Raw genomic sequence first — 57,671 nt, 5'->3', positions numbered from 1 at the left:
GCCACAGTGCGATGCGCGGGTACGGGAGCGAGGCGGCTCGGTCGGCCGCCGGTCGGTCTGTCCGCGCCCCTGCGGGTGCATGTTCGAGGTGATCGTCCCCGATGCGTCGAGGCGTCGGGGGCGCCGCGTGCCGTGTGACGGGACGGCGATTGCCGCGGGGCAGCCACTCGGCACTGAGAGCCGGCTGATTCCGGCTGCACGATCACGGCGGGCGGGCGCCGTGCCGGCTCGGCGCGCTCACCGTCCGACCCGGACTGCTTCCTGGTTCGCGTGCCACGCGTTGTGAGTTCCCGAGGGTGCGCTCGCCATAGCCGATCGTGGTGGTGCGCCTACCGAAGTGGACCGGGTTCCCGAGCTGAGTGCGTGATCCCAGGGCACCCTGGGCGGCACGGGGTGGTCGGGTGTGGACTTCGAGCGTCAACCGTGCGGGAGTGGTTACGGTTTTGCAGAGACGTTGTCAGCTCATGGTGAGGAGTCGGCGTGACGGAACTGGTTCAACAGGTGCAGTTTGACGCCGACGTCGGATATCACAGCTTCTGCCTGCAGGAGTCGGACGATGCGGATCTCCCCGTGCCGTATCCCGACGACACGGTGTTCGGACAGTTCCTCACCGCCTTTCCCGGGAGGATCGACATCTTCAGCGCCGGGCACACGCACACCGCCGCGGTGACCGCGGAGGTGTGGGACGGCCGCCCGCCGGAGGAGGACCCGGAACGGTGGGACGAGTACGGGGAGTGCGAGTACGTGTCGACCAGCGGTGTCGTGGCCGTCTGGTCAATGAGCCTCGGGCGCACCGAGCACAGCGTGACGCTGTCGGACAGCGGCGGCACCTGGCAGGTACAGGTGTACAGCGTCGGCCGGGCCGAGGCCGAGGGACTGTCCGCGGCAACCGGCACCGCCGAGGGGGTGGAGCGCTACCTGGTGCGGTTCTGGCGCGCCGCGTAGCGCGGACGACGCGTCGAGGGCGGGGACCCCGGCGGTCCCCGCCCTCGTCGATCACGAGGTGATCTTCACCAGGAACCCGTCCTGCAGTCCGTCGACGAGCCGGTTCTTCGCGTAGAACCCGAGCAGGAGACTGCCTCCGGCACCGTTCTCCGTCCTGTCGATCGGCCGGACGGAGAAGTTGAACTTCTTGGCCTCGGGATCGTGGTCGGCCTGCGCCGCGCCCTCGTACGTCGTGGCGAACGGGTACTCGTCGCATTCCCGTATGCCGCCCAAGGAGTAGCCGTCCCCCCAGTACCGCTTGCACTGCTTGACGGCGGCCTTACGGTTGTCCTCCTTCCTGGTCTTCTCCACCAGGCGGTGCAGCGGTGCTTTCGCCTCCTGGCCCGGCACGTTCTTGGCCGACATGTACGGCTTGGTGTCGAGCGGCTTGGTGAACGCGGTCCGGATGTGCTCGGCGACGGCCCTCTCCTCCGCCCCCGCCTTCGCGCTGTACGTCAGGGTGGGCAGGTAGCTGAAGGTGGCCGCGCCCTTCCGTGAGGGGTTCCCGCCGCCGGTCGAGTTCGCCAGGTAGGTGGCGGCATCCCAGCGCGGGGCGAGCATGAACAGCTTGCCGGTGAGCGCGCCGCCCAGTTTCCAACCGGGCGGCGGGGTGATGGTGATGACCGGTTCGTACACGGCGAACACCAGGTCCGTGCTGCCGCTGCTGCCTTGGCCCGGCTTGGCGTTCACCTTGTGCGTGTACGTCCGCTGCCGCTTGAGTTCGTCGAACGTTTTGGTGCCCGGCATGGCGCCACTGTGGGTGTAACGGACGCCGGAGGGCCAGCTCTTCGGAATCGTGCCCTTCGTCTCGATCCGCATGGCTGCCGTCGCAGTCGAGCCGGTCGACTGCATCTCGGTGTAGTAGTACGTGAACGTGATCTCGCGGCTGTTCTTTGCAATCGTGCCCACGACCCGGACGTTGAACATGCTCTCGCCGACGGGCCGGTTGTTCCGCAACCATGTTTGCAGGAACGTCGCACCTGAGCAGACGGTGAACCGGGACTTGATGAAGAACTTCTGCGTGCTGCCGAGGCCCTTGCGGCACTCGTCGTACGTCATGGTGCGGGCCGGCTCCGGATAGGTGGCGAGCGGCGCGAGGCGGGCGGTCGAGCGATTCTGCGGCTCAGGTGCAGGCGCGGTGGCGGACGGCTGCTTCGCCAGCGGTGCGTACGAAGCGGCCGGGCCCACCGTCTCGGCGGGCAGTCGGGCCTCGGACTGCATCTCGCGCGTCAGGCGACGCAGGACCTCCCTCGCACGCCCGCTGCGCACCTCCTCCAACGAGGGTTTCGAAGCCCCCGACGGCAGTACGTACGTCTCGACGCGCAGATCGTCGCCACCGGCGGGAGCCGCTGAGGACGGCGCTGCTGTGGGCAGCAGGGCCGCGATGGTCAGAAGTGCGAGCGTCCGTACACGGGCATGACGGAACCACGGTATTCGCATGGTGAACCCCCGAGTTGCTTGGCGCCGGCTGGGTGCCGGAGCACCTGGTCACTCCCAGATATATCGAACTGGTGAACGCTTCCTGGGCAGGCCGAACCAGCTTGGCGCGATCCCAAGGTTCTCTGGCCAATTGAGTGGCAGGCGGCGATCGACTCGCGTTCAACGCCTCACGCGACCGTGGCGGGTGTAAGGCGATCCGACGGTCGGATCCACCTGCTTGCCGAGGAGCCGGGCGATCTCCTGGACCGTGAACTCACTTACTCTGCATCGCCTTTGGCGGTCACGCTCAAGTTCCGCTCTTACGCTCCGCACTGCGGCCGCTCGCTCGATCACAGGTGCGGCCCCGCTCGCCACCCTGGACGGAGGCATGTGGATCGGTCTGCCGAGGGCAGCCCACCGGGTGGTCCCTCCTGCACGGGATCATGGGCAGTCGCCCGCGTAGTGTTGGCGCTACACACCGATGCGTGCTCCAGGAGGATCCCCGCATGGCCCGGACCACTCAGCTCCGCACCTACACCGTCCGCGACGGACTCCTCGACGAGTGGGCCGAAAGGTGGCGTGAGGAAATCGTCCCGCTGCGCCTGGAGCTGGGATTCGACATCGGCGGCGCGTGGGTCGACCGTGAGCAGAACCAGTTCCTCTGGCTGATCTCTTACGAGGGCCCCGAGTCCTTCGAGGAGCGCAACGCGCTCTACTGGGCGTCACCGGCACGCAAGGCGATGGGTCTCGACCCCGACGACTACCTGCTGCACACCGAGCAGCGCACCGTCGAAGAGAGCTACGCGCCGACCCGCTGACGCTACGGCGTCGTCGACGGCAGCATGTGCTGACGCCGTTCCTCCTCGTCGAGCGTCCGGAACACCCGCCCCCGGGCGTGTGCTTCGAGCCGGTCGAAGTCCGGCTCGGCCGCCCACACGCGTGCTGTCCCGTCGAACGAGGCCGTGAGCAGCCGCGTGCTGTCCCGGGACCATGCGACCGAAGTGACCTTGTCCTGGTGGACACCGACGACGCCGACCTCCTCAAAGGTCGCCGCGGTCCAGACGCGCACCGTGCGGTCGTCGGAGCCGGTGGCGATGTGATGCCCGTCCGGGGACCACGCCACCGCCCGTACGCGCCCTTCGTGACCTTTCAGCGTGTCGATACGGCGGCCGGTGGCCACATCCCACACCGCGGCCGTCCAGTCGCCGGACGCCGTGGCCACGCGCGACTCGTCCGGCGACCAGGCGACATCGTCTACGTAGTTGTCGTGGCCGCGCAGGACGGTGAGCTGACGCCCTTCGGCGACGTCCCACAGACGGCAGGTGCGGTCGTCGGAGGAGCTGGCCAGCATCCGGCCGCCGGGTGACCAGGCGATGCGGCCGACCCAGTCCTGGTGGCCGGTCAGTACGACGAGTTCGGTGCCGGTGTCCGCCGACAGGATGCGTACGGTGCCGTCGTGCCCGCCGGTGGCGATCCTCCGGCCCTCGGGCGACCATGCGCACGCTTCGACGACATCTCCCCGTTCCTCGTACAGCAGTGTGCCCGTTTCGTCCACGACGCGGAACAGACCGCTGTTCGCACTGAAAGCGAGGCACCCGTCCTGCGGCGACCAGGCTGTACTCCACACCCGGTCGTCGACACGCTGCCCGCGCCCAGCGGGTGCTCCGGTGACCGCGTCCCACACACCCACCGTGCCGTCGTCGGACGCTGTCGCGATCCGCGACTCGTCGCAGGACCACGCGGCCTGGTTCACGGGACCCGTGTGCCCGTCGATCCGCGTGTGCTCGGCGCCGCGCGGACGCAGGTCCCACACCATGGCGGTGCCGTCCGTCGAGCTCGTCGCGAGCCGGTCGCCCGCGGGCGACCATGCCACACCCCACACGGTGTCGGTGTGCCCGCGCAGCACGGCCAGGACCTTCGCGTCGTCGGTGCTGACGACGCGGACGGTCCGGTCGGAGGACGCGGAGGCGAGCATCCGGCCGTCGGGGGACCACGCCAGGTTCCACACGTAGTCCGTGTGGTGGCGCAGCAACAGCCGAAGATCCCCCGTCCGCGCGTCCCAGATCCGTGCCGTGTGGTCACCGGAACCGGTGGCGACCGACCGGCCGTCCGGCGACCAGCAGATGCCTTCGACGAAGTCTCCGTGCCCGGTCAGGACCGTGCTGGGCGCACCCGTGGCCAACTCCCAGACGATCGCTGTCTGATCGTGCGAGGCCGTGGCGAGCCGCATGCTGTCGGGGGACCAGGCGACGCCCCAGACGTCGGCCGTGTGCCCGCTCATCTCCCGGACGAGACGGCCGGATCCGGCCTCCCACACCCGTACGACCTGCTCTCTCGACGTGGCCGCGACATGCCGGCCATCCGGTGACCAGGCCACCTGCCTGCCCTTGTCGGTGGCTCCCGTCAGCAGCCGCACGGGATCGCCGGTGGCGGCATCCCAGATCCTGACGACATGCTCCCGCCCGGCCGTTGCGACATACGCAGAGTCGGGAGACCACGCCACCGATTCGACCATCGCGCCGTCGCAGGGCAGGACGAACAGCGAGCGCCCCGAGGCCGCGTCGAAGACGCGCGCCGAACCGTCGCGGGACGCCGTGGCCAGCCGGCGCCCGTCCGGCGACCAGGCGATGTGCCGGACGGTGTCCGTGTGCCCGTCGAGCCGGGTCCGCAGATGGCTCGCGCTCAGCGCCGTCATCAGACCGCGACGGGCGGAGGGTGTCGACACGCATTCGCCGAGCGCGGCCAGGGACAGGAGTATGGCCTGTTCCGGCCGGGTCTCGGCGCTGCTGAGCACATGCCGGCCGATGCTCTCCGACACCCGGGTGAGGTAGGCGAGGTCCCGGTGCTGGGAGGAGTGGACCAGTGCGCGCGCCGGGGCCGATGCCTGACCCGTCTCCTCCAGCGCGGCGAGCCACCTTTGGGCGCGGGTGAGCCGTTCCCCGGTGAGGAGGTAGTCGTCGCTGCGGCCCGAGCGCTCCCAGTCGTCGGCCCATCGTTCGAGTTCGGCTCGTTCACGCAGCTGCTCCACGCGGGCCTCGACCTCCTGCCGCAGTGGCGCCCACTGCCGGAACAGCGCCTCGTGCGCGACCTGCGCGTACGGCTCCGCCCCGGCCGGGTCGCCGTCCGCAGCGGTCATCAGCAGACGGGCGTCGACGAAGGCGTCCACGACGTGACGCTCCCGCGCGGTGAGCCCGGACAGTGGTACGCGGCGGCGGGCGACTTCCTGGCCCTGCACGGTCACGAACTTAAGGAGAACCCTGAGCACGAAGTCGATCCCGTTGTCCGGCCCCAGCTCCGCCACGGTGTGGTCCGTCTGACGGGCCAGTGCGCCCGCCACACCGCCGAGCCCCCGGTACATCTCCTCGGTGACCGTCCCGCCGGGTCCGGCAGCGAAGTAGAGCTCCTGCAAGAGGTACGCGAGCAGCGGCAGGGCGTCGTCCGCTCCCGTCTCGTCGACGATGGCGTCCACGACGCCCGGCGCGAACGACAGACCGACCAGAGCACCCGGGCGTTCGACCACCTCGGCGAGCTGGCCTCTGCCCAGTGTGCCGATGGCGACCGGGTGTTGGACCACCTCGGCCTGCCTGGTGGCGAGAAGCTGTCCCAGGAAATCCACCCGGAGAGTGGCCAGCACCCGGATGCCGCAGTCCTGCTCGACGCACGATCGGAGCGCGTCGAGGAACTGCGCGCGTTCGCGTCCCCCGGCGAGAGTGACCACCTCCTCGAACTGGTCCACCACGAGCAGTGTTCGCCGGAAGCGGCCACCCCGGAGACGGGACAGTTCAGCCTTGAGCGCCGAGGGCCGCTGGCGGAGTCTGCGCAGGACGGTGGCCACCGTCTCCTGCTCGCCGCCGGCGGCCGCGATGGCGGCGGCCAGCGCGCCGAGGGGATTCGGCCCGGGGGAGAAGGCCGGCAGCACCGTCCACCGCCGCTCCCGCAGCCGGGGCATCACACCCGCCCTGATCAGCGAGGACTTCCCGCTGCCCGATGCGCCCACCAGGACCAGGAACCGGTCTGCGGGACGCACGGTCGCTGCGTGGAGCCTGCGGGTGAGCTCGGCGGCCTGCACCTCCCTGCCGAAGAAGACCGCCGCCTCGTCCTCGTCGAAGGCGTCCAGCCCGGGGTACGGCACCCGGTCCCGTGGCCACTCGACCCGCGGCGGCGCCGGGTTCTCCATCCGGTAGACGACGACCTGTCCGACCACCATCGCCACGATCAACAGCCCGATTGCCGGCACGGACGCCTGCTGGATGGCCTGCAGCAGCCAGGGCGCATCGTCCACGCCCGTGGCGTAGTTGGTGACGATGCCGAGCAGGCTGGCGACGAGCACCAGCATGATCTGGAGCGCGAGTTGTAAGCGGTGCCTCATGAGGTTCCGGCTCCGGCCTTGTGACCAACCCGCTGCACAGCGGCCCCCTTGGATGTGTTGACTGCCCTGGCAACGGGTGCACGAGCACATCCGGGTGATGCGCCGTGGCCGAAGAACATCTTCGGTGGCACGAGGACCGATCTCAACTCCGCGCACGACTGCGGGCTGTGTCGGGCCGTCATTCAGTCAGACTAAGCCTGCTTCTCAGTGCGTTCCGCACTCGGGTGAAGAGGCCGGCGCGGCCGGAATCGGTGGAGCTGCTGATCAGTGCTCTCCACCTTCCTTCCTGCTGTTCAAGCGCGGTCGACGATTTCATCGTCCTCATCCATCAGCGGTTCAGAAGACGTCGAAGGTGTCGATGTGCCGTCGGATCTCCGTCAGGACGTCTTCGCTGCCGCCCGTGGCCGGGAGGACCCACGGCCTTTCCTCGCCGTTGGCCATGGCGAGGCTGCTGACGAACCTCACGAGGTCCGGTGCCGGCGCGAACGAGTCACGCAGCCATGTGCCGAAGACGGCCGCTTCGTCGGCCGTGACATCCGTGAGGGTGATGAAGGCGTAGTCGGGCTCTTCCATGGACGAGGTGCCGACGACCCACACATCCGGAGCCAGCGCGATCTCGAAGTCGAGCGCCTGCTGGCCGTGCAACGCCGAGATCCGGTGCTCGATGACAGCATCGGGGAAGTCCCGTCGGAGAGCCCGCTCCAGTGACAGAAGGCTGGAGCGCCAGGCGCCGCCGTCCTCCTGCGGGGGGTAGAAGCCGATGTTGGTACGGATGTTGCGTTCGGTGACCACTCTGTTCCTCTGATTCACAGCTGATTCACGGCACGTAGCGCGTCGACCCGGGAGTCCCCGTCATCGCCATCATGGACTGCCAGTAGGCAGCGTTGTCTCTGCCGTTCGTGACAATCTCCAAGCCGCGAATCTCGTGGTTCGCGGGGTTGGCCATGGCTTGCTTGTATCTCGTCAGTTCCTGCTCGTCACTGCTGTACATGGAGTCCACCAGCGGATCCCACGCGATCTTGCCCTGACTGTTGACCTTGACCGGCTTGGCCAGGGTCTCATCGACCCTGTCCAGAGACCTGAAGCTCTTCTTCTTGCAGTCCGGGTCCCGGACATGCTTCGCCTCGACGAGGTGGCCGTCGGCTGGGCGTATGCCGTCCACCATGAGCCCGCGCTTCTGACCCGCCAGCGGTACCTCGCGCTCGGGGTAGCCGGCGATACGCAATTGGTAGGCGTTGTCCGGATTATGGGGCCCGCCGCCCCCGGCCAGTCCTCCGGGGCGCAGAGTGTTGGCCCAGGTGCGGAACTGCTGTTGCTCCGCAGCGGTGAGGAGGCGAGTACTCGCCGGGGCGGGAGGTATGGGGTCGGCGAACGGGATGCCGGGGTCGACCGGATTGACGGTGGGAAGCAACATGGGAGCCGTGGACCCCGGGAAGGACGCCAGGCGCACGGGGACGGGCACAGGCACCCTGATGAACGGCGGCAGGAAGGGTACTCCGGGCAGACCGGGAGGCGTAGGCCCCTCTGGCTCCGGCAGCTTGACTCGCTCGGCGGCGGAGTCGAGCGCGTTTGCCACGTTGCCCAGGTCCTGTATCCACGGGTCGCTGAGCACCGCGTCGTGCAGGCCGCCGTCGTATCCGTTCGCCCCGAACATCGGCTGGTCCCAGGGCATGTCGACGGCGAAGAGATCGTTCTGGTGGTGCTGGATCTTCTCCTTGGCCGCCTCGACGTGGTCCGCGTACCGGTCGCATGCCTTGGCCAGTTGCGAGCATGCGGCGACCAGGTTGGTCACCAGGGGCTCGTCCACCTCTGCTTTCGCCGGAGGGTAGGTGAGGCCGACGAAGTGTTTGACGTACGCACGGAAGGCGTCCGCGGCCTCACCGGAGTGAGCCTTGCCGGCGGTACTGGAGTAGGTCTGCGCGTCTTCCAGGAACCGCTGCATCAGGGAGCCGGCCTGCCGCCAGGACCCGGCGACGTCCCGGATCTTCTCCTGCGAGCCGCGAAACCGGTCGCTCCTTCCTGATGGTGCGTACTGGTCGTACCAGGCGGTCTCACCGACCACTTCGGGCAGTTCGCGCCCCAGGCCGAGGTAGTTCTCGGTGCAGTCGGCCCCCGGGTCGCCCATGCCTACGGTCAGATCGACCTGCTTGCCGAGAAGCTGGGCGACCAGCTTGCTTTCCTGCGCCATGAATTCACGCGCTGTGCGCATGAGACCGCGGCTGGTCTCCCCGAGGACGTAGGAGCTGAAGCCCATCTGGTTCAAGGTGGCGGACGCGGCCGATACGTACACCTTGGCGAACGCCCGCCCCGCGTCGTCGTCTCCGGCCATCCCGTGCTGCCGCGCAAGCTCGTGGCCGAGGGCAATGGCGGTGTCGCGGGCACCGCGCATGGACTCGATCAGCCCCATGGAGCCGCGGATCATTCCTTCGGCGATGAACTTCAGCTCAGGTGCGAGTCCGCTCACTGTGCTGCCTCCCCGTTGCAGACGTGAGTGATCAACTTAGTAGGAGTCTGTCTGGCACGTCTGCACGGGTATCGGCCGACTGCGGGCAGTTTTAGGGGCACTTGCTGCTTCGAGTCGGATCGCCGTCCTTCTCAGTCGTCACCCTCAGACGCAGTCCCCGGAAGCCACCGGGACGACTGCTGCTGTCGGGAACTCACGCTCCGGGACCGGTTCGCTGCCTCATATCGCGGACCATGGCGAGAGGGCCGGATGTCGGCACGTTCTCTTGCTCGGGGGCTCTCCTTGGACGGTCGTCCGTGCCTATGCGATGGCCTGACTGACCGCCGGGAAGCCCGGACGGCTGCCCGAATGGACAAATCGAACTGCGCGGCGCCATAGGCCTCCTCTGAAGTCCCCGCGTTGGCTGGCTCCGTGGAAGGGGTTACCCGTTACCATGATTGAGACGGGTGTGCGATTTGATGCAACGGAGAGTGCTGTGGCTTACGAACTTGAGAAGCGCCTGGTCATAGGTATCGCCTCCAGTGCGCTGTTCGACCTGGCTGAGGCGGATGCCGTCTTTCGCGAGAAGGGGGAGGAGGTCTATCGCGCCTATCAGGCACAGCACCTGGACGACAAGCTGGGTAAGGGCGTCGCCTTTCCCTTCATTCGCAGACTGCTGTCCCTGAACGATCTTTCACCCGATGACCCTCTGGTTGAGGTCATCATCCTTTCCCGTAACGACCCCGACACCGGGTTGCGGGTCATGCGATCCATCCAGGCCCACGGCCTGCCGATCAGCCGCGCCATCTTCATGCAGGGCCGCTCTCCCTACCGCTTCATGACAGCCCTGAACATGTCCCTATTTCTGTCCGCGAACGAGACTGATGTCCGCGAAGCCGTCGCACTCGGGCTGCCCGCAGGCCGAGTCCTGGGCGCCGTCGCAGCCGACGAGGGCGATGACCAAGATCTGCGGATCGCCTTTGACTTCGACGGCGTGCTCGCCGACGACTCCTCGGAGCGGATCTATCAGAGCGATGGCATCGAGGGATTCCGCTCTCACGAGATGATGAACGCAGCCACTCCACACGACCCGGGGCCCTTGCGGGACTTCTTGGCCAACATCAACCGACTCCAGCGGCGTGAAGAAGAGCAGCGGGCAAGGGACCCCAAATACGAGATCCGCGTGCATGTCTCTCTTGTCACTGCTCGCAATGCACCCGCCCATGAACGCGCGGTGCGCAGCCTGAAAGGCTGGGGAGTGACCGTCAACGACGCCTTCTTTCTAGGCGGCATAGACAAGAGTACGATCATGCGGGACCTCAAGCCTCACATCTTCTTCGACGACCAGGTCAGCCATCTGACCAGCACCTTCCGCAACACTCCCAGCGTTCACATCCCCTTCGGGAAGATCAACGAACCGGACAGTCTGGCCCCCGCCGAAGCAGGTCCGTGAGTGATGCGGGCACGTTTACCGCACGTCAGGCAGTCGGCTCGCCGATCTATTTCGTTCTGACACAACTGTTTCCTCGGCAGGCCGGCCGGATGAGTCGGACTCTGACACAGCCTGCCGTGTGAACCGCTTCGGGATCGTGACGCTTGTGCGAGCCGCACGATGACGACTGCCCTCGCTCCGAGCGCCGGCACCTACCTCGTCTTGCCCGGCCATCGCTTAAGGTCCTCTATGAAATCCGCGTACGACTGATTCCGCTTGGCCTGGCATGAGTTCACCAAGTTGTGGTCCACGGCGGCTTTCATCACGAGCGGTGCGTCGCTCTCGCGGTACATGGGGTGTCCGAGGTGGGTCTTCAAGTGCTCCTTCGTGCCAAGAATGCGACCGAGGTCACGCTGCCGATCGCGGTCCTTCAGCTTCCAGCCCGGCTTCACCTTGGGGAAGGCGTCGGGGAAGAGCATCAGCCATGCCTCGATCTCGTCCGCGGCGAGGGCGAGAGCCGTTTCGCAGTCGAAGGTGCGTTCCAGGTCCGCCGCGAGGCGCTTGCGTCGCTCCGTGTAGTTGTCGTCGATGACGTGGTCGAGATCGACGTGTACGACTATGCCGAGGAGCGTTGCCTGCTCCTTGGCGGCGAGACCCTGTGCCAGTTGTTTCAGCACCTGCAGACGGGGAGCCAGTTGATTGTCCGCCTTGTTGAGGCGCATGTCCCTGGTGATCTGGGCCATCTTGGGGCGCCGCGCAGCAGGGATGGCATGTACGACCGGGATGAGATGCCGCAGGATTTCGCGGTCGTATCGGCCTTCGCCGGCAACGGCGATCAGCTGCTTGGCGGACGAGCCCTTCTTGCCGGCCTTCAATTGATGCCTCCCAGTGTCCCGGAGAACCAGAGTTCGCCCAGCGGGAGCCCTTCCGACGCATCCACGATGGCGTGGATCCTCTCGGTGCTGATCGCCGGAATGAGAGACGCGCCCTTCTCGTCGCGCTCGCAGACGATGAACTCCTCCGGTTCCAGCTGATCGACGAACACCGGCGCGTGTGTGCTCACCAAGAACTGCGTCCGGTCGCTCGCCTCACGCAGCCGGTCCGCGAGCAGCGCCAGCGCGTGAGGATGCAGACCGTGATCGATCTCCTCGATGCATGTCAGAACGGGGGGATGCGGGTCGTGCAGGAGCGCGAGCAGGCAGAGGATGCGTACGGTGCCGAAGGACGCGTCTGCCAACTGGGTACTGCCACGCAGGCCGCGTTCCTTGAGTTGCACGGTGACGCGGTCATGGCTGCCGGGGGCGGGGCGAATGTAGATGTCCTCGATCGACGGGACGAGCGTCGTCGCGTCCTCCAGCAGGGCCGTCCAGGCATCCGAATCCTTCTGGAGCTCCAGGAGGAAGTCGGCGAGGTTCGACGCATCGTTCGCCAGGAGTTGCCCAGGGAACCCGACGGCCGCGGGGCGTCGTGCGGCCCGTACGTCGGCGTCGAAGATCCGCACGGAAGCGAGGTGGCCGGCAAGAACCTTGACGGCGGCGGCGCTGCTGCTCGACTGTGCCAGCGGAAGGGCCCCCTCGAGGCCACTTGCCCAGCGTGAAAGTTTCGGCCGGGCCGGCAGGTGTTCGGCGGTGCGAGTGGGGCCTTCCGCCTCTGCGGTCTCCTGGAGCACTCGGATCACGGAAGGTGCGTCCGGTTCGGTGTGGAGAATGAACTGCTCGCGGCGTGAGAGAGAGAAGGTGCCGTGCGGTGAACTGGGGAGACGCCGGTTCATGAGCGTGAGGCTGTACGTGTCAGGGGCGACGTCGGAGGCATGGTCGGTCCAGATGCCCTCCAGCGTGATGCGCATGGCGGCCAGAGTGCGGTCACCGCCGCGGTAGGCGACCTCTTGATAGCCCCCGCGCGCCGTCAGCGCACTCTCGATGCCGACGTTGGCCACATCTGCCAGGAACTCGAAGGCGCGCAACAGGTTGGACTTTCCCGCCGCGTTCGGACCCACCAGGACCGTCAGGGGACCCAAAGGGAGCCGCACGCGGGTGAGCGTGCGGAAGTTCTCCACGCTGAGCTGCAGAAATCGGCTGTTCAAGCGCCAGGCACCCATCTGTGAGGAGCGTGTGAAGAGGATGTGGTCACACTAACTGCACAGCCTCTGTGGCATGGCCCAAATCACTTAGCTGATGGGCGGGTTGGCGGACCGGTGACCGGCTTCGCCATCGTGCGTGGACGGGCTTCGCGCCGTGTCCGCGCCGGGCCAGTGCGACGGATCGAGCGGGAGATACGTCGTCACTACCGTTACCGGGCCGAACTCGACGGGCAAGGGGTCGCCCGGTCGGGGGAACGGGGGCGTTCTCCAGGCGAACGGGGATGTGAGGTGCGTACCGTTGATCGGGCGGGGCTTGGTGGGGTGTGAGGCGGTACGGGGCGGGTGTGTACGCGGGGGCCGGGTGGCTGTACGCGGGGTGAGGCGTGTCGGGGAGACGGCTGACGGCGTTGCACGCGGGAGGTGGTGGTGCGGATGACCATTGAGGACGAGCAGGGGCTCGGTGTCGCGCACGGTGCGGGCGACGGTGACGGGTACGGACAGGGGAGTGGGGATGCGGGCGGGGGTGCGCGCGGGGACGGGGACGGCCTCGGGGCGGGCATCCTGGGTGTGTTCGGGCGGCAGTTGAAGCGGTTCCGCGAGTGGGCGGAGCACGACCGCGCGGCGTTCGGCGCGATGACGGGTTACTCGGCGTCGACGATCGCGAGCTACGAGCAGGGTCGGCGCGTGCCGCAGCCGGCGTTCATCGACCAGGCGGATGAACTGCTTGGGGCGCGGGGTGTGTTGAAGGAGATGAAGGAGGAGGTCGCGCGGGCGCAGTATCCCGCGTTCTTCCGGGATGCGGCCAAGTTGGAGCGCCAGGCTATCGAACTCCATTCGTACGACAGCCTTGTGCTCAAGGGCCTGTTACAGACGGAGGAGTATGCACGCGCGGTGTTCGAGCAGTGGCGGCCGTTGCTGGACGAGTCCGTCATCGAGGAACGGGTCGCGGCGCGACTCGCTCGACAGGAGATCTTCAGCCGTCGTCCTGTTCCGCTCCTAAGCTTCGTCATGGAGGAGTCGGTGCTCCAGAAGCGCATCGGAGGTGACGCGGTGTGGCGAGGGCAGTTGGAGCAGGTTCTGCTGGTCGGCCAGAAGCGGAACGTCGAGATCCAAGTGATGCCTTCTGCGCGTGGAGAACACGCCGGACTTGGAGGCCCGTTCACCTTGATGGAGATGCAGGATGGGCGGAGGATCGCTTATACAGAGGTGCAGGGCGACAGTCGCCTGCACACGGAGAGAAGCAGGGTCCGGGAGCTGGAAGCCACGTACGGGATCATCCGAGCGCAGGCGCTGACCCCAGCTGAGTCACTGGCCTTGGTCGAAAGGTTGTTGAGAGACAGATGATTGCGCAGCTGACTGGGCGGGGCACGCAGGAGCTGGCCTGGTTCAAGAGCAGTTACAGCGCTGGCAACGGCGGCGATTGCGTTGAGGTCGCGGCGCGTCCTGACAGCGTGCACGTTCGGGACTCGAAGGACACGACCGTTCCGATGCTCACCGTGCAGGCGCAGGCGTGGCACGCCTTCGTCGGGTTCGCGACGGGAAGCGTTGCCGTGTAGGCAGGCGGTCGGCTTGGCGTGGGGCGGTTCCCGAGTTGTTTGGGGCCGCCCCACGGCGTTTGCGTCAGACGTCCACCGGGGCGGGCTCCGGCGGAGACCAACGGCCGGCGGCGATCTCCGCGTCGAGCCGCGCCTGGAAGTGCGCGTGCGCTGCCCGCATCTCGGTCTCCCGGTCGGCCTTATAGAACGGCGCGGTGTAGCCCCGGGGCGGCGAGGTCGTCTCTGGGCTCTCTAGGTGGGCGAGTAGGTCCAGGTAATCCTGCTTCGTCTGGCCATGTCCGTAGGTATTGAAGTCACCTGCAATCTTCCGGCCGTTGGCGTCGAAGTAGGACACTGATTCGTAGTCGTAAAGCTGTGGATAGCGTGATTTAAAGATCGCAACAAGCTGTTCGGCGGTGATGCCGAGCCAGACGGCGACAAGGGCATCGAGCTCGACAAGCGCGGCCCGACGCTCGTGCTCAGTACGGAGCGGCGTGGCGTATTCCCAGGTCGGCTTGAGGCCAGCGGCGAGGGGCCTCAGGTGGGGCCAGTGAGGGTTGGCCCAGTCCTCGTAGCCCGCCCAACGGGGATCAAACAGCTCGGACCAAAGGGGGGCGTAGTGGGTGGTGAGCGCGTTTAGTCGGAGGGTGCGGAGGAGGAGGGCGGCAGCAAGGGGGTGTTTTGGGTTGGGGGCTGGCATCTTGACGGCCTCGGCGACCTGGAGATTTGAGCGGCCAGTGATGCGCAGTACATAGTCGAGGGGAAGTGATGCCCAGAAGCCCGCATTGAGGGTCGTGAGTCGATTGTCTGCCAGAGCCATTGAGTACACAGCATGGATGTGCGTAGGGCCGGGTGGTAGAAGAGCGGCGTGGAGGCAGCGGCTACTGTCAAATGGGATCATTCGCCGCCATGCCAACCGAACAAACGATGAGTAAGGCATTCCACGCCAAGAGTCTTGAGCTGCTAGGAACGCCGCTTCGTCAGTGGCCCGTACGTAGTTGGTCGTGGGGGCGTACGCTTCGGGCAACCTTGAAGGCGAGAGCAAGTCCCAATCTCTGTTGCTCCGGCAGGGGATCCTCGGTTCCTTCGAGAAGGGAAGGGCCGAGGCGAAGTGCGGCCCCTGAAGGATGACATCGGAGAGCCGGGAGGCAACCTGGTTCCCCCAGCGGATGAGCCCATCCTTCTTAGCGCCAGCTTCGTCGTATCCTCTCGTGATATACGGCTGATAGTCGGCCAGGCTATTTTCGTAGGCGGCCAGTGCTTCGATCGCCCCTTGCTCACTTACGAGGACCGGGTACAACAGCGGAGCTTGTGCCGCTTCGCCTGTTGAGCCTGCCATGGTTTGCCACATAGTCAGCAACGCTGTGTCGACATGCACTACGCGCTCTCGATGTGGCCGAATGTCCCACGAGCCATTGTGCTTAATGCCCGGCGCCGCGCCTTCTCCGTCGTGGGTTAGCGAATCGGTCAACACCTCTGCGTCGCGCAGCTCGCTGAGGTGTAGGAAGTCTGGTCGTTGCGGTGTGCCGTAAATATGCATCCCGAATTCCTGAGACCGGTTGAGGTCTTCGAACGCCCAGTTTGCGGAGTTCACGAAATGGGCGTGGATCCGCAAGTGCCGGTACGTGGCGGCTCGTATCACGCCTTCACGGCCGCCGCCGAAATGAGTGTCCGGATGAATCAGGCCCGCGCGGCCATGTGGTGCGATGTGTTGCCACACGCGCGTCATAAAGGCGCGATAGAGGTCGCCCTGGGTCCCAACCAGAAGCGGATACGTGGCCGGGCTGCCCAGCACGGCCACGGCTCCCCCATGGGTAGTCAGCTCGTTGAGGAGATGGCTCTTGCCCTCTGCGCGTGTACCGAGAAGGTCTTCCTTGCGGAGGCGCCACTCGCCCGCACTGGGCTTTTCAGCCAGCACGAACCAAGGTTCCAGCTCCGCCAGAACAAGATCTTCCGCCCATCGGGGCCTTACCCACGGCGGGTTCCCCACCTGCAAGTCGTACCCACCTCGCCCAAAGACTTGAGCGAACTCCAACTCCCAGTGGAAGAAGCCCTGCTGGACCGCCACATCACGCGCAGCGCCCGACCACGGGTACCGCGACTCCAGGTGATGAGCCCGGTCCATGCCCATGTAGTCCGGGAGGTCGTCCTCGTACGGGGACAGCTCGCTCAGGGACTCGAACTCCGAGATGAGCGAGTCTGCAGGGACCTCCTGCGTGCCGAGCAGCGACTCCGCGAACTCCAGCCAGTCGTCCAGCCCCGCCAGCGGCACCACCTCCCGGCGCTGCGCGCCGCCCGCCGACTTCCGAGCGCCCCGCGTACGACGCCGGTCCACGTCCTCCCGCGTCAGCGACAGCTGCTTGGCGTCGTCCCCGAACCCCGGAAGCGCGTCGACCTCCCACGCCATCAGTACGCCCTCGTCCTCGGCGGCGGCCTCCGGGGTCAGGGCAGGAGCGGCGACGGTGGCCCGCTCGTACGCGCCGTCCGACCCGTCCAGCAGCGCAGCCTTCTGTACCGGCCAGAACCAGAGTGCGCACCACGCGTCCATCAGCGTCTTCAGCCGCCAGTACGGCGTATCGACCGCCTCCAGGTCAGCCAGCACGTCCTCCCGCTGCACCGCCTCCACCGGCTGGCGCAGCCACGCACTCTCCGCGCCCCACACATCGATGCGCCGCGAGATGTCCCGCTCCGAGATCTCGAGTCGCCGGCACACCAGCCCCCACAGGTACTCCGCCCTGCGCGCCAGCCCCTGCAACCTCGCCGTCTGCTTCGCAGTCGGCGACTTGGTGATCGCCTTGCGCCACGCCGCCAGAAGCTTCGCGTCCTCCGGCGCGAGCGCCTTCGCCTCCTTCTCGGCCGCGACCGCGCCCCACTCCTTCGCCGGCAGCAGGAAGTGGTGCACGGACCCCTCCGGAAGCCCCTCAGCCGCCGCCGTCAGCGGGAAGCGCTCCGGCGTCGTCCCCAGCCAGCCGCCCTTCTTCAGCCGCTCCGGCCCGTAGATCTCACGCCGCCCGCCGATCAGCGAGTTGCCCCGCCGCAGGTGCAGGCCGAACCACGGGGCCTCCATGCCCGGGTGCATGGTGTTGAGCCAGAGCGAGACCTCCGCCAGCTCCACGGCGGTCTCGTTGAGGTCGACCCCGTACGAGTTGTGCAGCGCGATGTACGCCTTGACCTTCTGGAGTTCGACCGGGTACTTCTCCGTGTCGATCGCCTCGCCGGTCTCCTCCTGCCGCCGCCGCAGGTACTCCGCCGCGACCTGGTTGATCGCCTCGTTGAGGAACGCGCCCGACCCGAGGGCCGGTTCGCAGATCTTCCAGTCCAGCAGCTCCCGCGCCTCGGTCTTCGTCCCGTCCTGGTCCAGCCGGTGCTGGAGTGCCAGCTGCACCGTGACCTTCGTCAGCGACTCCGGCGTGTAGTACGACGCCGAGGTCTGCCGGTCGCGCCCGGACAGCCGGTACACGAACGCGCCCGGCCGGTAGCGGACCCGTCGGTCCTCGCCGGTCTCTTCGTCACGTCGCCGTACGAACACGGCGTCCGCGTACTCGTCGGCCTTCGAGGCCGGGACGAGCCAGGAGCCGTCCTTCGGGTCACCGCCCTTCGCGACCTCGTACAGCTCCTCGCCCGCGACGAAGCCCGAGTACGACATCAGGCCCTCGTACACCGCGCCGAGCTGGTTGATGCCGAGCTGGGCGTACGAGATGAAGCCGCCGCGTTCGCCCTTCCTGCCCTTGGTGAGCATCAACTTGCGCAGCACCTGGTACAGCGTGGCGTTGCGCAGACGCGTGTCCAGGTACCGGGGCTCGCCGGTCTCGTCCTCGTCGTGGCGCGGGTCCGGGACCGAACGGGCGCCGATGAGGCGGATCGACCCGCCCTCGAAGAGCTTGGAGTGCAGCGGCTCGAACCGCAGGCCGACGTCTTCGGAAACCGAAGTCTCGGAGACCGCCGTGCTCTCCGTGGCCGCCGCCCCGTGCGTACGACGCGGCCGGTAGCCGTCCTGGACCTTCCGGAACAGCAGGTCCAGCGACTCGTACAGGTAGAAGCCCTCGCGCGCCTTCTCGCCGACCAGGTCGCGTTCCGCGACGAGTTCGCCGAGCCGCCCGAGTCCGTATCCCTGGTGGTACTCGGGGTAGTCCGACGGCAGGATGCCCAGCTCGGGGCGAGCCTCGGCGTACAGCAGGAACAGGATCCGGTACAGGTAGCGCAGCGACTCGCGCGTCAGCTGCCGACCCAGCTCCGGCAGGTCCCGGACCTCCTCCGGCCGCACGCCCTGCGTTCGGATGCGTTCCAGCACCTCGTTGGCGATGAGTTCGACCGACTCGCGCAGCCCGTCGCGCAGCTCCGACGAGACACCCACAGCGTGCTTGGTCGACTTGTCGACGAGACCGGCGAGCGGGTTCTCGCCGCCCTCCTCCGGGGTGCGCAGCGAGTCGGCGCCGAACAGGGCCGCCAGGGTGTCGAGTTCCTGGCCGTCCTTGGTGTTGTTGCGGTCGAGCGCGGTGTCCAGTGAGGCGGCCAGGTAGCGGCCCTCGCCCCAGGCCGCCCGGTCGGCGAGGACGATCACGCCGCCCGCGAGGAGCAGCACGTAGCGGGGCGCGTCCTCGCTCGCGAAGAGGTAGGAGGCCAGCTTGGAACCGGTCGTGATGGTGTTCTGCCCGTCGAGCCGCAGCGGGTTGAGCAGCCGGCCCGCCCCGTCCGGGTCGAGCGCGGCGTCCGGTTCGGCCGCCCAGCCGCAGTCAAGGGCGACGAGCCCCGGTTCGGCGTGCGCGACCTGAACCTCGTACGGGGTGTCGGCGCGGCGCACGGTGAGGGTCTGCGGCTTGGCGTCGTAGCCGAAGGCACGCAGCACGGAGGCGTTCAGCTCGGCCGCGCGGGTGCGCCACTCGGGCCGCTCGTAGGTGAGGGCGTCGCCGTCCTCGGTGTCGTCGCCGGCCGCGTCGGCGAAGTACGCGCGGGACTTGAAGTACGGGCGGCGCAGGGCCCGCAGGCCCAGGCGCGGGGTGACGGGCAGCGCGTCGGCGGCAGACTCGGTCTCCTCGGCGGTCGCGTCCGCAGCGGCTGCCGTCTTCGCCTCCTCCTCGCGTTCCTTCCACTTCGCCAGCAGGCCCGACTTGAGGTCTTTGGGGAAGACCTCGGCCAGGTAGTGCGCGGAGAAGTAGTCGCCGCGGTTGACCAGGGAGTCGTACGTCATGGCGGTAGGAACCTCCTGGTTCGTTCAGGCGCGGGCGGAAGCGGAGGACGACGCGGGGGAGGCCGCGTCGAGGACGGCGAGGATGCGGAGCATGGGGCGTCCGGTGGTCAGCAGCGAGTCGGCGAGCCGGGTCAGGTCCGTCTTCGTCGTACCGCCGAGGCTGAGCTGCTCCCAGTCGCCGAGGCGCTGCCGGTACTTCTCGATCGGCTGCTCCAAGGCGCGGTCCCAGTCGTCGCTGTGCTTGTCGAGGAACACCTCCGCCGCCCGCAGCGCGTCCGGGATGCCGGCGGCGAGGGCGTCGAGGTCGTGGGTGTGCAGCGGGTTGGCCATCGTCGGGCCGACACCGGCCCGGCGCAGGGCGTCGACCATGTCGTCGGAGGCCACCCCGTCCCGAACGGTCATCCACTTCACGACCGTCGGGCGGCCCAGCGCGTTGGAGTAGATGCCCTGCACGAGGTAGGTGGGCGCGGGGACATCGGCCGTGATGACCGGGGCCTCCTGACGGCCCAGGTTGACCAGGACCTTGTCCGTAAGCCACTCCACCACCGGGTGGAGGTCGGTCAGCAGCGAGATGTCGGGCCAGCTGGACGTGGACGACTCGCGGGCGCGGACCAGCGACAGGTTGGCCAGCTTGCGGTTCAGTGTCACCAGCATCCGCTCGTGGAGGCGCTGCTCGCGGCGGTAGTCCGGGGGCAGGGCCTTCATGCGGTGGACCAGATCGGCCGGCGGGCGGAACGACATCAGGCCCGTCTCGTCGTCGCGGTCCATCTCCAACTGCCGCTGCGCGTCCGGGAACACCTCGCGCAGCGCCTCGTCGACGAACTCCCGCGTCCCCGCGAACAGGCGCGGCACGACGGCGGGCGCGGGCGCCGGGCCCGTACCGTCGTCGTCTGCCGGTGCCGCGGGAACTTCGGACGCGGCCGGGGCCGCCTCCGCCTCGGTGCCGTCGAAGGCGTCGACCTCCGCGAAGAAGTCCGCCAGGAAGTCGTCCTTCGCCGCCGCCGCGTCCTCGGCCGACCGCTGAAGCGACTCGTCGACCGTGCGGCCCCGCAGCAGGTCCTGGACGAGGGACTTCTCCTCGGCCTCCGCCCGGTAGAGCCCGCTCACCGCCTCCGCTGTACCCAGTGAGCGGTGCGCCTCGTCCTCCCGCTCCAGCAGCCGCTCCGCGACCGTCCGGTCGTCCTTCGCGCCGTCCACCTCGCTCGTGAGGATCAGCGCGCGGAACTGCGGCTGGTGGGCCTGCCCGTAGCGGTCGATACGGCCGTTGCGCTGCTCGATGCGGATCAGCGACCAGGGCACGTCGTAGTGGATCAACTGGTGGCACTGGCGGTGCAGGTTGACACCCTCGGAGGCGACGTCGCCCGTGAAGAGGATGCGTACGGGGGTGTCGGCGAGCCCGAAGTCCTCGACGCACTGCATCTGCTGCTCGTCGGAGAGTCCGCCGTGCATCACGCGCGCCGCCTCGCCGAGCGCCTTGCCCTTGAAGCCGAGCGCCGCCGGCACTGCCTCCCGCAGCCACTCCAAGGTCTGGACGCGTTCCGAGAAGACCACGACCCGGGTGTCCGACTTGGGGCCGACGCCGATCGCCTTCAACTGCCCGACCAGCGCCGTGAGCTTCGCCGAGTCGGACTCCGTCATCCCCGCCGTCAGCTCGTCCAGCCTGCGCAGGGCCACCAGCTCCGGCGAGTCCGGGTCGGCGAAGTCCTTCTTCAGCAGCGTCTTGATCCGGGCCGAGACCGTCGCCCGGAAGGCACGGTGCGAGGAGAGGAACGACTTCAGCAGCGTGTACGGGAACAGCGGCACCTCGCTGACCGACGTGCCCTCCCCCGGAGCCGGCAGCCACACCCGCGCCAGCTCCTCGAACACCTTCTCCTCGGCCGGTGTCGCCGCGCAGTGCACCGACTCCGACGGGCCCCGGTCCGCCCACTGGCCCTTCATCGTCTCGCGGACCTCGGGGCTGACCTTCGTCCGGCGGATGAACAGGTGCTTGATGTCGTCGGCGTCGTAGTGCTCCGGGTTGCGGATCGCCGCCGGGTCGAGCAGCGCGATCAGTTCGGCGAAGGAGCGGGCGTTGCCGTTGTGCGGGGTGGCCGATGCGAGGATGAGGGCGTCGGTGCGGGGCGCGAGGAGCTGGGCGAGCTGGTTGCGCAGCGAGCCGCGGTTGATCAAATTGTGCGACTCGTCGATGACGACCGCGTCCCAGCGGATCTGCTCCAGATGATGCTTGTACTGGTCCGTGTTCTTCAGGGTGTCGATGGAGACGATGACCCGCTTGAAGTACGTGAACGGGTTCCGGCCCGCCGGGATCTCCCGCTGCACCTTCTCGATGCCCGCCGAGTCCAGCCGGATCAGCGGAATGGCGAACCGGGTCCACAGCTCGTGCTGGAACTGCTCCAGGACGTGCTGCGGTGTGACGACGAGGATGCGCTCGCCCCGGCCGCGCCGGATCAGCTCGGCCAGGGTGAGGCCGATCTCCAGCGTCTTGCCGAGGCCGACCACGTCGGCGATCAGCAACCGGGGCCGCAGGTTGAGACCGGAGAGCGCGAGCTGAGCCGGGCGGTGCTGGTACGGGAGGGCGTCGAGCAGGAAACTGTCGGCGAGGGCGAGGCCGCGCTCGGACTGGGGGAGCGGGGTCTTGCGGAGTACGGCCTCCAGGAAGAGGCGGCTGCGGCGGAAGTTCGCCGAGTCGTCCGCGATCAGCTTGGTGCGGCGCGGGTCCATCAGCTCCACGTCGTCCAGGGCCGTGAAGAAGACGGCCTCCTGGTCGCGGACGAACTCCGAGACGCCCACCGCCTCGATCCGGTCGCCGTCGTGGGCGGTGCGCGTGACGTTCCGTACGAGCCACTCCTCGTCGCGCACGACGATCTGCGCACCGGGCGGATACTGCGCGTCCGCCACGACATCTGCGGGCCGGTCCGTGCGCTCCTGCTCGACGGTCACGGGCGCTGCCTCCTGTGCTGTTGCTGCTCTGCGGGGTGGTGCGGGGGGAGGGTGCTGCGGGGCGCGGGGCGTGGGGCCCGGAGGTCAGAACTTGGCGCTCTGCGCGTACGTCTCGCGCAACTGCTGGGCGACCTTGCGCGCCTGCACCGAGTGGCGCAGCGGCGCGGGGGCGGCGGCGCGCTTCGTGATACGGGCGGGGCGCACAGCGGGCGCGGCCGGCTTGTGGGGAGCGATGTCCGCCTGGAGCGTGGGGGCCGGCGCGTGCGGGGGCGCGTCCACCGGACCGGGCAGGGTCGGCAGGGGTTGCGTGATCGGCAGCGTGGGGGCCGGGACCCGGGCGGCAGGCTGCGGCAGCGGCTCCGTGGGGAGCTCGGACGATCGGACGAAGGGCCCGGGCGCCGTGTGTGTGGTCAGCCGGCGGCGGGCCTGCGCGACCTTCAGACCCTGCGCCTCGATCACGGCCCGGCACGTCTGGACGACCTCGGGCATCGTGGGCCGGTCCCCGGCGGCGTGAGCGAGCATCGACGTCAGCAGCGGGGTCAGCTCGTCCGGAGCACCCGAGAGGTCGGGTTCGGTCCCGCTCTGGATGATCATGTTGAACAGGACGTGGATGTTGGCTGCTTCGTACGGATAGTGGCCGGTCGCGGCGTACAGCAGCACCGCGCCCAGCGCGTACACGTCCACCGGGGAAGTCAGCGGCTTGACGCCGCTCGCCTGCTCGGGGGCCATGCAGGTGGGGGTGCCCATCACGGTGTTCGGGGCGGTGAGCGTCACCCCGGCCTCGGAGAACACGGCGAGCCCGAAGTCGATGATCTTCGGACCGTTGGGGCCGAGGAGGATGTTGGCCGGCTTCAGATCACGGTGGACCAGACCCTGCTTGTGCACAGCCGCCAGTGCTTCCGCGAGCGTCGCGCCGAGGGAGGCGACCAGCACGGGCGGGAGTGGGCCGTTGGTGGTGATGTGCCGGCGCAGATCGGGACCGTCGACGTACTCGGTCGCCAGCCACGGCCGCTCCGCCTCCGGATCGGCGTCCAGGAACGCGGCGATGCGCGGGCCCCAGACCGTCTTGAGGACTTCGATCTCCTGCGCGAAGCGCAGCCGGGCCTCGGAGTCGACGACCGATGCCTTGATCACCTTCACAGCCGCAGGCTCTCCACCGGGCGACTCGCCGAGATAGACCTGGCCCATGCCGCCGTGCCCGATCCGGCCGAGCAGCTCGAAGCCGCCGACCTCGGAAGGGTCCTCGGGGCTGAGCGGTGTGGTCTGCACAGGTCCTCGTCAGGGCTGATCAGGCAATCAATGTCCGGGAACACCGTAGTCGACCGCGCTCAGTGACGGCAGGTGTACCCGGACATTGCCGACCCGGTGGCCCGTGGACCGCCTTCGAAGAGGAGTCCGATCCGCGCTGTTTCGAGCGATCTTCACAGCACATGCATATCGTGCAGGTCGGTTCCTGCGTGCCAGGGCACCTCGATGACGATGGTGTCCACGGCGACGGGGTCCCGTACGGCCGCGACGCCGGTGCGGCCGCCCCGGCGACCGGGCGGGACCGGTCACCCGGAGGGCGACGCAAGCAGCACTGAACAGCGCCCCAGCGACCGCATACGTTACGGCGTCACCACGGGGACGCCTTCCGGGCGGCCGGTGAGCAGCGCTGCGATGTGGTCGGCGCAGCGGAGGGCGGCCTCGGCCATCGCGCGCCGGGTCATCCCGGCGACGTGCGGGGTGAGCAGGGCGTTGGACAGGCCGAACAACGGGGAGCTGAAAGCGGCGTGCTCGTGGGCGAAGGTGTCGACGGCGGCGCCCGCCAGGGGGTGCGCCGGGTCGCGCAGCGCGTCCGCCAGGGCCTGCTCGTCGACGATTCCGCCCCGGGAGGTGTTCAGCAGGATCGAACCGGGCCGCATCAGCGCCAGTTCCGCCTGGCCGATCATTCCCCGGGTCTGCGGGGTGAGCGGGAGGTGCAGGGAGATCACGTCGCTGCCGGCCAGCAGGGCGCGGAGGGACTCGGCTCGGGGCACCGCCGCCGCTGCCGGGCGGCGGGAGAGACCGTGGACGGTCATGCCGAGGGCGGCCGCCCGCTCGGCCAGCGCCTGGCCGATCCGGCCGAGCCCGAGGATGCCCAGGGTCAGTTCCGACAGCTCGACCGCGGGGGTGGTCGGCGCGCTCCAGCGGCCGTGGTGCGCGGCCTCGTTGTGCCCCGACAGGTTCCGGATCAGGGCGAGCAGCTGCGCCAGGGTGAACTCCGCGACCGCGGTCGCGTTGGAACCCGGGGTGTGGGTGACGGCGACGCCGTGGCGGGCGGCGGCGGCCAGGTCGACGTGGTCGGTGCCCGCCCCGGCCCGACCGATCACCCGGAGCGGGTTCACCAGCGCCGGATCGGTCGCCGCCGCCAGAAACGCGGCGCGCAACGGGACGCCCGCCCGGGACTTCACGGCGTGATGGCCGAGCCCGTCGCGGACGGTCTCGGCGATCAGCAACGACTCGTCGAAGGCGTCGAAGTCGGCGAAGTCCACCCGGTCCGTCCACGCGGCCCGCGCGCTCGCCCGGTCGGCCACCCGCCGGAGGTTCAGCGTGACGGCCGCTCCGTGCCCGAGCAGGCGCTCCAGCTCACGATCAAGCAGTTCCCCAGGAGCCGCGTCCAACAGCAGAACCCGCATCCGTCCCATGAATCTTCCCTCGGTGACTTACCAGGTGCGGCCCCGAGTATGCCGCCCCGGCTTCGTGTGACGTGTCACAGACAACGAGGGCGGCTCTGTGGCAGCTTCGGCGCAAGCTTCAACGCTCCTGTGTCTCAGCGGAGTTGATGAGGAGCCGCGCCGGGAGCATTCCGCCCGGGACGGTCTGCCCGCATGTGGAGAGGATCGATTGAGAACCTTGGAAACCGCAACGCTCGACCAGGTGGTCGACACGGCTCGCTATCCCCTGTCGGAACCCGAGAGCGCCGAGGCACAGGCCGTGGTCTCCCGCGCCGGGCTCGAGTTGCGGACTCTCGGCTGCACCGTGCTGCCGGACTTCATCCGTCCGTCGCTCCGCGAAGTCCTGCGGCAGGAGTGCTCGGCCATCGCCCCTCGGGCCCACTACGACGTCGAAACCGTCAACGTCTACAACATCGCGGTGGATTCGGCGCTGCCCGAGGACCACCCCGGTCGGCGCACCTTCCAGCGGGGCAACGCCTTCGTCGCGCGGGACCGCGTCCCCCAGAGTTCCCTCATCAGCAGGCTCTACTCCCACCCGGTGTTCCAGGACTTCATCGCCCGCTGCTTCGGGCTGCCGCAGCTCCACGAGCTGGCGGACCCGCTCTCCGGGCTGGTTCTCAATGTCGTCGCTCCCGGCATGGAGCACCCCTGGCACTTCGACACCAATGAGTTCACCGTCAGCATGCTCACCCAGCAGGCACAGGCCGGCGGCGACTTCGAGTACTGCCCGAACATCAGGTCCGCGCACGACGAGCGCTTCGACGACGTCCGGGACGTACTGGACGGCCGTGGCGAGCGGCTGATTCGGAGCCTGCCCCTGCAGCCGGGTGACCTGCAGCTGTTCAAGGGCCGCTACTCGCTGCACCGGGTGAGCCCCGTGCGCGGCGAGGTCGCCCGCCACTCCGCGATATTCGCCTACAGCGAGCACCCGGGCGTCATCGGGAGCGTGGCACGGACCCAGCAGCTCTTCGGCCGCGTACTGCCCGAGCATCTGGCGGCCGAGGGCCGGGCCGTGCGGGGCGACCTGCTGCTGGACTAGCGGTATCCCCGCTCCGCGATCCGGCGCTGCGCGAGCCCCCGCTGCGCGATCCGCACCAAGCGATCAATGGAGGAGTAAGCCCTGTGCGATTCGACGCCACCGGGAAAGTCTCTCTCGACCACATCTACACCCAGCCCGATCCGCGCAGCTATTTCAGCGCGCTGAACCCGCTCGGCTACAGCATTCCCCAGCAGGCCAAGCCCTACTTCGCCAAACTCATCAAGGAGTACCGCGACTCGCAAGGTGTCGCGGTCCCCAAGGTGCTGGACATCGGCTGTTCCTACGGAATCAACGCCGCCCTGCTGAAGTACGACGCGACGATGGACGAGCTGTACGCGCGCTACGCCGGCCAGGAGCGCGCGGGAGAGAGCCGCGAAGCCCTGCTGGCCCACGACCGGGAGCTGGCCCGGTCGCGCCGCCCCGCGCAACCCGTCCGCTTCGTCGGCCTCGACACCTCCGGCAGCGCGCTGTCCTACGCGCTCGACGCCGAGTTCCTGGACGACGCGGTCCACGCCGACCTGGAGGAGCGCGAGCCCACGCCGCGGCAGCGCGCCCAGTTCGCCGGGACGGACCTGGTGATCTCGACGGGCTGCCTCGGCTACGTCACGGAGCGCACGCTCACCCGAGTCGTCCAGGCACAGGGCACCCGCCGGCCCTGGATGGCGCACTTCGTCCTGCGGATGTTCCCGTTCGACCCCGTCGAGCACGCGCTGGCCGAGCTGGGCTACCGGACCGTCCGTGCCGATGGGTCCTTCAGACAGCGCAGGTTCGCCTCTTCTGAGGAGCAGGCGCTCGTGCTGGACAGGATGTCGGCCGTCGGGGTGAATGCGCGGGGCCTGGAGGCGGAAGGCTGGCTGTACGCACAGCTCTACCTCTCCCGGCCCGCTGACGGGGAAGCCACAGGCCCCATTGAACTGAATCGAGAGCAGAATTGAACACCAGTCAGGACATGCCTGCCATGACGACCTTCTCCCAGGAGGCCGGTCTGCCGCGCGTGCCGCTGCCCACACTCGAAGCGAGCTGCGAGAGGTTCCTCGCCTGGTGCGAGCCGCTGCTGACCGTCGACGAACTGGCGGCGACGGAGGCCGAGGTGGCAGCGTTCCTCCGGCCGGACGGCCCGGGCCGGGTGCTGCACGCGGCGCTGGAGGAGTACGACGCGGCGGAGGGCGTACACAGCTGGCTCGACACCTTCTGGCCGTACCGCTACCTGGGCCGCCGGGACCGGATCGCGCTCAACGCCAACTTCTTCTTCCTGTTCAAGGACACCGGCCGGCCGCAGGTGGAGCGTGCTGCCGGGCTCATCGCCGGGGCCGTCGACTACAAGCGGCAGCTCGACCAGGAGCTCATTCCTCCGGTGATGCAGCGCGGGGAGCCCCAGTCGATGGAGCAGAACAAGTATCTGTTCTCCGCGACGCGTATTCCCGGCGCGGAACAGGACACCGTGCGCAGCCCCTACACCGACCAGTGGCCGGGCCCGTCCCGGGCCCGGCACATCGTGGTGTTCTTCCGGGGAGGCATGTTCCGCCTGGACGTGCTCGGCGCGGACGGCGTCCCGCACAGCCTCGAAGACCTCGAGGCAGGACTGCACGCGGTGATGAAGGCCGGCGCCGAACCGGCCGCCGCGGACACCTCGGTGGGCCACCTCACCACCATGGCTCGCGCTCAGTGGGCGGCAGCCCGCCAGTCCCTGCTCGCGTGCCACCCCCGCAACGCGGACGCGCTCGACGACGTCGAGACCGCCCTGTTCTGCGTCTGCCTGGAGGACTTCGCCCCGGCGGACACCCAGGACGCCTGCGACCAGCTGCTGTACGGCGACCGCGGCAACCGCTGGTTCGACAAGGCGGTGTCCTTCATCGTCTTCGCCGACGGCCGCGCGGGCATCAACGTGGAGCACTGCGAGCTGGACGGCACCACCATCCTCAGCTTCACCGACGCCCTGCTGACCACCCCGGCCGAGGAGCACTCCCGCCGGTCCGGCGCCCGCTCCCAGGGGCTGCCGGCGCTGGAACCGGTCGTCTTCGAACTCGACGACGCCCTGCGGGCCCAAGTGCGCTCGGCCGCCGACGCGTTCGCGGCGTACGGAGCTGCCACCGCCACCCGCATCGTGTCCTTCGACGACTTCGGCAGCAGTGCGGCCAAGGCCCTGGGCGTCTCGCCGGACGCGTTCGTCCAGGTGGCCTACCAGCTCGCCCACCAGCGCGCCAAGGGACACCTGGGCGCTACGTACGAGTCGATCGCCACCCGCCAGTACCGGCACGGGCGGACAGAGGCGATGCGCGTCGTCACCCCCGAGATGCACGAGTTCGTCGCGGCCATGACCGATCCGGCAGCCGACGCCGCCACCCGGCGCGCCGCGTTCCGGGCCGCCGCCCAGAAGCATGTGACGCGCGCAAAGGAATGCCGGCTGGGAGAGGCACCCGAGCAGCACCTGTGGGAACTGGAACTGATCCAGCGACGGCGCGGGGCCGAGCTGGGAGTGACCGAGCAGCCCGCGCTGTACCGCACTCCGGGCTGGCTGACGATGCGGGACGACTACCTGAGCACCAGCTCCGCACCGTCCGCCAACATCCAGTACTTCGGCTTCGGGGCCACGAGTGACCGGTGTATCGGCGTCGCGTACGTGCTGCTGCCGGAGCGGTTCAACCTCTATCTGAGCACACCGCTGGGGGTGGCCGACCAGATGCGGACGTTCGCGGACCGCCTCCGGGAGGCGGTCGGCGAACTTCGGGAGCTGCTGGCCGACTGACCGGCAGGGCTGCCACCCCGCGTCGGGGTGGCAGCCCTGCCGCGTGCGGCCCTACCCGCGACCGGCTCACGCGTCATGACCGGCGCTTGGGAACCGCCCCACTACCGCTGCCCCCACTTGCCGGGGCACACCGGCAGCGTGGAGACCCGCCAGGGCGCAAGTCAAGAAGGCGGGAGTTGCTCGCGCACCCACGCGGGGTCCGGGTTCACGTGCGGCCGGCCCGCCACGAGGACGGTCGGTACGGTCTCGTTGCCGTCGTTGGCCGCCCGTACCGCTGCCGCTCCCGCCGGGTCGCGCCAGATGTCGACCCAGTGCAGCCGGCGGGCGTTGCGGCCCAACCGGATGCGCAGTCGCAGGCAGTACGTGCAGCCCGGCCGCCAGAAGACGACCGGCCGGCCGTCGACCGCGCTGAGGCGTTGTGCCTCCAGCGCACCGATCGACCTCGGGAAGATCAGCGGCGAGTTCACAGCTGCCGGCAACCCGAACACCAGCAGGAGCACCACGGCCTCGCCGGGGCTCCCCTTGAGGAACATCCCGGTCGCGACGGCTGAGCCGCAGAGCACGAACAGCGTCGGCAGGATCCAGGGGCGCTTCATGATGACGCAGGCTACCGAGGGCCGCGACGCTCCCCGCACCCGGCCGGGCGGCGCGCCACCGGCCTGTCATCGGGCTGAAGGGCCCGGGGCCGTGTCGTACTTGTGCAGCAGCGAGCCGTCAGCGCCGTAGACCGTGAGGATGTACCCCCGGTCGAGGCGGACGTCCTCGCCGGAGAGGAAGGTACTCAGCGCGTCGGCGAATGTATCGAAGGGCACGTAACCGTCGTTCTTGTCGGTCCACACCGTCAGCAGCGCGGCACCGTCCGCCCGCCGCGTGTGGTCGATGCCTTGGACGGCGGCGTCTCCGCCGGCCTTTCGGTAGTGCGCGGCCAGGTCGGTGGCGGTGGGGCCGGGAGACGCGGTGGCCGTCGGGGGGCCTGCCGAGGCGTCGTCGTCGGAGCATCCCGAGAGCAGGACCGCCCCAACGGCAGTGAGAGCAACGAGGATTCGTCTCATCGTGTCAGTCTGACCGACCCGAGAGGGTGGCTGCCCGGCGCGCCGACTCAGCGCAGCAAGAGAGTTCGTACCGCACGGATTCCCGAGATCGCGGCCCCGGAACCCTCGCGTGTTACTTGCCGGTAAGGAATGATGGCCGGCAACCATCCACGCGTTCATGGGCGGAGCCAGCGGTGACGACTTCCGGGAAACAGACCACGGTGCACGCCTTCTGCGACGACGCCCTCGGCGAGCACGACGCCGTCGGGCTCGCCGAGGCGATTCGGCGGCGTGAGGTCGGCGCCGACGAGGTCGCCCGGGACGCGGCGGCGCGGGTCAGCGCCGTGGAGGCGCGGCTCAACGCGGTTCAGGTGCAGCTCGACGTACCGGCGCACGGCGCAGGCGTGGGAGCGGGCGAGGTGTTCGCCGGGGTGCCGACCTTCGTCAAGGACAACACCGACTACCTGGGGCTGCCCACCGGTCACGGTAGTGCCGCGTTCGTGCCGAAGGGCGCACGCCGGCACGCGCCGTTCACGCGGCAGCTCCTGAGCACCGGTGTCACGGTGCTCGGCAAGACCCGGCTGCCCGAGTTCGGGTTCAGCCCGACCACGGAGTACGAGGACGCCGAGCCCGTCCGCAACCCCTGGCACACCGCCCACTCGGCGGGCGGTTCGTCGGGCGGCAGCGCGGCGCTCGTCGCGGCCGGCGCGGTGCCGGTCGCGCACGCCAACGACGGCGGCGGCTCGATCCGGATCCCCGCCGCCTGCTGCGGCCTCGTCGGGCTGAAGCCGACCCGTGGCCGGGTCGTGGCGAACGCGCAGGGCCGTCAACTGCCGCTCGACATCGTCACCGACGGCGTCCTGAGCCGGTCCGTGCGGGACACCGCCGCATTCCTCGCCGCCGCCGAGACGCACTGGCGCAACCCGAAACTGCCCCCGCTCGGGCTGGTCGAGGGCCCCTCGGCGCAGCGGTTGCGCATCGGTCTGCTGCTGGACTCGCCCAACGGGGTGCGATCGGACGCCGCCACCCGGGCGGCCGTCACGGAGACGGCGGCGACGCTCGAGGGGCTCGGGCACACCGTGGAACCGATGGAGTTGACGCTCGACCCCCGCTTCACCGAGGACTTCCTCGCCTACTGGGGCCTGTTGTCGTTCCTGATCGGCGTCACGGGCCGGACGCTCGGCGCGGACTTCGACCGGCGCCGCATGGACGGCCTCAGCCGGGGACTGCGCGAGGCGTATCTGAAGGGCTGGCAGCGCACGCCCGGAGTGCTGCGGCGGCTGAAGCGTACGCGGGAGGCGTACGCGGCGGCGTTCCGCGGGCTCGACCTCGTCCTCTCCCCGGTGCTCGCCCACACCACGCCCGCGATCGGTCACCTCAGCCCGGGCGTTCCGTACCCGACGCTGATCGAACGGATCCTGGCGTACGTCGCGTTCACCCCGGTCAACAACGTCGTCGGAACGCCGTCGATCTCGGTGCCCGCCGCGAGCGCGACGGAGGACGGGCTGCCCATCGGCGTCATGTTCTCCGGCCGCCCCGGCGACGAGCGGATGCTGCTGGAGGTCGCGTACGCGCTGGAGGCCGGCGCTCCCTTCCGGCGTATCCAGGACCTCTGAGATCCTTGGCCCCATGAGCACACCACCCGACGGGCTGCCCGTGTACCGCGTACTGACCGGCCCCGACGACGAGGCGTTCTGCCGACGCGTGAGCGAGGCGCTCGGCCAGGGCTACCGACTGCACGAAGGCCCCGCCGTCACCTTCGACGGCGAGCGGGTCGTGGTCGCTCAGGCTCTCCTCTGGCCGACACGGCACGGCCTCACCGGGACCGGGAACGAGCGCGGCTGAGGCAGTGGGAAGGCTGCGGCACCCCCAGGTGCCGCAGCCCCGCCCCCGGCGCGAAGTGCGGTTGGCCGGGTGACGCCGTGGCCGTGGGGCCGGGTGACCGTCAGGCGCTCACATCGAGCACGTACTGCATCGAGTACAGGATCGCGGGCAGTGCCCCGAGCATGCCCGAGATCGCCCCGATGACGACCGGCAGCCGGTGGGTGGTGCGCAGTGACCTCGCCAGATAGCCGACGAGTACGAAGTAGGCCAGCGAGATGGTCACGCCGGCCAGCAGCCCGATCGATGAGCTTGTGAAGTGCATGGTGAGAGCACTCTCCTAACGTCCGTTTGCCCAGTCCGTGATGGCTGCGCACGGCGCGCGAGAGGAACGTCGGCAGGCTTCTGGCTAGGAGGCCCTCGGTGTCGTCTCGACGGCGTGACAGCGGTATGACCGTAGCCCAAAAGGCGGTCGCAGCAACAGAGTTGGCATATTCCGAAAACGCCAAGGGCCCCGGGAGGCCATCCCGGGGTTACCCTCGCGACGTATGGTCCAACGGACTGGGCAGTCTGGTGGCGGACGTCAGTTCAACTATGGTGGGCTCCGGCGATATACGAATGATGGACGTCCTGAATACGCCCGCACAGGGCGCGACGAGGTCGGGAGCGGTGATGCGCGGCGAGGAGGCGGCAGGCGCGCCGCAGTTGCGGTTCTCGGTGCTCGGACCGGTGAGCATCCGGCGCGACGACGGCGAGGTGCTGCCTTCCGGGTCGCCGCAGCAGCGCGCCCTCCTGGCAGCCCTGTTGCTGCGCAACGGACGCACGGCCACCGCCCCGGAGCTGATCGACGCCATCTGGGGCGAGGATGCGCCCACCCAGGCCCTGGCGGTCACGAGGACCTACGCCTCAAGGCTGCGCAAGATCCTCGGTATGAACGTCCTGCACAGTGAATCCGGCGGCTACGTCCTGCGCGTCCCCGAAGACGCGGTGGACCTGGGGATCGCCAGGCGGCTGGCCGCCGAGGCCGAGAAGCTGCTGGCGGCAGGCGACGTGCGCGAAGCCCGTGCCCGGATGAACGAGGCGCTCGGCCTGTGGGACGGGGAGGCGCTCACCGCGGTCCCGGGTCCGTTCGCCGACAGCCAGCGCGCCCGCCTGGAGGAGTGGCGCCTGCAACTCCTGGAGGCACGTCTCGACGTCGACCTGGAGATCGGCGCCCATGCGGAAGCCGTCTCCGAGCTGACCGCGCTCACCGACGCGTATCCCCTGCGTGAGCGGCTGCGTGAACTGCTGATGCTCGCCCTGTACCGCAGCGGGCGGCAGGCGGAGGCGCTCGCCGTGTACGCGGACACCCGACGGCTCCTCGCCGACGAACTCGGTGTCGATCCGCGACCCGAACTCGCCGAGCTTCAGCGGCGGATCCTCGCGGCGGACGTGACGCTGGCCACCTCCGGGCTCCGCGCGCCGCGCGCCGCTGCCACCTCCGCTGCGTACCGTCCGGCCCAACTCCCGGCCAGAGAGCCGTACTTCGCCGGTCGGGTGACGGCCGTGCACGAGACCGTCCGGCGGCTGACGTCGGCCGAGGACGAGGCCGCGACGCCCGTCGTCGCGGTGTCCGGCATGGCGGGCGCGGGCAAGACGGCGTTCGCGCTGGAGGTGGGGCACGCGGTCCGGCCCTATTTTCCGGACGGCCAGCTCTACGCGCATCTCGACCGGCCCCGGGAAGGGACGGCCGACGTGCACGACGTGCTGGGCGACTTCCTCCAAGCCCTCGGCGTCCCGCGCTCCGAACTGCCCGACAGGTGGCAGGCCCGGGCCGCGCTGTACCGCTCCGCCCTCGACGGCCGCCGGATCCTCGTGGTGCTGGACAACGTGCGGGACGCGGCCCAGGTCCGGCCCCTCCTGCCGGGCACGGCAGGGTGTGCGGCGCTGGTCACCAGCCGTGGCCGGATGGTCGATCTGGCGGGGGCGCACCTCGTGGACCTGGACGTGATGTCCCCGGAGGAGGCCGTCCAGTTCTTCACAGGCGTCGTCGGTGCGGAACGGGTGGCCGACGAGCGCGAAGCCGTTCTCGACGTGGTGGCGGCCTGCGGCTTCCTGCCGCTCGCGATCCGCATAGCCGCCTCCCGGCTGGCCGCCCGCCGCACCTGGACGGTCCCGGTGCTGGCGGCCAGACTCGCCGACGAGCGCCGGCGCCTGGAGGAACTTCGCGCGGGTGACCTCGCGGTCAAGAGCGCCTTCGAACTCGGCTACGGGCAACTGGACCCGGCCGGCGCGCGTGCCTTCCGTCTCCTGGCCCTCACCGACGGCCCCGACATCCCTCTGGCGGCCGCGGCGGCCGTCCTTGACCTGCCCGACCATTACGCCGAGGACCTGCTGGAGGGTTTGGTGGACGCCTCCCTGCTGGAGTCCGTGGCTCCGCAGTGGTACCGCTACCACGATCTCCTCCGCCTCTTCGCCCGCGCCTGCTGTGAACGCGAGGAAGCGGCACCGGAGCGCGAGGCCGCCCTGCTGCGCCTCGGCCGCGCCCTCGACCAGGACGGCGACCGTGCCCGCGTTCCCGCCCCGGCCCCGGCGCCCGCCATCCACCGAGGGCCCTGAGACACGGCGTCGGCGTCGGGGCGGTCCGGGAGTCACACGGAACCGCCCCCTGGCGTACGCTCCCGGGCCGCGGCCCTACCGGACCGGCTTGAGCTCCGCCATCTCGTTCCAGCCCTGGCCCGGGACCTCGACGTGGATGATCTCCGGGGTGGTCGCGATGGCCGCCGCCATCGACTCCATGCCGGCCCGGAAGTGGTCGGAGGCCACATGCGCCGCGCCCGCGTCGGCGTCGGCGAAGGCCTCCAGGAGCGTGAACCTGTGAGGGTCGTCGACGCTGCGCGACCAGTCGTAGAAGAGGTTTCCGGGCTCGGCGCGGGTCGCGCGCGTGAAGTCGTCGACGATCTCGAGCCAGCGGTCGCTGTACTCGGGGCGGACGGTGAACCTGACGGCGATGAAGATCATGCCGTCCACGGTGCCGCCACCGGCCGCGCGGAGCCACTCGCGGCGCGCCCGATTCCGGCTGTGCCGGAAAACGGGCGGAAAGCGGCCGTCCGGTCAGAGCGACGCCGTCGCCGCGGCCCGCGCCAGCGCCGCCCGGATCTCCCCGTGCCGCCGCCGGAAGTCGGCGGTGGGCAGCGACACCGACAGCGCCTGCACCACGCCGTCCGGGCCGTCGGCCGGCTGCGGCAGCGTGGTCGCCAGGCAGGTGAACCCGGGGTCCGCCTCGCCCATCGACACCGCGAGGCCCTGCCCCCGTACCTGCGCGACCTCCGCCTCGAAGCGTTCCGCCGTCGTGATCGTGCGGTCGGTGAACCGGGCCATGCCGTGCTCGGCCAGATACCGCCGCCGGGCCGTCCTCGGCAGCGCGGCGAGCAGCACCTTCCCGTGGGCGGTGGCGTGTGCGCGGGTCTCGGGTCCGGGCAGGAAGGGGTGGGCCACGTCCGTCACCGGCACCGTGCTGTCGATCATGACGATCCGGCCGTCCCGGTACGCGGTGAAGTACGCCTCCGCTCCGGTGGCCCGCCGCAGCCGGGGCAGCAGCTCGGCGATCTGCGGCCCCAGCCCCAAGTGCCTCCGGTACGACCGGTGCAGCGCGGCCAGCCGCGGCCCGGGGGCGTACCCGGCACCGGTGCGGACCAGGTGCCCGCGGGCGGTCAGCGGCCCCAGCAGGTGGTACACGGTCGACAGCGAGCACCCCAGCCGCCGGGCGAGGGCCTTCGCCCCGACCGGCCCGGGAGCGTCCGCCACGGCGTCGAGGATCTCCAGCGCGCGGTCGACCGACTGCGGCACGGCGGGGCCGGGTGCGGGGCGGGTCATGCGTCTGTTCCTTCCGGGCGTACGTATCCCCGAGCCTACGCGGCGGGGCACTCGGCCCGGGCCGCGTACGCGCCCCCCAGGAGCCCTCGCCCGCTCAGCCCAGGAAGTCCGTGACCGCGCGCACGAAGCCCTCGCGGTCGTCGTGCCAGGGGAAGTGGCCCGCGGCCGGCAGGACGACGGTCCTGGCGTCGGGGAACGCCGTGGCGGCCGCGGTCACCGCGCGCGGCGGCGCGGCCACGTCGAACTCGCCCGCCAGCAGGAGGGTGCGGCCCTCGAAGGCCGACAGCGCCTCGTGGGTCGCCGCGGGGGCGAAGGCGCCCTCCGCGTCGTACAGCGCCCCGGCCTCCTGGTTGCGCTGCTGCGGGCCGGCCGCCCGGTGGGCGCGGGCCGCCGCGTCCCAGCGTCCGTGGGTGAAGGGTGCGACGGCCTCCCAGTCGCTCTCCGTCGCCCGTCCCTGGGTGACCGCCTCCAGGGCCTCGTACGCCGCCGGGAACCACTCCTCGTCACGCCGGAGCCGGGCCGTCTCCAGGCGGTCCTCCGCGGTGGCCTCCTCGCCGACGGCCTGGCCGCCGGGCGTCACGAGCACCAGCTCGGAGACGCGCTTGGGGTGGCGGGCCGCGTACAGGGTCGCCAACTGGGCCCCGGCGGAGTGGCCGAGGAGCCTGATCCGGTCCAGGCCCAGGTGCGTGCGCAGCGCCTCGACGTCGTCGACCTGGCGGTCGCAGCGGTACGAGTCCGGGTCGGCGGCGGCCTCCGACTCGCCCGTCCCGCGCAGATCGAGCCCGATCACCCGGTGGCCCCGCGCCGCCAGGCCGCCGAGGTCGCCGCAGTACGCGAACGCCCGCATGGGCCCGCCAGGCAGGCAGATCAGCGGCGGTCCGTCGCCGGAGACGTGATAGGCGAGCAGAGTGCCGTCGGGTGCGCGGAAGGTGGCCATGGGCCGACCCTGTCAGCGGCCTCGCGGACGGGTCAAGCGCGTTCCGGCCGGACCGGCGCCATGGGCGACCGGACCGGCGTCACCTGCCGGAAAAGCCTTGTCCGTGCCGGCCGCTGTGCTGTTAACCTCGCCCCGTGATCACGCACGCGTTCCCGATGATGCCCCGCAGACGGGGCTGTTGAGACGGACGACTGACGTGCCGAGGCCCCGAGGACGGGGCCTCTTGTGTGTGCGCAGGCCGGAGCCCCGCCTCGGTAAGAGGAGGAGATTCCCGTGACCGACACGCGTTCCTACATCACCACCACCATCCCGTACGTCAACGCCCGCCCCCACCTGGGCTTCGCCCTGGAGCTGGTGCAGGCGGACGTGCTCGCGCGCCACCGCCGCCAGGCCGGTGACCAGGTCCGTTTCCTCACGGGGACGGACGACAACTCGCTGAAGAACGTCCTCGCCGCCGAGGCGGAGGGCATCGGCGTGCAGGAGCTCGTCGACCGCAACGCGGCGGCGTTCGCCGGGCTGCGCGAGCCGCTGGCGCTCTCGTTCGACGACTTCATCCGCACCAGCAGCGATCCCCGCCACCGGGCCGGGGTGGAGCGGCTGTGGCAGCGGTGCTCGGACGCCGGCGATCTGTACCGCAAGCACTACGAGGGGCTGTACTGCGTCGGCTGCGAGCAGTTCTACACGCCCGAGGACCTCGCCGACGGCCGCTGTCCCGACCACGGCACCGAGCCCCAACTCGTCTCCGAGGAGAACTGGTTCTTCCGGCTGTCCCGCCACGCCGGCACGCTCCGGGAGCTGATCACCGGCGGCCGGCTGCGTATCGAGCCCGCCTCCCGCCGCAACGAGGTGCTCGCCCTGATCGACGGCGGCCTGCACGACTTCTCCGTCTCCCGTTCCCAGCGCCGCGCCCGCGGCTGGGGCATCCCCGTGCCCGGCGACCCGGACCAGGTCGTCTACGTGTGGTGGGACGCGCTCGGGAACTATGTGACCAGCCTCGGCTACGGCACCGCCGACGAGGCCTTCGACCGGTGGTGGGCGGGGAGCCGGCGGCGTCAGCATCTGGCGGGCAAGGGCGTGCTCCGCTTCCACGCCGTCTACTGGCCGGCGATGCTGCTGTCGGCGGGACTGCCGCTGCCCACCGACATCCTGGTCCACGACTACCTCACGGTCGACGGGCGCAAGATCAGCAAGTCCGCCGGCACGACCGTCGATCCGGCCGAGCTGGTCGCCGACGTCGGCACGGACGCCGTCCGCTGGTGGCTGCTGCGTGACGTACCGCGGGTCGGCGACGCTGACTTCACCCGGGACCGGCTCGTGGCCCGCGCCGACAGCGACCTCGCTGGCGGTTTCGGCAATCTGGTCAACCGGGTGGTGACCATGGCCCACCGCTACCGGGACGGCCGCCTTCCCGCCCCGCGCGGCACGGCACCCGGCTGCGAACGGCTGGCGCGTGCCTGCGACGACAGCGCGCCGGAGATCGAAACCGCCCTGGCGGACTTCGACTTCCGCCGCGCCGCGGCCGCCGTGTGGACGATCGTCGAGGAGGCCAACCGCTGCGTCGACGCCACGCGGCCCTGGGAATCGGCCAAGGCGGAACGCGGCGGGGACCGTGAAGCCGGACAGCGGCTGGACGACGTCCTCGGCGCTCTGCTCGGGGCCTGTCTGCAACTCGCCGACCGGCTCACGCCGTTCCTGCCGGACGCCGCGTCCCGCATCGCCCGGCAGTGCACCCCGGTCGACGGCGTCCTCCCCGGGGCCGTGCCCCTCTTCCCCCGGCTCGGCGGCTGACGGAAGTCCCCCATCAACGAAGCTCAGTCGGAAAGGAGTTGGCTGAACGGCGTACGTGTGAGAACGGAATGAGCCACGTATGAGCCCCGCCCGCCAGCCTTTGCAGTGATCGGTCAACCGAGACTGCGAAGGAGCACACAGCATGCGTGAGCAAGCGGCACGTTCTTCGGTCGGTGGGCAGGGACTGGACCGGCGGGCGCTGATCGGCGGCCTCGGGGCGGCGGCGGTGGCGGCACCGTTCATCGGCGCCGCCACGGCCCAGGCGGCCCAGGCGGCACAGACGCCGGGGGCACTGGCGCTGCCCTCGGCCATGGAGGCCCCGCAGGCACTGGCCCTGAAGACGTTCAGCAGAATCGACGGCACTCCCGTCTACTACTGGCGGAGCAACCGGGGCAACACCTCGCTGCGCAACTGGCAGTGCACCCAGGCGTTCTACGACCGGCTGGTGGTGTGGATACGCGACCTCAGAAGCCTGTCGGGGGCGGACGTGGCCTTCCTGGTCTCCGCGGGCTTCTACGTCAACAAGTCCGGCCAGCACGGGCAGGGCACCGCGATGGACCTCGACCTCGTGAGATGGGCGGGAGGCCGGCAGTCCTCACCGCTGGACCGCCACCACGCGGCCAGCAACCGTACGCTGCGCCGCCGTTACCTGGCGGTGGACGCGGTCTGCCGCAGACGGTTCCGGTACGTCCTGGACGGCTGGTACAACTCGGCCCACGCCGACCACATCCACGCCGACTTCGGCGGTCTGCCGACGGTGTGCAACAAGGGCTCGCGCAGCGACACCGTGTTCGTCCAGGCGATGTGCAACAACTTCATGGGGTCCGGACTGGCCGTCGACGGCGCCTGGGGGCCGCGCACCCAGAGCGCCTTCGACGCCGCCAAGTCCCGGCTCGGCATCACCGGCAACCCGCACACGAGCTACAGCGTGTGGCGGACCATGATGGCCCGGGTGGCGCGGCACGGCTTCGCCGATCAGGCGTTCTGAGTCCGAAAGCCCTGGAACGGGGTCAGGCGTTCTGACCCGACGGCTCCGGGCGCGCGGGCGGCAGCAGTGCCCTGACGTGTCCGGGGAGGCGCAGGCTGGCGTCCGGCAGTGACAGGGACGTGAGCCTGCGCCGGTACGCGCCGGCGTACGCCGCGGCCGTGTCCGGCTCCCCGGACAGCCGGAAGGCCGCGGCGAGGCGCGCCTCGATACGCGCGGTCTCCACGGGCGCGCCCATCGGCCGGCATACGGAGAGGGCCTCGGTGAGCCGGTGCCCGGCCGCGGCCGGCCGGCCCGTGCCGAGAGCCGCGTCGCCGAGGGCGCGCAGCACGTGGACGACGCCGAGCGCCTCGTGGTGGGCGCGCAGCGAGGTCAGCGCGGTGCGCAGCCGGTCGCCCGCCGGCTCCCAGGCGCGGCGGGCGATGTCGACGAGGCCGCGGAGCCGCTCCACATGGGCGGCTCCGACCTCGTCGCCGATGGCGCCGACGATCGACTGCGCCTCTGCCAGCAACTCCAGGGCCTGCCCGCCCTCGGCGTCGTCCGCCAGGGCCTCGGCGAAGCGCAGCAGGATGACGACCCTGGTGCGGTCCTTCGCCCGGTGGTGGGACAGCGCGTGGCGGTAGTGGCCCGCCGCCTCCGCGGGCCGTCCCAGGTCGGCGAGGACGTTGGCCAGCCCCGTGTGCGCGTACGTCAGACTGCGCTCCGGCTGCCGCTGCCGCAGGGCGTCGGTGAGGGAGCGCCGGTACAGCTCGGCGGCGTCCGGCAGCCGGCCGCGCAGCGCGGTCGCCTTCGCCACCTGCCAGGTGGCGTCCGCGACGACGTCCGGGTCGCCGACCCGGGTGGCGACCGCGAGGGCGTGCGTGGCCGCCTCGTCGAGTTCGGCGTAACGATCCTGCTGGTACGTCGCCCAGCAGAGCGCGAAGTACAGCCGGGCCAGCCTGCGGTCGGGCGCGGCCTGGTCCCGCCAGCATGCGATGGCCGCACGCAGGACGGCCACCCGCTCGGCCTCGTCGTAGCGGATGACGAGGTACCCGTCGAGCTGGAGGGCGAGGTCGCCCGCGACCCGGGGGCTGTCCAGCCGGCCCGCCAGATGGATCGCGGAGATCAGGCTCAGCCGCTCCGCCGCGAACCAGTCGAGGGGGCGCTGCCGGACGACGGACACCACGGCCGGCAGCGGGTCGCCGGCCGGGGAGACGGGGTCCAGGGCGGCGCCGTGCCCGAGGCGCCCGGCCGCCTCCGCGGCCAGTACGCGCCACGTCCGCAGCACCCGGCCGAGCGCGGCGTCCAGGTCACCGGGCGTGTCCTCCGCGGCGGCCCGCTCGTACGCGAAGTCGTGGACCAGGTCGTGCAGGCGGTAGCGCGATTGTCCGGCCCGGTCGACGCCGACCGCCTCCAGCAGATGCCGTTCCACCAGGAAGTCCGCGTGCCGGTCGTCGGCGGTGGGGGCGCCGGCCAGCGCCCCGACGACCCAGCCGGGGACACTGCGCGCCTCGAGGAGCCCCAGCCTGCGGACCGCGCAGCGGAACTCGGCGGGCAGCGAACGGTAACTGAGCGCGATGCCGGCGCGTACGTCGAGGTCTCCGGCGGTCAGCAGGTCCAGGCGCTCCCGCTGGCGCGCCAGCCGGTCCCGGAAGCCGCTGACCGTCCAGTCCGGACGGGAGGACAGCCGGGCGCCGGCGATCCGCAGGGCCAGCGGCAGGCAGCCGCACAGCCGCGCCACGTCGGCCGTGGCCGCGGGCTCCGCGCCGGTGCGGTCCTCGCCGACGAGGCGGGTCAGCAGCCGCTGGGCCGCCGCCGGTTCGAGCGTCGACACCTCGAGGCCGAGTCCGCCGAGGCCCGTCAGCCGGTTGCGGGAGGTCACCAGCACCGCGCAGTCGGGGGTGCCTGGCAGCAGCGGACGCAGCTGCTTCTCGTCGGCGGCGTCGTCGAGCACGACGAGCAGCCGGCGGCCGGCCACCCGGCTGCGGAACTCGGCGACGCGCTCCTCCGGATCGGCGGGCACGTCCCTGGCGTCCACGCCCAGCGCATGCAGGAATCGGGCGAGGGTGCCGTGCGGCTCGGCGGGCCGCTCGCGCAGACCGTGCAGATCGGCGTAGAGCTGTCCGTCCGGGAACTCGTCGGCGAGAGCATGGGCGACGTGCAGGGCGAGGGCCGACTTCCCCACGCCGCCGGGCCCGGTCAGCGCGACGACCGGCACCACCGCGCCGCGATCGAGGAGTGCCGCCCGCACCGCGTCCGCCGGGGCCTCGCGCCCCAGCAGCCGTTCCGTCTGCGGCGGCAGCTGGCGCGGTACGGGCCCCGGCCGCGGGCTCTCCGTCGCGGGTGCGGCCGGACCGGCGGGCCGCGCCTCGGGGCTGCCGGCGAGGATCCGCCGGTAGATGTCCTGCAGCCGGTGCCCGGGGGTGACGCCGAGATCGTCCCGCAGCCGGCGGTACGCCCGCCGGTAGTCGGCCACCGCGTCCGCCTGCCGTCCCAGCGCGGCGTGGGCCAGCATCTGTCTGCCGTACAGGTCCTCGCGGTGCGGATGGTTCGCCAGCCAGGGGCCGGTCTCCGCCAGCACCTGCTCGTGCTGGCCCAAGGCCAGGCGCGCGTCCAGAAGCGCGACGACGGCCCGCAGCCGCTCCTCCTCCAGACCCCGGCGGGCGGCCTCGGCGAACGGCTCCCGGCAGCCGGTGAGCGCCGTGCCCCGCCAGTGGCCCAGCCCGGCGGTGAACTGCTCCACGGCACGGTCGTGGCGGGCGGCCGCGGCGGACTTACGGCCCAGGGCCACAGCCTCCCGGAAGTCCCGCAGATCACTGGAGTGCTCCGCGGACCGCAGTAAGTACCCGCCGTCGACCGAGACCAGGGCGTCCACCCGCGACGCCCCGGCAGACGGCGGTGCGCCGGACGGCACCCCGTCGCGCATCCGCCGGCGCAGGTCGCTGACCAGGTTGTACACCTGCGCGCGGGCGGAGCCCGGCGGGTCGTCCCACAGCAGGTCGACGATGCGGTCGTGCCCGACGGGATACCCGGAGTTCAGCGCCAGCAGGGCCAGCAGCGACCGGCCCCGGCCCGGCCGGGGTCCCAAGCGCACTCCGCCGTGCCGGAGCTCCACCGGCCCCAGGATTCCGATCCACATCGGCGCTATCCTGCGGACAGCGGCCGCCATGGTCAACAGCTCGCGGGTGAACGGGAGTTCACGGACCGGATGCCGCACGTTCCCTGTGCCCCGGTTCACGACGCCGATTCCGGTTACGGTGCGCACCCGGCCCCGGCCGTCCGCCGCGCGCGAGGGCGGCGGGTTTCGCGTCTCGTTCACGTACGACGCGCCGGCGCGACGACCATGCGCGCGGACGCGGCCGGCGGCGGCACCGACGTCCTCGTCGGCCACGAGCCGGTCCCCGACGCCCGGTGCCCGACGCCGTGCCCCGCCGCGACAACGAGACCGGCGTCCGCATCGCCCTCGCCGACCCTGCCGCACTCGTGGAGGCCGGCGAACACCCGCGGTGACCGGCCCGTCGAGCCTTCCGCCGCCTTGTGCATCGGGAGGGGCGGGCCGATTCTGAAGGGGATGAACCGGGCTGTGCAGGCTGCGAGCACCTGGAGGGCGTTGGAGGCGGCGGAGGATCGAGACCTCCGCGGCCCCCTCGATGTCGCCGTCGCCGCCGCGGTGGTGCTCGACGCCCGCGACACGGTGATCGGCTGGAGCCCGGCCGCCGCCGAACTGCTCGGATATGCGGCGGACGAGATCGTCGGACGGTCCGCCGAGGTGTTCCTGTGCGAACCGGACCGTGGCGGCACCCCGTCCCCCGCCCACGGCCACACACCCCGTCTCGCCCGCCACCGCGACGGACACGGCATCCCGGTCGACGTGGCGGTGTGCGACCTGGCCGGCGGCGCCGCGGCGCGGGTCCTGGTCCTGGCCGAGTCGGAACGGCTGCGGCTGTGGGAGTCCCGGCTGTCGATGCTGGACGGACTGGCCACCCAGTCACCGGTCGGGCTGGCCATCTACGACACCGAGCTCCGGCTGACCTGGGCGAACGCCGCACACAGCGCCGAGGTCGGCCTGCCGCTCGAGGAATACCTGGGGAGGCGGGCGGACGAGCTGTACCCCGAGGGCATCTTCCTCACCGAGGGCTACCCCAAGACGCTCGACGGCGTGATGCATCACGTGATCGACACCGGCGAGCCCATGCTCGACGTGCACTTCCTGGGGGAGATGCCCAGCGATCCCGGCAGGGACCACCTGTGGTCGTGCTCGTACTACCGGCTGCAGGACGCCGAGGGCCGGGTGCTGGGCGTGTGCGAGGACGCCTTCGACATCACGGACCGTTACGAGGCGCAGGACCGGCTGGCCCTGCTGGTGGAGGCCGGGCGCCGGATCGGCACCACCCTGGACGTGGCGTCCACCGCCCTGGAGCTGGCCGACGTGGCGGTGCCGGAATTCGCCTCCGCGGCGCACGTCGACCTCGCGCCCGGGGTGCTGGAGGGCGGCGAGCCGCGCTCCGGATGGGCCGACAGGAACGCCTTCACCCGGATCACGGGGACGGCGCGGGGGCCGGTCCGCGAGGCCGTCGCCTACCGGCCGGGGTCGCCGCACCTGCGGAGCCTCTCCTCCGGGGGAAAGGTGCTCGACGACAACTCCCTGGTGGTCCCGCTCCGTATCGGCGGTGACGTCCTCGGCTTCGTCACCTTCGTCCGCACCGGCCGGCCGGCCGTCTTCGACAACGGCGAGGTAGCTCTCGCCGACGAGCTGGTGGCCCGCACGGCGGTGTGCATCGACAACGCCCGCCGCTTCGCCGGTGAACGTGCCGCGGCGCTCACCCTGCAGAGGGAGCTGCTTCCGCAGCATCTGCCGCGTCACTCCGCCGTCGACATGGCCTACCGCTATCTGCCCTCCGACGACGTCACAGGCGTCGGAGGGGACTGGTTCGACGCCATTCCCCTCTCCGGCGCACGGATCGGCCTGGTGGTCGGGGACGTGGTGGGACACGGCCTGCCTGCGGCGGCGACGATGGGACGGCTGCGTACCACGGTGGAAGCTCTCGCCAAGCTGGACATGGCCCCGGAGGAGCTCCTCACCCGGCTGGACGACCTGGTGGGCCCGGTCTCGGGCGGGGCGGGCGTGGAGCCGGAGCGAGGTGCGGGGGAGGTCCCGGGCGCTTCGGCGACCGGGGGACCGCATCCCGATGTGACCACCGGCGCCACCTGTCTCTACGCCGTCTACGACCCGGTGTCGGGGCGCTGCACGATGGCGAGGGCGGGGCATCTGCCGCCGGCGGTCGTGGTGGCCGGGGACTCGTACTCCTTCCCCGAGCTGCCGGCCGGGCCGCCGCTCGGTCTCGGCGGCCTGCCGTTCGAGCCGTTCGATCTCGATCTGCCCGCGGGCAGCCTGCTCGCCCTCTATACCGACGGTCTGGTGGAGACCCGGGACCGCGACATCGACCAGGGGCTCGAGATTCTGGGGCGCGTCCTGGCCGACCACCGCGACCTGCCGCTGGAGGAGCTGTGCGACCGGGTGGTGGCCGACCTGCTGCCGGGCGGCACGACCGGCGACGACACCGCTCTCCTTCTCGTCCGCACCCGCGAGCTGGACGCCGGGCAGGTCGCGGCGTGGGAACTCGAGGCGGAAGCGGTCGCGGCCGGCCGCGCACGGGAGCTGGTCACCGGGCAGCTGGAGGCCTGGGGCCTCGACGCGCTGACGTTCGAGACCGAACTCGTCGTCAGCGAACTCGTCACCAACGCGGTGCGGTACGCCGAGGGGCCGCTGCAGATCCGCCTCATCCGCGACCGGACCCTGCTGTGCGAGGTCGCGGACACCGGCCACACCTCGCCGCATCTGCGGCACAGCACGGCCGAGGACGAGGGCGGCCGGGGTCTGTTCATCGTCGCCCAGCTCGTCCAGCGGTGGGGCACGCGCTACAGCCGCTCCGGCAAGACGATCTGGACGGAACAGGCGTTCCCCGGCGGGTCGGAGGAGTGAGCAGGGCGGGGTCGGCGGCTCAGCCGGCGGGCTTCTCCCAGACCGAGACGTGCCGGCGGCTCTCGCTCGTGAACGCCTCTCCCGTCCAGTCGTCCCACCGGTCGCGCAGCCGCAGCCCGGCGAGCTCGGCCATCAGGTCGAGTTCCGCCGGCCAGACGTACCGGAAGGGGATCGACCGGTACGTGCCGCGGCCGTCGACGACCTCGAGGTAGTTCGAGCTCATCGCCTGCGTGGCGGTGTCGTAGCGGTCGAACGCCCAGCGTGTCGGGCTCACATGGAACGGAACGGTGTCCTGGCCGTGCGGCAGGCTCCGCAGATCCGGGACGCCCACCTCGATGACGAAGCAGCCGCCGGGTTCGAGATGCGCCGCCACATTGCGGAAGCAGGTCACCTGTGCCGCCTGCGTCGTCAGGTTCATGATCGTGTTGAAGACGAGGTACGCGACACGGAACGTGCCGTCCGCCCGCGCCGTCGCGAAGTCGCCGATCGTCACGCCGATCGCGTCACCGCCCGGCTTGGCCCGCATCCGGGCGACCATCGCCCGCGACATGTCGATCCCGTGGACCGGCACCCCGCGGGCGGCCAGCGGCAGCGCGATACGGCCCGTCCCGATGCCGAGTTCGAGCGCCCGGCCGTCACCGGCGAGCCCCGCCAGGACGTCCACCGCCGGATCCACGCGGTCGGGGGCGAACATCTCCGCCGACGACTCGTCGTAGGTCGCGGCGACGCGTACCCCGAAGTAGCCGTCGTTGGCGTCGTCGTCCATGGCAGGACCGTACTGCGGCAGGGCTTGCGGGTTCACCGGGTTTTCCCGGCCGTCGGCGCCCGGCGCACCGCCCCCGGTGCTGTGCGGCTGTGCGGTACTGGGGGCGGGCGCCGGGCGGAGAGGCGGGTCAGCCGGCGAGCTGCTCGTACGCGGGGAGGGTGAGGAAGTCCTCGTAGTCCTCGTCGAGCGCGACCTTCAGCAGCAGGTCGTGCGCCTGCTGCCACTTGCCGGCCGCGAACGCCTCCTCGCCGATCTCCTCGCGGATCGCGGCCAGTTCCTCCGCCGCGACCTTCCGCGCGAGTTCCGGCGTGGCGCGCTCGCCGTTCTCGAAGACGACGCCCGCGTTGATCCACTGCCAGATCTGGGAGCGGGAGATCTCCGCCGTCGCCGCGTCCTCCATCAGGTTGAAGATCGCGACGGCGCCGAGGCCGCGCAGCCACGCCTCGATGTAGCGGACGCCGACCTGGACGGCGTTGCGCAGGCCCTCGTACGTCGGCCTGGCGTCGAGCGAGTCGACGGCGATCAGGTCGCCCGGCGCGACGGTGACGTCCTCGCGCAGCCGGTCCTTCTGGTTGGGCCTGTCGCCGAGGACCGCGTCGAAGGAGGCCATCGCGATCGGGACGAGGTCCGGGTGGGCGACCCAGGAGCCGTCGAAGCCGTCGCCGGCCTCGCGGTCCTTGTCGGCCTTGACCTTCTCGAAGGCGACCTTGTTGACCTCCGCGTCGCGGCGGGAGGGGATGAAGGCCGCCATGCCACCGATCGCGTGCGCGCCGCGCTTGTGGCAGGTGCGCACCAGCAGTTCGGTGTACGCGCGCATGAACGGGGCGGTCATCGTCACCGCGTTGCGGTCCGGGAGGACGAACTTCTGCCCGCCGTCACGGAAGTTCTTCACGATGGAGAAGAGGTAGTCCCAGCGGCCCGCGTTCAACCCCGAGGCGTGGTCGCGCAGTTCGTAGAGAATCTCCTCCATCTCGTACGCCGCGGTGATCGTCTCGATCAGGACGGTCGCGCGGACGCTGCCCTGCGGCACGCCCATGTAGTCCTGTGCGAAGACGAAGACGTCGTTCCACAGCCGGGCCTCGAGGTGCGACTCGGTCTTCGGGAGGTAGAAGTACGGGCCCTTGCCGAGGTCCAGCAGCCGCTTGGCGTTGTGGAAGAAGTACAGGCCGAAGTCGACCAGGGCGCCGGGGACGGGTGTGCCGTCGAGCGTCAGGTGGCGCTCGGCGAGGTGCCAGCCGCGGGGGCGCATCACGACGGTCGCGAGCTCCTCGGCGGGCTTCAGGGCGTACGACTTGCCGGACTTCGGGTCGGTGAAGTCGATCCGGCGCTCGTACGCGTCGATGAGATTGAGCTGGCCGAGGACGACGTTCTCCCAGGTGGGGGCGGACGCGTCCTCGAAGTCGGCGAGCCAGACCCGGGCGCCCGAGTTGAGGGCGTTGATGGTCATCTTGCGGTCCGTGGGCCCGGTGATCTCCACGCGGCGGTCGTTCAGGGCCGCGGGCGCCGGGGCGACCTTCCACGAGTCGTCCGCGCGGATCGCGGCGGTCTCGGGGAGGAAGTCCAGCGTGGACGTACGGGCGATCTCGGCGCGGCGCTCGGCGCGGCGGGCTAGCAGCTCGTCACGGCGCGGGGTGAAGCGCCGGTGCAGCTCGGCCACGAACGTGAGGGCCGCCTCGGTGAGGACCTCTTCCTGCCGGGGCAGGGGCTCGGCATCGACGATTGCCAGCGGGGACGGCGCTGGTGCGGACATGAGCTGTCACTTCCTTCGCGAGCTTCACGGGCTGTGCGCGGACCCGCCGTGCGGCCGCCGGGTCGCCGCTGGACGGCACTGAGTGCCAGGGGCTCCGAGGTACAGCCGAGGGCGCCGTCCGAGCGGTCAGGCGCTTCTGAACAGTGGATAGTAGTTACCGCATAGTGGAAGTTCAATGGTTTGTTGATATCGAGATTCTCCGGGTCGACAGAAGGTGGCGCAGCGTGCCACGCCGCTCACCGAAGGTGGCGCAGATCTTCGGGGGTGTCGATGTCGTACGCCTCGGCCACATCACCGCACTCGACCAGCGTCACCGCGTCGGCGTGCGCCGCCAGATACGCCCGCGCGCCCCGGTCGCCCTCCGCGCTCTCCGCGATCGCCGCCCACCGGTCCGCGCCGAAGAGCACCGGGTGCCCGCGCCGCCCCCCGTACGCCGCCGCCACCAGCGACGCCCGCGAGCGGTACGCCGCACGCACCCGCGCCACCGCCTCCGCGCCGATCCCCGGCTGGTCCACCAGCAGCACCAGCGCCGCGTCCACCGGGCCGCCGGCCCTCTCCTCGGCGAGCGAGGCGAGCCCCACGCGCAACGACGAGCCCATCCCCTCCGCCCAGTCCGGGTTGTCGCTCACCGCGCACCCCGACAGGTCCGCCTCCCGCCGCACCCGGTCCGCCGCCGCGCCCAGCACCACGTGCACCGGAGCGCAACCGCCCTCGCGGAGCTCGCGCACCGCGTACTCGACCAGCGGCCTGCCGTGGTGCTCCAGCAGCGCCTTCGGCCGGCCGCCGAGACGCCGGCCACCGCCCGCCGCGAGCAACAGTCCGGCGACGGCCGGTCCTTGGGGCGTGGACGACGTCCGAGAAGAAGACATGAGGACTCTCTATCCCATGAGCGGACGAATACGCGGACGGCGCCGCGGCCGCGGCGCTGCCCGAACGGGGGTCGTCCGCGCGATCGTGCAACCGCCCCCGCACTGCCGGTCGTCCGACGTGGAGAGCGGGGTGCCGCCTTGGATAAGGTGCACCTTCAACACTGAGGTACGCCATGGGGGATCAAGAGTCGATGAGTGGCCGCGCGCACCAGGGAACGGTCTTCAAGCCGTTGGGTGAGGACGATCCGAAGCATGTAGCCGGATACAAGATCGCCGCTCGGCTCGGCGCCGGCGGTATGGGCAAGGTCTATCTGTCCTACACGCCCGGAGGACGCGCGGTCGCCATCAAGGTGATCCGCCCCGACTTCGCCCAGGACGCCGAATTCCGGCGCCGCTTCGCGCAGGAGGTCCAGGCCGCACAGCGCGTGCAGGGCCTGTTCACCGCGCCCGTCATCGACGCCGACGCCGAGGCCGAACAGCCCTGGCTCGCCACGGCCTACGTCCCCGGCCCGTCCCTCTCCGACGCGGTGGCCCAGCACGGCAAACTGCCCGTCGAGACAGTGCTGTTGCTGGTCGCCGGCATCGCCGAGGCACTGCAGATCATCCACGGCGCCGGCATCGTCCACCGCGACCTGAAGCCGGCCAACGTCCTCCTCGCCGCCGACGGCCCGCGCGTCATCGACTTCGGCATCGCCCGGGCCGCCGACGCCACATCGCTGACCAGCAGCGGCGTCACCATCGGCACGCCCTCCTTCATGGCCCCCGAGCAGGCCGCCGGCAGCCATGTCACCCCCGCCACCGACATCTTCGCCCTCGGCCAGATCGCGGCGTACGCGGCGACCGGCCGGGCGGCGTTCGGCGAGGGCACCTCGCACGGTGTCCTCTACCGGATCGTGCACGAGGAGCCGGACCTCACCGAACTCCCCGCGCAGCTACGTGAGCTGGTCACCCGCTGCATGGTCAAGGAGCCGGAGAACCGGCCATCCGTCGCCGAGATACTGAGCATCTGCCAGGCCGCCAACGGTGAGACGGTGCTGCGCCGTCCGGAGGAGTGGCTCCCGAGCGTCGTGGCCGCCGAGATCACGACCCGCAAGGCCGCGCCCGCCCCGCCGGCCACCCCGGCCGCCGGCCAGCCGCCCGTGGCGGCTCCGGCCGCCGCCGCGGCCGCACCGACCCACGCGCCGACCGCGCACGCGGCGCCGCAGACCCCGCCGCCGGGCTTCGGGCCCGCGCCGCAGACCCACCACCAGCCGCCGGCCCAGCCGCAGCAGCCCGCCGCGCCGCAGCCGCCGGCGCACCACCAGCAGCCGCCGGCCCAGCAGTCGCCCGTGCAGCCGACGTACGGCTACCCGCAGGCGGGCCAGCCGGCGCCCGGCTACGGCTATCCCCAGACCGGGCCGTACCCGCAGCAGCACACCGGCCCGCAGCCGTACACCACGGTCGCCTCGCCCGCCCCCGGCGCCACGCCGCCCAAGAAGAAGAACAAGTTTCGCAACCTCGCCATCGCCGTCCTCGTCACCCTGGTCGTCGGCGGCGCGGCCGGCGCCGGCGCGTACCTGGCACTCTCGGACAGCGACGACAAGGACAAGACCGACCAGAGCCAGGGCAAGGGCGAGCCCTCGACGGGCAGCACCCCCAAGCAGCAGACCCCTTCGGGCGGCGCCGCCACTCCGGGCGGGGGCGGCGACGGACTCGACACCGCCCCCGGAGACACGGTGCCCGCGCCGGACCCCAAGACGTACACCGGGCTCGACATCGTCGACAACTACCACATCTTCCTGGACCACGACCCGATCAAGCCGATCGACGACGACTCCAACGCCGATTTCGAGTACGAGGGCGGCCTCAGCCAGGTCGAGACCGAGAACGGCCGGCTGATCCTGCTGCGCAGCGGCCAGGTCGGCGACCTGGACACCTGCCGCAACGACACCCGCTACACCCGCACCATCGAGATGGGCCTGCTCTCCAAGGGCTCCCAGATCTGCGTCCTCACCGACTCCGGTCACGTAGGGCTCGTCACCTACCAGGGCAAGTCCTCCGACAACGACGCCAGCCGGTTCATCACCGTCGACGTGACCGTCTGGCGCAACGCGATGGACCCCCTTCCTTCGTCCTGAATTCGGTACGCGCGGTGGCGCGGTGCGGGCCGGATGGCGTTAACTGGCCCGCACCCCTCGGGCGGTTTGACACGCCCCCGGGGACCGAGGGACGTGCACAAGGACGTGCGAGGGGCTGGGCTTTGTTGCGGAGCGTGGGGCAGACGCGGGTGACGGGCAGAGGCAGTGGCGAGGACCCGAGAGCGGCGGAGTTGCGGGCCGCGGTCGCCCGGCTCCGGCGTGAACTCGCCGGACATCCGGCGGACTTCGGCGACCGCGTCATCGCCGAGGACGAACTGGCGGTACTGGCGGCGATGGTGGCGGCCGGCGACCCGGAAATCCCGCGGATGCGGCGCTCCCTGCTGCTGATCGCCGGCGCGATCGGGTCCGTGAGCGCGCTGTCGCCCGCGCTGATGCAGGTCCGCGCGGCGGTGGACCTCTTCGGCGAGTGCCCGCCGCGGCGTCGCGTCTGACCCTTGCGTCGTGGACACGCCGTGCACTCGGTGGGGCGCACCGGCCACGTCCGCGTCCACGGACCACACGAGGTGGCTCATCTCGTCGTCTCCTCGTGCTCCGCGCGGATCGGGTCCGCGGTGCCCGGGAACGATATGGCGGCTCTCCCGGCTGCGGCCGTGCCGCAGCCGGGAGAGCCGCCCCATATGCGGTGAAGCGGTCAGCGCCTGAAGCCGTGCTTCGACTTCTCCTTGGTGTCGCGGGCCCTGCCCCGTGTCTCCAGGGCCGCGCCCTTGGCAGCGGTGGTCTCCTTGCCCATCGCGTGGGCGGCCTTCCGCACGGCCATGCCGACAACCTGCTCGGCCTTGGCCTTGGCCTTCTCTCCGGCACTCATGTCGGTCCTTTCGTCGTCTTCAACCGTCCGGCTGCCCGAGCAGCGGGGGAAGAAACCGATCGCGTCGCGCGAGAGTGGAACGCCGCGGCTCCGGCCGCGCCGCGTTTCCCGGGACCGTTCCAGATCACCGCCGGATCAGCCGCCGCGCCGTCGCCGCCGCCACCGCCGCGGTGCGGGAGTCGACGCCCAACTTGGCGTAGATGTGCACAAGATGGGACTTCACCGTCGCCTGGCTTAGGAACAGCTCCTTGCTGATCCGCAGGTTCGACAGGCCGTCGCTCACCAGTTGCAGCACTTCCAGCTCCCGCTTGGTCAGCGCCGCCGCGGGCGTCCGCATACGGTCCATCAGCCGGTGCGCCACCGCCGGGGCCAGCGCGGACCGGCCGGCCGCCGCCGTGCGGACCGCCGCGGCGAGCTCCTCCGGCGGCGCGTCCTTCAGCAGATAGCCCGCCGCCCCCGCCTCCACGGCCGCGAGGATGTCCGCCTCCGTGTCGTACGTGGTGAGGATCAGCGCCCGCGGGCCGTCCGGGAGCGCGTTGATCGCCGCCGTCGCCTCGGAGCCGTGCATGCCGGTGCCGAACTGCAGGTCCATCAGCACGACGTCGACGCCGCCCACGGCCGCGCGCCGCACCGCCGCTTCCGCGGTCGCCGCCTCGCCGACCACCTCGAAGTCGGCCTCGGTCTCGAAGTCGGCCTCGGTGTCGAGGACGGCCCGCAGCCCCGCCCGTACGACCGGGTGGTCGTCGGCGAGCAGCAGCCGGACGGGGCCGCTCATGCGCCGCGCTCCGGGACCGTGGCGGGCAGCGGCAGGATCAGGGCGGGGTGCGGCCGTCCTGGACCTGCTGGTGCGTCTGACCCGTGAGCGGGCGACGGCGACGGTGCTGGTGACGCACGACCGGGCGCATCTGGAGCGGATGGACCGCACGGTCACGATGACGGACGGCCGGCTGACGCCGGTGGTCGCCGCGGCACACTGAGCGGGGCGCCCCGGACCGTTTTCCCGGTGGACGGGAAACGGTCCGGGGCGTTGACAACGATGTCAGATGCATGGTCAAGTCTCCGCGTCAGACCACGGATTCATCCGCGCGCCGGGGACCACGGATTCAGGAGAGGGACGCTCATGACGCCCATGCATCAACTGCTGAGGAGAATACGGGCGCGCACGTCGCGGGCCGCCGTGATTCCGCTGGCCGCCGCGCTGACGTGGGGCGGCCTGCTCGCGCCCGCGCCCGCCGCACAGGCCGCGGCGCCGGTGGCCGAGGACCCCGCCGCGCTGGTCAACCCCTTCGTCGGCACACAGAACTTCGGCAACACCTTCCCCGGCGCCGCTGCCCCGTTCGGCATGGTGCAGGTGAGTCCCGACACCGGCGGCCAGGGCGGTTACGACTACCAGCAGGACAAGATCCACGGGTTCAGCCAGACCCATCTCTCCGGTGTCGGCTGCTCCGTCGTGGGCGAACTGCCCCTGATGCCCACCACCGGAGCGGTCGACACCGTCGACCCGTCGCGCTACCGCTCGACCTACTCCCACGACGACGAGGAGGCCGAGCCCGGCTACTACCGCGTCGGTCTGGAGACGTACGGCATCGACGCGGAGCTCACCGCCACGCCCCGCACCGGCTGGCAGCGCTACACCTTCCCCGCCACCGGCGAGGCCAACGTCCTGTTCAACACGGGCAGGGCCAACCAGCGGGTCTACGACTCCGAGGTCCATGTCGTCGGCGACCGCACCGTCGAAGGACGGGTGGAGGCCGGCAACTTCTGCGCGGGCAAGGACCGGCACACGGTGTACTTCACCGCCACCTTCGACCGCCCCTTCGCCTCGCACGGCACCTGGCGCGGCGGCACCCGCACCCCCGGCGGCCGCGACGCCGGGGGCGAGGGCGGAAACGGCGCCTGGGTGACGTTCGACGCCGCCGACGACCGGGACGTGGTCGTCAAGGTCGGCCTGTCGTACACGGGCCCCGACGGCGCCCGCAAGAACCTGGCCGCAGAGACCGGTGACTCGTACGACTTCGACGCCACCCGCGCCGCGCTGCACACCACCTGGCAGCGCCAACTGGGCTCCGTACGGGTCGGCGGCGGCACCCTCGAGCGGCAGCGCGCCTTCTACACCGCGCTCTACCACGCGCAGTTGCACCCGAACGTGGCCGGCGACGTGGACGGCAGGTACGCGGGCTTCGACGGCGAGGTGCACACCGCCGACGGGTTCACGCCGTACCAGAACCTGTCCCTGTGGGACACCTACCGGCCGCAGAACCAGCTGCTCGAACTGCTCCAGCCGCAGGTGGCCCGCGATGTGGCGCTCTCCGTCGTCGCCGCCGGGCGGGACGGCGGCTGGCTGCCGCGCTGGGCGCTCGCCAACAGCGAGACCAACATCATGACGGGCGACCCGGTGACCCCGTTCCTCGTCGAGGCCTGGTCCAAGGGGCTGCTCGCGGGCCACGAGGACGAGGCGTACGCGCTGCTGCGGAAGAACGCGACGAGCACCCCGCCGGCCGGCTCGCCCTACAACGGCCGCTCCGGCGTGGAGCACTACAAGGAGCGCGGCTATCTGCCCTCCGGCCTGGAACTCGGCGAGGACTGCGCAGACAAGGGCGGCGACAACGACTGCAAGCACCCCGCCTCCGCGACCCTCGAGTACGCGGCGGCCGACGCCTCCCTGGCGCTGATGGCCCGGGCGCTCGGTCACGACGCGGACGCGAGCCTGTTCGCGGCGCGCGGCCAGTGGTACCGCAACCTCTGGGACGCGGGGATCGGCCAGTTCCGCCCCCGGACGACCGAGGGGACCTGGCTCACCCCGTACGACCCCGTCGAGGCCGCCCACCAGTTCCACGAGGGCGGCGCCCACCAGTACCAGTGGCTCGTCCCGCAGGACCCGGCCGGACTCGTCGGACTGATGGGCGGCAGGACCGCCACCGAGCAGCGGCTCGACGCGTTCTTCGCGTACGACAAGCTGCTCACGGACCCGGAGCGCACGGCGCGCGAGGACTGGATCGCCGCCCCCTACGACTACTACGGCAAGCCCACCTATAACCCGAACAACGAGCCCGACCTGCACGCCCCGTACATGTATCTGTGGGCCGGAGCACCCGCGAAGACGGCGACCGTCGTCCGCGCCGCGATGACCCTGTTCACCAACGGCCCCGACGGCATGACCGGCAACGACGACCTCGGCACCATGTCGGCCTGGTACGTCTTCTCCTCCCTCGGTCTGTACCCGACGATGAGCGGCGGCGACTTCCTCGCCGTCTCCAGCCCGCAGTTCTCCTCGGCCGTCGTCACGATCGGCGCGTACGGCGAGGAGCAGGGCGGCACGCTGACCATCGAGGCGCCGGGCGCCAGCGACACCACCCGGTACATCCAGCGCTCCGAGTTCGACGGCCGCGACCTGCGCCGCACCTGGCTCGACTGGGACGCGGTCGCCCACGGCGGCTCGCTCACCCACGAACTCGGCGACACGCCGTCCTCCTGGGGCACCGGCAAGGGCGCGGAGCCGCCGTCGGTCAACCGGGCCGCCGCCGACTCCCGCCGGCATCTGGACGCCTCCCTGCGGGCGGGCTCCGACGTCGTGCCGGCCGGTGACACGCCGCAGACGGCCCACCTCGCGATAGATGTGCTCGGCCAGGCGCCGGGTGCGCTGCGGGTCGCCGTGCGGGCGACGGCTCCCGAGGGGTGGCGGGTGCGGATGCCTCCGGCGTTCCGGCTCGATTCCCGCCGCATGCCGGTGCAGCGGACGGTGGAACCCGAGGTGACCGTCCCGGCCGGCACGGCACCCGGCTCCTACCGGGTGGGGTTCACGGTCACGGCCACCGGCGCGGACAGCGTGGTGCGCGAGGCGACCGTGGAGGTCCGCGAGCCGGGCGCCTGCGCGGCAGAGGCCGGCGGGCAGTGCGCCGTGGATCTCGCCCAGGAGGCCAACCACGACGGCACCGCGACCGTGACCGCGTCCGGCGAGGGCGACTTCGACGGCAGCGGCTGGAGCTACGACGCGGCGCTGCTGCCGAAGGCCGGCCCGGTGGTCCTGGGCAAAGTCACCTACCAGGCGCCGGACGCGTCCGGGACGGCGAACAACTTCACCGAGGCACGCGGGCAGTCGCTGCTGCTGCCTGCCGGGGAGCACGGTGCGCTGCGACTGGTGGCGGCCGCCCACAACGGCACGGTCTCCACCACGCTCACCGTCCGCTACACCGACGGCACCAGTGCCGAGCTGCCCGTCACCGTGGGCGACTGGGCGGGCTCCGCGCCCTCGGGCAGCACCGTCGCCCTCGACATGGACCACCGGATCCGGCGGGGGCAGGGCGTCGACGGCCCGTCGGTGCGGCTGTTCGCGACGGCTGCGCCGCTGGACACCGGCCGAACGGTGCGTTCGCTGAGCCTGCCGGACGACCGGCGGATCGAGGTGTACGCGATCACGCTGGACTGACGCGGACCCGGCTGTCACGCCGGCCCAGCGGTCACGCCATCGCGCCATCACGCAGGACCGAGACATCACGCAGGACCGAGACATATGGAAGGGGCCCGGGACCGGTCACGGTCCCGGGCCCCTTCCGCCGCCGTCAGCCCTGTCCGCCTGTGTTCGCGAGCGCGGTCGACAGGTCGCGGGCGACCTCCTGGAGCAGGGGGACGATCTTGTCCGTGGCCGCCTCCGTCACCCGGCTCGCCGGCCCCGAGATCGAGACCGCGGCGGCCGTGGGCGAGTCGGGCACGGAGACCGCCAGGCAGCGGACGCCGATCTCCTGCTCGTTGTCGTCGACCGCGTACCCGGCCCGGCGGACCTGTTCGAGCGCGTTCAGGAAGCCGTCGGGCGTGGTGATCGTCTTCTCGGTCGCGGCCGGCATGCCGGTGCGGGCGAGGAGGGCGCGTACCTCGTCCGCCGGGGTGTGCGCGAGGAGCGCCTTGCCCACGCCGGTGGAGTGCGGCAGCACCCGGCGGCCGACCTCGGTGAACATGCGCATCGAGTGCTTGGACGGCACCTGCGCCACGTACACGATCTCGTCGCCGTCGAGGAGCGCCATGTTCGCGGTCTCGCCGGTCTCCTCGACGAGGCGGGCGAGATAGGGGCGCGCCCAGGTGCCGAGCAGGCGGGAGGCGGACTCGCCGAGGCGGATCAGCCGGGGCCCGAGCGCGTAGCGCCGGTTCGGCTGCTGCCGGACGTAACCGCAGGCGACGAGGGTCCGCATCAGCCGGTGGATGGTCGGCAGGGGCAGGCCGCTGCTGGCGGAGAGCTCGCTGAGACCGACCTCCCCACCGGCATCGGCCATTCGTTCGAGGAGGTCGAAGGCGCGCTCAAGGGACTGCACACCGCCGCTGGCGGCGGGCTTGGCTGCGTCGGTGGCGCTGGCGCTGGACGTCGGCACGTCGGCGGTCCTTTCGGGCAGGCAGGGCAAGTCAGCAGCCTACCGGGCGCAGATCCGGGGCACATCGGCCGCCGAGGGGAGTACTGGCCGGTCAGGGGGTGTTTGTCCATGTGTCTGCGGTGTTGCGCGGGCCCGCTTCCGGCTGAAGCGACCATCTTGAAATGGAATTGTACTTCCACTTTGTGGAAACGTACAAGGCCGACCGTCCGGCCCGGCCGGGTCTTGACGGGTACCCGGCGGAGGGGAAGACTCCTTCAACAGTTCGTTGAATTTTCGCTGAGCAGTGGAAGTGAGGGGAGCGGGTGTCCGACGTGTCCGACGTGGAAGTGGAACTGGTCCTGCGCTCGACGCGGGTGATCACCCCCGAGGGGACGCGCGCCGCGACGGTCGCCGTCGCCGGCGGGCGGATCGCCGAGGTGGGGCCGTACGACGCCGCCGTGCCGGCCGGTGCGCGGCTCGAGGACTTCGGGGACGACGTCGTCCTGCCCGGCCTCGTCGACACCCACGTCCATGTGAACGACCCCGGCCGCACCGAGTGGGAGGGCTTCTGGACGGCCACCCGCGCGGCCGCCGCGGGCGGCATCACCACCCTGCTCGACATGCCGCTCAACTCGCTGCCGCCCACGACCACGGTCGACCACCTCGCCACCAAGCGGGAGGTCGCCCGCAGCAAGGCGCACATCGACGTCGGCTTCTGGGGCGGCGCGATCCCGTCCAACGTCAAGGATCTGCG

General features: G+C 70.8%; 40 protein-coding genes and 2 pseudogenes (1 of these 42 only partly in view). 19 read left to right on the top strand and 23 right to left on the bottom strand.

The annotated features are described in order from the left end of the window. Positions 1-480: 480 nt before the first annotated feature. Positions 481-945, top strand: coding sequence for a hypothetical protein (locus ACWD01_RS10135; protein WP_451160036.1), 465 nt, complete (start codon positions 481-483; stop codon positions 943-945). A 51-nt stretch (positions 946-996) separates the two neighbouring features. Here ACWD01_RS10135 and ACWD01_RS10130 read toward each other — a convergent pair whose 3' ends face one another. Then, positions 997-2,424: a NucA/NucB deoxyribonuclease domain-containing protein gene (locus ACWD01_RS10130; RefSeq protein WP_451160034.1), complete on the bottom strand. Its 1,428-nt coding sequence runs from the start codon at positions 2,422-2,424 to the stop codon at positions 997-999. Positions 2,425-2,909: 485 nt separating this feature from the next. On the opposite strand from ACWD01_RS10130, the gene ACWD01_RS10125 reads away from it, so the two are divergent. After that, positions 2,910-3,221, top strand: coding sequence for an NIPSNAP family protein (locus ACWD01_RS10125; protein WP_451160032.1), 312 nt, complete (start codon positions 2,910-2,912; stop codon positions 3,219-3,221). Positions 3,222-3,223: 2 nt separating this feature from the next. Here the strand turns inward: ACWD01_RS10125 and ACWD01_RS10120 are convergent, their stop codons facing one another. The 3 genes from ACWD01_RS10120 to ACWD01_RS10110 form a co-directional block, all read right to left on the bottom strand. Beyond that, positions 3,224-6,772, bottom strand: a complete 3,549-nt coding sequence (locus ACWD01_RS10120; protein WP_451160030.1) for an nSTAND1 domain-containing NTPase — start codon at positions 6,770-6,772, stop codon at positions 3,224-3,226. Positions 6,773-7,108: 336 nt separating this feature from the next. Further along, positions 7,109-7,564, bottom strand: coding sequence for a hypothetical protein (locus tag ACWD01_RS10115; RefSeq protein ID WP_451160028.1), 456 nt, complete (start codon positions 7,562-7,564; stop codon positions 7,109-7,111). Between the two features lie 25 nt (positions 7,565-7,589). Beyond that, positions 7,590-9,236, bottom strand: a complete 1,647-nt coding sequence (locus tag ACWD01_RS10110) for a restriction endonuclease fold toxin-2 domain-containing protein (protein ID WP_451160026.1) — start codon at positions 9,234-9,236, stop codon at positions 7,590-7,592. Between the two features lie 475 nt (positions 9,237-9,711). On the opposite strand from ACWD01_RS10110, the gene ACWD01_RS10105 reads away from it, so the two are divergent. After that, the gene (locus tag ACWD01_RS10105; RefSeq protein ID WP_451160024.1) at positions 9,712-10,668 is read left to right on the top strand and encodes a 5'-nucleotidase; all 957 of its coding nucleotides are present in this window, start codon (positions 9,712-9,714) and stop codon (positions 10,666-10,668) included. 191 nt (positions 10,669-10,859) lie between these two features. On the opposite strand, the gene ACWD01_RS10100 is transcribed toward ACWD01_RS10105, so the two are convergent. Beyond that, positions 10,860-11,522 carry a hypothetical protein gene (locus ACWD01_RS10100; protein WP_451160022.1) on the bottom strand — a complete coding sequence of 221 codons (663 nt, stop codon included), beginning with the start codon at positions 11,520-11,522 and terminating at the stop codon, positions 10,860-10,862. Continuing rightward, positions 11,519-12,745: an AAA family ATPase gene (locus ACWD01_RS10095; protein WP_451160020.1), complete on the bottom strand. Its 1,227-nt coding sequence runs from the start codon at positions 12,743-12,745 to the stop codon at positions 11,519-11,521. The genes ACWD01_RS10100 and ACWD01_RS10095 overlap by 4 nt, the downstream gene beginning before the upstream one ends. Before the next feature lie 414 nt (positions 12,746-13,159). On the opposite strand from ACWD01_RS10095, the gene ACWD01_RS10090 reads away from it, so the two are divergent. Both ACWD01_RS10090 and ACWD01_RS10085 read left to right on the top strand, forming a co-directional pair. Then, the gene (locus ACWD01_RS10090; RefSeq protein WP_451160018.1) at positions 13,160-14,071 is read left to right on the top strand and encodes a helix-turn-helix domain-containing protein; all 912 of its coding nucleotides are present in this window, start codon (positions 13,160-13,162) and stop codon (positions 14,069-14,071) included. Then, on the top strand, positions 14,068-14,283 hold the full coding sequence (locus ACWD01_RS10085; RefSeq protein ID WP_451160016.1) for a DUF397 domain-containing protein: 216 nt from the start codon (positions 14,068-14,070) through the stop codon (positions 14,281-14,283). Before ACWD01_RS10090 ends, ACWD01_RS10085 begins: the two co-directional genes overlap by 4 nt. A 64-nt stretch (positions 14,284-14,347) precedes the next feature. Here ACWD01_RS10085 and ACWD01_RS10080 read toward each other — a convergent pair whose 3' ends face one another. From ACWD01_RS10080 to ACWD01_RS10065, 4 genes are all read right to left on the bottom strand, one after another. Then, positions 14,348-19,450 carry a class I SAM-dependent DNA methyltransferase gene (locus tag ACWD01_RS10080; RefSeq protein WP_451160014.1) on the bottom strand — a complete coding sequence of 1,701 codons (5,103 nt, stop codon included), beginning with the start codon at positions 19,448-19,450 and terminating at the stop codon, positions 14,348-14,350. A 24-nt stretch (positions 19,451-19,474) separates the two neighbouring features. After that, on the bottom strand, positions 19,475-22,390 hold the full coding sequence (locus ACWD01_RS10075) for an SNF2-related protein (RefSeq protein WP_451160012.1): 2,916 nt from the start codon (positions 22,388-22,390) through the stop codon (positions 19,475-19,477). A gap of 84 nt (positions 22,391-22,474) precedes the next feature. After that, on the bottom strand, positions 22,475-23,659 hold the full coding sequence (locus ACWD01_RS10070; protein ID WP_451160010.1) for a protein kinase domain-containing protein: 1,185 nt from the start codon (positions 23,657-23,659) through the stop codon (positions 22,475-22,477). 338 nt (positions 23,660-23,997) lie between these two features. After that, positions 23,998-25,056 (bottom strand): NAD(P)-dependent oxidoreductase, encoded by a 1,059-nt coding sequence (locus ACWD01_RS10065; protein WP_451160008.1) that lies wholly within the window; start codon positions 25,054-25,056, stop codon positions 23,998-24,000. A gap of 199 nt (positions 25,057-25,255) precedes the next feature. Between ACWD01_RS10065 and ACWD01_RS10060 the strand changes: the two genes are divergently transcribed. The 3 genes from ACWD01_RS10060 (at position 25,256) to ACWD01_RS10050 (ending at position 28,871) form a co-directional block, all read left to right on the top strand. Next, positions 25,256-26,125, top strand: coding sequence for a HalD/BesD family halogenase (locus ACWD01_RS10060; RefSeq protein ID WP_451160006.1), 870 nt, complete (start codon positions 25,256-25,258; stop codon positions 26,123-26,125). Positions 26,126-26,208: 83 nt separating this feature from the next. Then, complete coding sequence (locus tag ACWD01_RS10055) at positions 26,209-27,060, top strand: class I SAM-dependent methyltransferase (protein ID WP_451160004.1); 852 nt, start codon at positions 26,209-26,211, stop codon at positions 27,058-27,060. A gap of 23 nt (positions 27,061-27,083) precedes the next feature. Next, on the top strand, positions 27,084-28,871 hold the full coding sequence (locus tag ACWD01_RS10050; protein ID WP_451160002.1) for a choline/carnitine O-acyltransferase: 1,788 nt from the start codon (positions 27,084-27,086) through the stop codon (positions 28,869-28,871). Positions 28,872-29,032: 161 nt separating this feature from the next. Here ACWD01_RS10050 and ACWD01_RS10045 read toward each other — a convergent pair whose 3' ends face one another. Next, a complete protein-coding gene (locus ACWD01_RS10045) occupies positions 29,033-29,467 on the bottom strand; it encodes a glutaredoxin domain-containing protein (RefSeq protein WP_451160000.1) in 435 nt (144 codons plus the stop codon). A gap of 66 nt (positions 29,468-29,533) precedes the next feature. Continuing rightward, positions 29,534-29,923, bottom strand: coding sequence for a hypothetical protein (locus tag ACWD01_RS10040; protein ID WP_451159998.1), 390 nt, complete (start codon positions 29,921-29,923; stop codon positions 29,534-29,536). A 173-nt stretch (positions 29,924-30,096) separates the two neighbouring features. Between ACWD01_RS10040 and ACWD01_RS10035 the strand changes: the two genes are divergently transcribed. Both ACWD01_RS10035 and ACWD01_RS10030 read left to right on the top strand, forming a co-directional pair. Continuing rightward, on the top strand, positions 30,097-31,518 hold the full coding sequence (locus ACWD01_RS10035) for an amidase (protein WP_451159996.1): 1,422 nt from the start codon (positions 30,097-30,099) through the stop codon (positions 31,516-31,518). A 13-nt stretch (positions 31,519-31,531) separates the two neighbouring features. Further along, the gene (locus tag ACWD01_RS10030) at positions 31,532-31,747 is read left to right on the top strand and encodes a DUF1737 domain-containing protein (RefSeq protein WP_159684836.1); all 216 of its coding nucleotides are present in this window, start codon (positions 31,532-31,534) and stop codon (positions 31,745-31,747) included. Positions 31,748-31,847: 100 nt separating this feature from the next. Here the strand turns inward: ACWD01_RS10030 and ACWD01_RS10025 are convergent, their stop codons facing one another. After that, positions 31,848-32,048 carry a hypothetical protein gene (locus tag ACWD01_RS10025; RefSeq protein WP_451159993.1) on the bottom strand — a complete coding sequence of 67 codons (201 nt, stop codon included), beginning with the start codon at positions 32,046-32,048 and terminating at the stop codon, positions 31,848-31,850. Positions 32,049-32,395: 347 nt separating this feature from the next. On the opposite strand from ACWD01_RS10025, the pseudogene ACWD01_RS10020 reads away from it, so the two are divergent. After that, positions 32,396-34,240 (top strand): annotated as a pseudogene (locus ACWD01_RS10020) (BTAD domain-containing putative transcriptional regulator); the annotation flags it as partial. A gap of 156 nt (positions 34,241-34,396) precedes the next feature. Here ACWD01_RS10020 and ACWD01_RS10015 read toward each other — a convergent pair. From ACWD01_RS10015 to ACWD01_RS10005, 3 genes are all read right to left on the bottom strand, one after another. Further along, positions 34,397-34,723, bottom strand: a complete 327-nt coding sequence (locus ACWD01_RS10015) for a putative quinol monooxygenase (RefSeq protein WP_159684830.1) — start codon at positions 34,721-34,723, stop codon at positions 34,397-34,399. A gap of 93 nt (positions 34,724-34,816) precedes the next feature. Beyond that, on the bottom strand, positions 34,817-35,578 hold the full coding sequence (locus tag ACWD01_RS10010; protein ID WP_451159991.1) for an IclR family transcriptional regulator: 762 nt from the start codon (positions 35,576-35,578) through the stop codon (positions 34,817-34,819). Between the two features lie 94 nt (positions 35,579-35,672). Further along, positions 35,673-36,515 carry an alpha/beta fold hydrolase gene (locus tag ACWD01_RS10005; protein ID WP_451159989.1) on the bottom strand — a complete coding sequence of 281 codons (843 nt, stop codon included), beginning with the start codon at positions 36,513-36,515 and terminating at the stop codon, positions 35,673-35,675. Positions 36,516-36,788: 273 nt separating this feature from the next. On the opposite strand from ACWD01_RS10005, the gene ACWD01_RS10000 reads away from it, so the two are divergent. Both ACWD01_RS10000 and ACWD01_RS09995 read left to right on the top strand, forming a co-directional pair. Beyond that, on the top strand, positions 36,789-38,303 hold the full coding sequence (locus tag ACWD01_RS10000; protein ID WP_451159987.1) for a methionine--tRNA ligase: 1,515 nt from the start codon (positions 36,789-36,791) through the stop codon (positions 38,301-38,303). Positions 38,304-38,445: 142 nt separating this feature from the next. Beyond that, positions 38,446-39,291 carry an extensin family protein gene (locus ACWD01_RS09995; RefSeq protein ID WP_451159985.1) on the top strand — a complete coding sequence of 282 codons (846 nt, stop codon included), beginning with the start codon at positions 38,446-38,448 and terminating at the stop codon, positions 39,289-39,291. Between the two features lie 22 nt (positions 39,292-39,313). Here ACWD01_RS09995 and ACWD01_RS09990 read toward each other — a convergent pair whose 3' ends face one another. Then, positions 39,314-42,406, bottom strand: a complete 3,093-nt coding sequence (locus tag ACWD01_RS09990) for an AfsR/SARP family transcriptional regulator (RefSeq protein WP_451159983.1) — start codon at positions 42,404-42,406, stop codon at positions 39,314-39,316. A gap of 432 nt (positions 42,407-42,838) precedes the next feature. Here ACWD01_RS09990 and ACWD01_RS09985 point away from each other — a divergent pair, with 432 nt between their 5' ends. After that, on the top strand, positions 42,839-45,250 hold the full coding sequence (locus tag ACWD01_RS09985) for a SpoIIE family protein phosphatase (protein ID WP_451159981.1): 2,412 nt from the start codon (positions 42,839-42,841) through the stop codon (positions 45,248-45,250). Between the two features lie 19 nt (positions 45,251-45,269). On the opposite strand, the gene ACWD01_RS09980 is transcribed toward ACWD01_RS09985, so the two are convergent. The 3 genes from ACWD01_RS09980 to ACWD01_RS09970 all read right to left on the bottom strand — a co-directional run bounded on the left by ACWD01_RS09980 (position 45,270) and on the right by ACWD01_RS09970 (position 48,635). Continuing rightward, complete coding sequence (locus tag ACWD01_RS09980; protein WP_451159979.1) at positions 45,270-46,016, bottom strand: class I SAM-dependent DNA methyltransferase; 747 nt, start codon at positions 46,014-46,016, stop codon at positions 45,270-45,272. 127 nt (positions 46,017-46,143) lie between these two features. Continuing rightward, positions 46,144-47,766 (bottom strand): malate synthase A, encoded by a 1,623-nt coding sequence (gene aceB, locus ACWD01_RS09975; protein ID WP_451159977.1) that lies wholly within the window; start codon positions 47,764-47,766, stop codon positions 46,144-46,146. A 236-nt stretch (positions 47,767-48,002) separates the two neighbouring features. After that, positions 48,003-48,635: a nucleotidyltransferase family protein gene (locus ACWD01_RS09970; RefSeq protein ID WP_451159975.1), complete on the bottom strand. Its 633-nt coding sequence runs from the start codon at positions 48,633-48,635 to the stop codon at positions 48,003-48,005. Positions 48,636-48,826: 191 nt separating this feature from the next. On the opposite strand from ACWD01_RS09970, the gene ACWD01_RS09965 reads away from it, so the two are divergent. After that, positions 48,827-50,752 carry a serine/threonine-protein kinase gene (locus ACWD01_RS09965; RefSeq protein WP_451159973.1) on the top strand — a complete coding sequence of 642 codons (1,926 nt, stop codon included), beginning with the start codon at positions 48,827-48,829 and terminating at the stop codon, positions 50,750-50,752. 122 nt (positions 50,753-50,874) lie between these two features. Continuing rightward, positions 50,875-51,204 (top strand): DUF5955 family protein, encoded by a 330-nt coding sequence (locus tag ACWD01_RS09960; protein ID WP_451159971.1) that lies wholly within the window; start codon positions 50,875-50,877, stop codon positions 51,202-51,204. A gap of 200 nt (positions 51,205-51,404) precedes the next feature. Here ACWD01_RS09960 and ACWD01_RS09955 read toward each other — a convergent pair whose 3' ends face one another. Continuing rightward, the gene (locus ACWD01_RS09955) at positions 51,405-51,578 is read right to left on the bottom strand and encodes a hypothetical protein (RefSeq protein ID WP_451159969.1); all 174 of its coding nucleotides are present in this window, start codon (positions 51,576-51,578) and stop codon (positions 51,405-51,407) included. Between the two features lie 124 nt (positions 51,579-51,702). Continuing rightward, entirely contained in the window at positions 51,703-52,353 is a 651-nt protein-coding gene (locus ACWD01_RS09950; RefSeq protein WP_451159967.1) for a response regulator, read from the bottom strand. Between the two features lie 43 nt (positions 52,354-52,396). Here ACWD01_RS09950 and ACWD01_RS09945 point away from each other — a divergent pair. Continuing rightward, positions 52,397-52,555: pseudogene (locus ACWD01_RS09945) on the top strand (ABC transporter ATP-binding protein); the annotation flags it as partial. 143 nt (positions 52,556-52,698) lie between these two features. Beyond that, positions 52,699-56,004: a GH92 family glycosyl hydrolase gene (locus ACWD01_RS09940; RefSeq protein ID WP_451159965.1), complete on the top strand. Its 3,306-nt coding sequence runs from the start codon at positions 52,699-52,701 to the stop codon at positions 56,002-56,004. Positions 56,005-56,137: 133 nt separating this feature from the next. Here the strand turns inward: ACWD01_RS09940 and ACWD01_RS09935 are convergent, their stop codons facing one another. Then, the gene (locus ACWD01_RS09935) at positions 56,138-56,938 is read right to left on the bottom strand and encodes an IclR family transcriptional regulator (RefSeq protein WP_451159963.1); all 801 of its coding nucleotides are present in this window, start codon (positions 56,936-56,938) and stop codon (positions 56,138-56,140) included. A gap of 311 nt (positions 56,939-57,249) precedes the next feature. On the opposite strand from ACWD01_RS09935, the gene allB reads away from it, so the two are divergent. Further along, a protein-coding gene (allB, locus tag ACWD01_RS09930; RefSeq protein ID WP_451160292.1) for an allantoinase AllB crosses the window boundary here: on the top strand, positions 57,250-57,671 show its 5' portion. 922 nt of this gene lie beyond the right edge of the window; the window shows 422 of its 1,344 coding nt (coding positions 1-422); its start codon is at positions 57,250-57,252; its stop codon lies beyond the right edge, outside the window.

Source organism: Streptomyces sp. NPDC002835, assembly GCF_053591995.1.
The sequence above is the reverse complement of the archived record's forward strand: the minus strand, read 5'-3'. Positions and strand labels throughout refer to the sequence as shown.

Bases quoted from the DNA above. Each gene is read 5' to 3' on its own strand.
- ACWD01_RS10040 (WP_451159998.1), bottom strand. From the start codon at position 29,923: ATGAGACGAATCCTCGTTGCTCTCACTGCCGTTGGGGCGGTCCTGCTC.
- ACWD01_RS10005 (WP_451159989.1), bottom strand. From the start codon at position 36,515: ATGGCCACCTTCCGCGCACCCGACGGCACTCTGCTCGCCTATCACGTC.
- ACWD01_RS09990 (WP_451159983.1), bottom strand. From the start codon at position 42,406: ATGTGGATCGGAATCCTGGGGCCGGTGGAGCTCCGGCACGGCGGAGTG.
- ACWD01_RS10065 (WP_451160008.1), bottom strand. From the start codon at position 25,056: ATGGGACGGATGCGGGTTCTGCTGTTGGACGCGGCTCCTGGGGAACTG.
- ACWD01_RS10080 (WP_451160014.1), bottom strand. From the start codon at position 19,450: ATGACGTACGACTCCCTGGTCAACCGCGGCGACTACTTCTCCGCGCAC.
- ACWD01_RS09955 (WP_451159969.1), bottom strand. From the start codon at position 51,578: ATGAGTGCCGGAGAGAAGGCCAAGGCCAAGGCCGAGCAGGTTGTCGGC.
- ACWD01_RS09985 (WP_451159981.1), top strand. From the start codon at position 42,839: ATGAACCGGGCTGTGCAGGCTGCGAGCACCTGGAGGGCGTTGGAGGCG.
- ACWD01_RS10010 (WP_451159991.1), bottom strand. From the start codon at position 35,578: ATGACCCGCCCCGCACCCGGCCCCGCCGTGCCGCAGTCGGTCGACCGC.
- ACWD01_RS10030 (WP_159684836.1), top strand. From the start codon at position 31,532: ATGAGCACACCACCCGACGGGCTGCCCGTGTACCGCGTACTGACCGGC.
- ACWD01_RS09995 (WP_451159985.1), top strand. From the start codon at position 38,446: ATGCGTGAGCAAGCGGCACGTTCTTCGGTCGGTGGGCAGGGACTGGAC.
- aceB (WP_451159977.1), bottom strand. From the start codon at position 47,766: ATGTCCGCACCAGCGCCGTCCCCGCTGGCAATCGTCGATGCCGAGCCC.
- ACWD01_RS10090 (WP_451160018.1), top strand. From the start codon at position 13,160: ATGACCATTGAGGACGAGCAGGGGCTCGGTGTCGCGCACGGTGCGGGC.
- ACWD01_RS09950 (WP_451159967.1), bottom strand. From the start codon at position 52,353: ATGAGCGGCCCCGTCCGGCTGCTGCTCGCCGACGACCACCCGGTCGTA.
- ACWD01_RS09965 (WP_451159973.1), top strand. From the start codon at position 48,827: ATGAGTGGCCGCGCGCACCAGGGAACGGTCTTCAAGCCGTTGGGTGAG.
- ACWD01_RS10120 (WP_451160030.1), bottom strand. From the start codon at position 6,772: ATGAGGCACCGCTTACAACTCGCGCTCCAGATCATGCTGGTGCTCGTC.
- ACWD01_RS09980 (WP_451159979.1), bottom strand. From the start codon at position 46,016: ATGGACGACGACGCCAACGACGGCTACTTCGGGGTACGCGTCGCCGCG.
- ACWD01_RS10045 (WP_451160000.1), bottom strand. From the start codon at position 29,467: ATGAAGCGCCCCTGGATCCTGCCGACGCTGTTCGTGCTCTGCGGCTCA.
- ACWD01_RS10125 (WP_451160032.1), top strand. From the start codon at position 2,910: ATGGCCCGGACCACTCAGCTCCGCACCTACACCGTCCGCGACGGACTC.
- ACWD01_RS10050 (WP_451160002.1), top strand. From the start codon at position 27,084: ATGACGACCTTCTCCCAGGAGGCCGGTCTGCCGCGCGTGCCGCTGCCC.
- ACWD01_RS10025 (WP_451159993.1), bottom strand. From the start codon at position 32,048: ATGCACTTCACAAGCTCATCGATCGGGCTGCTGGCCGGCGTGACCATC.
- ACWD01_RS10015 (WP_159684830.1), bottom strand. From the start codon at position 34,723: ATGATCTTCATCGCCGTCAGGTTCACCGTCCGCCCCGAGTACAGCGAC.
- ACWD01_RS09940 (WP_451159965.1), top strand. From the start codon at position 52,699: ATGACGCCCATGCATCAACTGCTGAGGAGAATACGGGCGCGCACGTCG.
- ACWD01_RS09970 (WP_451159975.1), bottom strand. From the start codon at position 48,635: ATGTCTTCTTCTCGGACGTCGTCCACGCCCCAAGGACCGGCCGTCGCC.
- ACWD01_RS10095 (WP_451160020.1), bottom strand. From the start codon at position 12,745: ATGGGTGCCTGGCGCTTGAACAGCCGATTTCTGCAGCTCAGCGTGGAG.
- ACWD01_RS10130 (WP_451160034.1), bottom strand. From the start codon at position 2,424: ATGCGAATACCGTGGTTCCGTCATGCCCGTGTACGGACGCTCGCACTT.
- ACWD01_RS10085 (WP_451160016.1), top strand. From the start codon at position 14,068: ATGATTGCGCAGCTGACTGGGCGGGGCACGCAGGAGCTGGCCTGGTTC.